We start from the raw sequence: 55549 nt of genomic DNA, 5'->3' as shown, positions 1-55549 counted from the left end.
ACGGTCCCGGAACGTTCGCTCCTGCGGAACGCTCCCTGACAAGACGACGACACACAGCGCACAAACCGACAGAGCGGGTCACAGGGCCGTGCCCGTGACCCGCTCTGTCATCGACCGACGTGCCGGGCTACGCCAGCTTGTTCTTCAGGACAGCCACGATCTCGTCGACCGCCACCGCGTCCTGCTCGCCCGACTCCATGTCCTTGAGCTGCACGACGCCGTCGGCGAGGTCGCGTTCGCCGGCGACGATGGTGAAGCGCGCGCCGCTGCGGTTCGCGTTCTTCATCGCGCCCTTGAGGCCCTTGCCGCCGTACGAGAAGTCGGTGGAGACGCCGGCCCGGCGCAGCTCCGTGACCTTGGAGAAGAGGACGCGGCGCGCCTCGTCGCCGAGCGGGACCGCGAACACGCTGGTGGTGGAGGGGAGTTCGAGCTCCACGCCCTCCGCCTCCAGCGCCAGGACCGTACGGTCGACGCCGAGCGCCCAGCCGACGGAAGGCAGCGACGGGCCGCCGATCATCTCGGAGAGGCCGTCGTAGCGCCCGCCGCCGCCCACCGCGGACTGCGAGCCGAGGCCGTCGTGGACGAACTCGAAGGTGGTGCGCGTGTAGTAGTCGAGCCCGCGGACCAGCTTCTCGTCGTCCTCGTAGGCGACACCCTCGGCGGTCAGGAGCTCGCGGACCTCCTCGTGGTACGCCTTGCAGCCGTCGCACAGGTAGTCGCGCAGCGAGGGCGCGCCGACGAGCTGCTTCTGGACGTCGGGGCGCTTGTCGTCGAGGACGCGCAGCGGGTTGATCTCGGCGCGGCGCAGGGTGTCCTCGTCGAGGTCGAGGCCGCGCAGGAAGTCCTGGAGCGCGGCGCGGTAGACCGGGCGGCACTCCTTGTCGCCGAGCGAGTTCAGCAGGATGCGGAAGTCGCGCAGCCCGAGCGAGCGGTACGCCTGATCGGCCAGGATGATCAGCTCGGCGTCGAGCGCCGGGTCCTCGGTGCCGATCGCCTCGGCGCCGACCTGCGAGAAGTGCCTGTAGCGGCCCTTCTGGGGGCGCTCGTAGCGGTAGTACGAGCCGGAGTACCAGAGCTTCACGGGGAGGTTGCCGGCCTTGTGAAGGTTGGCCTCCAGCGCGGCACGCAGCACGGACGCGGTGCCCTCGGGGCGCAGGGCGAGCCTGTCGCCGCCCTTGGTCTCGAAGGCGTACATCTCCTTGGTGACGATGTCGGTGGACTCACCGACACCGCGCGCGAACAGCTCGACGTTCTCGAAGCCGGGCGTCTCGACGTAGCCGTAGCCGGAGTTCCTCAGCGGGGTGGAGATGGCGTCGCGCACCGCGAGGTACTTGGCGGAGTCGGGGGGAAGCAGGTCGTACGTGCCCTTGGGGGCCTGAAAGGTGCTCACGGAAGTCTCTCGTCACATTCCTCGTCGGGGAGCCTGGAATGAGGTTCCCTGGCCGGCGGCCACCTGCCGCAGATACGGGTTGGTGGCGCGCTCCTGGCCGATGGTCGTCTGGGAGCCGTGCCCGGAGAGCACCACGGTCGAGTCGTCGAGCGGCAGGCACACGCGTGCCAGCGATTCGAGCATGTCGTCCATGGAGCCACCGGGCAGATCGGTGCGTCCGATGGAGCCGGCGAAGAGCAGATCCCCGGAGAAGAACACGGACGGGACGTCCGCGCTCTCGGGCATCGTGAAAGCCACCGACCCCTTGGTATGACCCGGCGCGTGCGCCACGGTCAGGTCGAGGCCGGCCAGCTTCAGTTCGGAGCCGTCGCTCAGCTCCCGCACGTCGTCGGGCTCCCCCACCGTCAGCTCGCCCATCAGCGGCATGCCGATGGAGCGGCCGAGCGCCTTCTCCGGATCGCTCATCATGTAGCGGTCGGAGGGGTGGATCCACGCCGGGACGTCATGGGCTCCGCACACGGGGACGACGGAGGCGACGTGGTCGATGTGGCCATGCGTGAGGATGACCGCGACCGGCTTGAGCCGATGCTTCTTGAGCGCGTCCTCGACTCCCTGGGTGGCCTGGTGGCCCGGGTCGATGATCACGCACTCCTCACCCGCGGCGGGGGCAACCAGGTAACAGTTGGTGCCCCAGGCCCCGGCGGGGAACCCGGCAATCAGCACGATCGTCCTTCGTATGTCGTCCGGCGGAAGTGTGTCCGCAGAAGAATGCGGCAGATCAGAGCCTACCGGCGCTGCCGATTCCACAGCTAACCCATATACGGTACGGGGCACACAGCAGGCGGTCGTAACAGGTCCAGTTCAGATCAGGTTCGTCCCGTTCGGATCACTTCGCATCGGTTCGGAATCAGGTCTCGAGACGTACGAGGAGTAGACCCGGTGGTCAGCAACGATCAGCGGCGGCGGCAGCTCGCCCGGGAGAAGTTCTTGCGGCAGCAGCAGCGGCGGGAGTCGGCGCGGCGCAGGGCGCGCACACGCAACACGGTGATCGCGTCGGCGTTGGCCGTGGTCGTGGTGGCGGGCGCGGGCGCGTTCGCCGCCGGGGCCTTCGACGGCAAGGACACGAAGGACTCCGCGGCCTCCAAGCCGAGCGCGAGCCCCTCCAAGGCAGCCGACCCGTGCGAGAAGCCCGCCGCGGGCAAGGTGAAGCCGCTCAGCTGGAAGAAGGAGCCGGCACTCACCATCGACAAGTCGGCCGGCTACACGATGAACCTCGCGACGACGTGCGGCGACATCGGCATCGACCTCAAGGCGAAGGAGGCCCCGCACACGGTCAACTCCTTCGACTTCCTCGCCGGCAAGGGCTTCTTCGACCACACCAAGTGCCACCGGCTCACCACCAACGGCATCTACGTCCTGCAGTGCGGCGACCCGAAGGGCACCGGCGCGGGCGGTCCGGGCTACACGATCCCGGACGAGAACCTGAAGGACAAAAGCCTGAAGGCGAACGTGTACCCGGCGGGCACGATCGCGATGGCGAACACGGGCCAGAAGCACACCGGCGGCAGCCAGTTCTTCCTCGTGTACCAGGACAGTCAGTTGCCGCCGAGCTACACACCGTTCGGGACCATTTCCGATTCCGGTATGAAGGCGCTCAAGAAGATCGCCGCCGCTGGTGAGAGCACCGGGCAGGGCGACGGCGCCCCGAACGCCACGGTCGTGATCGACAAGGCGACCGTGAAGAAATCCTGACCGCCGGCGGTGAAATTTCGGTCGCGCGGGATGCGGACAGCCGCCCCGCCGGTCGCCTATGTTGGCCGTGACGAAACTGTGGACGATGCCCGGGCCCCCAAGGCGCCCTGCAGGCATCATGTGGAGGAGGCGCTGTGAGCAGCGACCCGTGGGGCCGCGTCGACGAGACGGGGACCGTGTACGTGCGTTCGGCCGACGGCAGCGAGCGTGAAGTCGGTTCGTGGCAGGCAGGTTCTCCTGATGAGGCCCTCGTCTACTTCAAGCGCAAGTACGACGGCCTGGTCGTCGAGATCGGGCTCCTCGAGCGCCGGGTGCAGACGACCGACCTGTCGGCGAAGGAAGCCACGACGGCCATCGAGCACCTGCGCGAGCAGGTGACCGATGCGCACGCCGTCGGCGATCTGGAGGCTCTGGGCAAGCGCCTGGACAAGCTCGTCGAGACCGTCGATGCGCGCCGCGAGGAGCGCAAGGTCCAGAAGGCGAAGCAGTCCGACGAGGCGCGGCACGCCAAGGAGGCCCTGGTCACCGAGGCCGAGGAGCTGGCCCAGAGCGAGCAGTGGCGCGCGGCCGGCGAGCGGCTGCGGGCGCTGGTGGACACTTGGAAGGGTCTGCCGCGCCTGGACCGCAAGTCGGACGACGAGCTGTGGCACCGCTTCTCGCACGCGCGCTCGGCGTTCTCGAAGCGCCGCAAGGCGCACTTCGCCTCGCTGGACGCGCAGCGCGAGGACGCCCGCCAGGCCAAGGAGAAGCTGGTCGCCGAGGCCGAGTCGCTGTCGGGCTCGACCGACTGGGTGGCCACGGCCGCGCGGTACCGCGATCTGATGACGGACTGGAAGGCCGCGGGCCGCGCCCAGCGCGAGCACGAGGACGACCTGTGGAACCGCTTCCGCGGCGCCCAGGACGTGTTCTTCGCGGCGCGCAGCGGTGTCTTCGCCGAGCGGGACGCCGAGCAGGGCGAGAACCTCAAGCTCAAGGAGGAACTCGCGGACGAGGCCGAGAAGCTCCTGCCGATCGGGGACCTGAAGACGGCCCGCGCCGCCTTCCGCTCGATCAACGAGCGCTGGGAGGCCATCGGCCACGTGCCGCGCGATGCGCGTCCGAAGGTCGAGGGCCGGATGCACGCCGTGGAGCGGGCGCTTCAGGAGTCCGAGGAGACCGAGTGGCGCCGGACGAACCCGGAGGCACGCGCGCGTGCCGCGGGACTCACCGGTCAGCTCCAGGCGGCGGTCGACAAGCTGCGTGGCCAGATCGACACGGCCCGCGCACAGGGCAACAACGCGAGGGCCGACAAGCTCCAGCGTGAGCTCGACGGCCGTCAGGCGCTGCTCGACCAGGCACTCAAGGGCCTGCACGAGTTCGGCGGCTGAGCAGTCATCGCATGAGAAGGGCCCCCGGCGCTCGGCGCCGGGGGCCCTTCTCATGTCTGTCGACTACGGCCTGCGCGTGTCTGTCGACTACGGCCTGCGCGCCGACGTCACGCGGTAGACGTCGTAGACGCCCTCCACTCCCCTGACCGCCTTCAGGACGTGACCGAGGTGCTTGGGGTCGCCCATCTCGAAGGTGAAGCGGGAGGTGGCCACCCGGTCGCGGGACGTCTGCACGGCCGCGGACAGGATGTTGACGTGCTGGTCGGACAGGACCCTGGTGACGTCCGAGAGCAGCCGCGAGCGGTCCAGGGCCTCGACCTGTATGGCGACCAGGAAGACGGAGGACTGCGTGGGCGCCCACTCGACTTCGAGGATCCGCTCGGGCTCGCGGGACAGCGACTCGACGTTGACACAGTCGCTGCGGTGCACCGATACGCCGCTGCCGCGCGTGACGAAGCCGATGATGGGGTCGCCGGGGACGGGCGTACAGCAGCGGGCCAGCTTGACCCAGACGTCCTCGACACCCTTGACGACCACGCCGGGGTCGGCGTTCGCACGGCGCTTGGAGCGGCCGCGCGACGGGGGTGCGCTCTCGGCGATGTCCTCGTTCGCGGCGTCCTCGCCGCCGAGGGCCTGCACGAGCTTCTGGACGACGCTCTGCGCGGTGACGTGGCCTTCGCCGATCGCCGCGTACAGGGACGAGATGTCGGGGTAGCGCATCTCGTGCGCGAGCGTGACGAGGGAGTCGCCCGTCAGGATGCGCTGGATCGGCAGGTTCTGCTTGCGCATGGCGCGGACGATGGCGTCCTTGCCCTGCTCGATCGCCTCGTCGCGGCGCTCCTTGGAGAACCAGGCGCGGATCTTGTTGCGGGCGCGCGGGGACTTGACGAAGCCGAGCCAGTCCCGGGACGGGCCCGCGCCCTCGGCCTTGGAGGTGAAGACCTCCACCAAGTCGCCGTTGTCCAGGGTCGATTCGAGCGGCACGAGCCGCCCGTTGACCCGCGCTCCTATGGTGCGGTGGCCGACCTCCGTGTGGACCGCGTACGAGAAGTCGACGGGGGTCGCGCCGGCCGGGAGCGCTATGACGTCGCCCTTCGGCGTGAAGACGAAGACCTCGTTGCGCGAGAGGTCGAAGCGCAGGGACTCCAGGAACTCGCCCGGGTCCTCCGTCTCCTTCTGCCAGTCGAGCAACTGGCGCAGCCACGCCATGTCGTTGAGGTGGTCGTCCTTGCCGGTGGCCTTCGGCTGGTCACTGCGCACCTTGGAGGCGCCGGCAACGGCCTCCTGCTTGTACTTCCAGTGCGCGGCGATGCCGTACTCGGCGCGGCGGTGCATGTCGAACGTACGGATCTGGAGCTCAACGGGCTTGCCGTTGGGGCCGATCACCGTCGTGTGCAGCGACTGGTACATGTTGAACTTGGGCATCGCGATGTAGTCCTTGAACCGGCCGGGGACCGGGTTCCATCGCGCGTGCACCGTGCCGAGGGCGGCGTAACAGTCCCTCACCGTGTCGACAAGGACACGGATGCCCACCAGGTCGTAGATCTCCGCGAAGTCACGGCCGCGGACGATCATCTTCTGGTAGACGCTGTAGTAGTGCTTCGGGCGGCCGGTGACGGTCGCCTTGATGCGGGCGGCGCGCAGGTCGCTCTGCACCTCGTCGGTCACTATGGCGAGGTACTCGTCGCGCTTGGGCGCGCGCTCGGCCACCAGACGCACGATCTCGTCGTACATCTTGGGGTAGAGGATCGCGAAGGCGAGGTCCTCCAGCTCCCACTTGATGGTGTTCATGCCCAGGCGGTGCGCCAGCGGAGCGTAGATCTCCAGCGTCTCGCGGGCCTTCTTCTCCTGCTTCTCGCGCTTGAGGTAGCGCATCGTGCGCATGTTGTGCAGGCGGTCGGCGAGCTTGATGACCAGGACGCGCGGGTCCTTGGCCATCGCGACGACCATCTTGCGCACGGTCTCGGCCTGCGCGGCCTCGCCGAACTTGACCTTGTCCAGCTTGGTGACGCCGTCGACGAGCAGGGCGACCTGGTCGCCGAAGTCGCGGCGCAGGGTGTCCAGGCCGTACTCGGTGTCCTCGACGGTGTCGTGGAGCAGGCCCGCCATCAGCGTCGCGGGGTCCATGCCGAGCTCGGCGAGGATCGTCGTCACCGCGAGCGGGTGCGTGATGTACGGGTCGCCGCTCTTGCGCTTCTGGCCGCGGTGCCAGCGCTCGGCGACCTGGTAGGCGCGCTCGACCTGGCGCAGCGTGGACGTCTCGATCTTCGGGTCGTTGCTGCGCACTATCCGCAGCAGCGGCTCGAGAACGGGGTTGTACGGGTTCGAACGCTGCACGCCGAGACGGGCGAGGCGGGCGCGGACGCGGTTCGAGGAGCCGGAGCGAGCGGGCTGGCCCGCTGCGGGACGCACCACGGGCGGCGTGGGCGGCGTGGCGGGAGCCGGGGCGGCGGCAGCGGGGCCGGGGGCTGGGCGCTTGCCGGCCGGGGGCTTTTCTGCCGGGGGCTTGGGGCGCGGCTGCTGCTCGGCCGCCTTGCCGCCCGGGGCGCCGGTGGAGCCCTGCCCGGTCTTCCCGGGCTTCGCGGGCACGGCTGTGGGAGCCGCGGCCTTGTCGGCCTTCTGGTCGGGCTTGGCGGCTGTGGGTACCCCCACGCGCTCGGCGCTGGGGGAGAGTGGCTTGGCCTCGTCTGGCAACGGCGCTCCTCGTGCGCGACGGGTCCCCCGTTCAGGTCCCGGAAAGCCCATGGTATCGACACTGGGCCGCCCGCTCGCCTTCGGCCGGTGGGACGGCTTTCAACAGCTGAAACGCAAAAGGCGGGCACCGGATTCCTCCGGGCCCGCCCTTACGCCTGTGACCAGGTGTTCAGACCATGAGCAGTGAGTCCAGCGGGGCGCCGTCGAGGGCCGGAAGCAGCCGCTCGCGGCCGCCCAGGAATCCCAGCTCCATCAGGACGGCGATCCCGGCGACCTCGGCGCCCGCGCGCCGGATGAGCCGCACCGACGCCTCGGCCGTGCCACCGGTGGCGAGGACGTCGTCGATCACCATGACGCGGTCACTCGCGACCAGGTCCTCGGCGTGCACCTCGATCTCGGCCGACCCGTACTCCAGGTCGTACGACTGGCTGAGCGTCGCCCCGGGGAGCTTGCCGGCCTTGCGTACGGGGATGAAGCCGAGCCCGGCGCGTACGGCGACCGGGGCGCCCAGGATGAACCCGCGCGCCTCCAGGCCGACGACCTTGGTGGCGCTGTTCGCGACGCAGAGCTCCGCGAGCACGTCGGTGAGTGCCGTGAAGGCCGACGGGTCCGCCAGGAGCGGGGTGATGTCCTTGAACATCACGCCCGGCTCCGGGTAGTCCGGCACATCGCGGATGCGGCTGAGCAGCAGCTCGCTGATGCCGGTGAGCTCGGTCATCGGCGCTTCCCCGAGGGGCGGCCGCGGCCGCGGCCCCGCGAGGCCGGCTGGTGGCGGGGTCCGACGACCGCGGTCGCCGTCTCGTCGTCCGACGTGTCGTCGTCGAAGTCGTCGCCCTGCGGCGCCGGGGCCTCGACCGACTCGCCCTTGGCGGCCGCCGACGCGCGCTTGGCGAGCACGCGCTTCTTCAGGGCCTTGATCTGCGGGTCGCGCTCCTTGAGGTCGGCGACGAGCGGAGTGGCGATGAAGATCGACGAGTACGCACCGGCCGCGAGACCGACGAACAGCGACAGCGAGATGTCGTTGAGCATGCCCGCGCCGAGGAAGCCGCCGCCGATGAACAGCAGGCCCGCCACCGGCAGCAGCGCGACGATCGTGGTGTTGATCGATCGCACCAGCGTGCCGTTGATGGAGCGGTTGGCGATCTCGCTGTACGTGTAGCGGGTCTGCTTGGTGATGTCCTTCGTGCCCTCCTTCAAGGAGTCGAAGACCACCACCGTGTCGTAGAGCGAGTAACCGAGGATGGTCAGCAGACCGATGATGGTGCCCGTGGTGACCTCGAAGCCGACCAGGGCGTAGATCCCGACCGTGATCGTGATGTCGTGGATCAGTGCGACCAGGGCCGCGACCGCCATGCGCCACTCGAAGGCGATGGCCAGATAGATCACCACGAGGATCATGAACACGATCAGGCCGGTCCATGCCTTGTTGGCGATCGTCTCGCCCCAGCTGGGTCCGACGAGGTCGGCGTTGATCTTCGCCTCGGGGACGTTCAGGTCCTTGGCGAGTTCGGTCTTGATCTGGTCGGACTTCGCGGTGTCCACGCCGGAGATCTGGATGCGCAGACCGCCGGTGCCGAGCTCCTGGACGATCGCGTCGTGCCCGGAGGCCGCTTCGGCGGAGCGCTCCGCCGTGCCCGCGGAGACGCTGGTCTTCGGAGTGGTGAAGACCGCGCCGCCCTCGAACTCGATGCCCATGTTCAGACCACGCACCGCCAGGCCGACGATGGCCGTGATGGTGATCAGGATCGAGATGCCGTACCAGATCTTGCGCTTGCCGATGAAGTCGTAGCCGACTTCACCGCGGATGAGCCGGGCGCCGAGATGGCCGAGCTTCGACATCTCACGCCTCCTTCGTGTCGACAGGGCCTACGGAAGAGCCGGGGGCACGGCGCGTGCGGCGCAGTGGCGGCTTGGCGCCGAGGCGCTTCGGGTCGAGCCCGGACCACGGGTGTCCGCTCGCGAAGAACTTCTTGCGGGCCAGGATCGTCATCAGCGGCTTGGTGAACAGGAAGACGACGACCACGTCGAGCACGGTGGTCAGGCCGAGCGTGAACGCGAAGCCCTGGACCTTGCCGACGGTGACGACGAACAGCACCGCGGCGGCGAGGAACGACACGAAGTCGGAGACCAGGATCGTGCGCCGGGCACGGGGCCAGGCGCGCTCGACGGACGGCCGAAGCGAGCGGCCCTCGCGAATCTCGTCCCTGATCCGTTCGAAGAACACGATGAACGAGTCCGCCGTGATTCCGATCGCCACGATCGCACCGCAGACCGCCGGCAGGTTCAGCGCGAAGCCGATGGCCGGGCCGAGCAGCGTCATGATCACGTAGGTGAGGACCGCGGACACGAGGAGCGAGGCGAGCGCGATCAGCGACAGGCCGCGGTAGTAGACCACCAGGTAGATGACGACCAGCAGGAGGCCGATGGCGCCGGCGATCAGGCCGGCGTGCAGCTGCTCGCCGCCGAGGGCCGCGGTGACCGTCGTGACGCTCTGCTCCTGGAAGGAGAGCGGGAGGGCACCGTAGGACAGCACGTTGGCCAGGTCCTGGGCGGACTGCTGGTTGAAGCTGCCGGAGATCTCCGCGCTGCCGCTCAGGGTCGAGCTGACGCTGGGGGCCGAGACCACGTCACCGTCGAGCACGATGGCGAACTGGTTCATCGGCGGCTGCTGCTGCGAGAGCTTGCTGGTGATCTTCGCGAACTTCTTCGAGCCGCCGCCCGTGAAGTCCATGTTGACGACCCAGGCACCGGTCTGCTGGTTGATCGTGGCCTGCGCCTTGTCGACGTCCTTGCCGTTCACCTCGGCCGGGCCGAGGATGTACTTCTCCCACTGGCCGGACGAGTTCTTGCCGCACGCCACGGCCGTGTCCTCGGGCTTGACGCCCGAGGTGACCTGGCTTCGGGCGGCCTTGTCGGTGCAGTCGAGGTCCGTGAACTTCTTCTGCAGCGCGGCGGTGGCCGCGTCCGGGGTGGGGCTGGCCGAGGGGGTGGGCTTGCCGCTCGCGGAGGAGCTGGCGCTCGGCGACGGCGAGGAGTCGGCCTTCAGGCCGTCGGTGACGGCGCGGCCCTGCGGGGTCGCGGACGGGGTCGGCGTGCCGGTCGGCGAACCGGACGCCTTGTCCTTGCTGCTGTCCGTGGCCTTGTCGGTCGCCTTGTCCTTGTCCGAGCCCGAGGGGCTGGCGGAGGGCTTGGGGGTGGGCGCACCGGCGGCCACGGTGATCACGGGGCGGAAGTAGAGCTGGGCGGTCGTGCCGACCTGCTCGCGCGCCTGCGCCTCGTTCGTCCCCTTGGGGATGTTGACGATGATGTTGTCGGAGCCCTGGGTCTGGACCTCGGACTCCGTGACACCCAGACCGTTGACGCGGCGCTCGATGATGCTCACGGCCGTGTTCATGTTGGTCTGGTTGACCGCGTTCTTCTGGCCCGGCTCGCTCTTCGCCTTGAGCGTGATGCTCGTACCACCGGCGAGGTCGATGCCCAGGCGCGGCGTGGTGTGGCCGGACAGGAACATCCCGCCGGTCAGCGCCACCATCGCGATCAGGATGAAGGCCAGTGTGCGGCCCGGCCTGCTCTGGGCGCCGTGACTTCGGCCCTTCTTGGGTGCTGCCACCTTCTCGTTCTCCCTCTCCATCCGTCCAGCAGCGGGGTACGTGCCCGGACGGCCATGAAATGGTGTCGAGAATCCGTGCGGAAATCACACGTCCGGGACCGCGTCGCGCGAGCGGGCGCGCGCGGCCCTGGGGGCGTGACTACTTCGCGTCGGACTCGCCGTCGGTCTTCTTCGGCTCGGCGCCTTCGGCCTCGGAGGCTGCGTCGGTGGAGGCAGCCTCGTCCTTCTTGCCGAGGTCGATGCGCGAGTCGTCAGACGCGTCGGTGGTCTCGTCGGTCTCGGTGAGGGAGGAAGCGTCGTCCGGGACGATCGCACCATCGGCGCCGAGGGCGTCGTGGTCGTCACTCTCGGTGCCGTGGACGATGCGGTTGTACTCGTCGTCGTCGAGGACGGCGCCGATCGAGTTCTTCGCGTAGCACGCGTGGACGCCGGGGGCCACCTCGAGAAGGACCATCTCGTCGTGGACCTCCTTGACGGTGGCGTACATGCCCCCGATCGTGCGGACGCCGGAACCGGGCTGCATCTGGTCCCGCATCTGGCCGGCCGCCTGCTGCTTCTTCTTGGCGGAGCGGGTCATCAGGAACATGGCCCCGATGAGCACGATGAACGGGAGGAGGGTCACGATATTCACGGGACGGAAATTTCCTTCGCACGACCGCGCACGTAAGCGGCCTGTTGGATGGGGGTGGGCACGCCGTCCACAAGGGCGGCATCGGCGGAGTCTAAGCGAGTCCGCACTCCAGGAACAACGCTCAGCATGGCACCGGGGTTCCTGACATGCGACTACCCTGCGCGATCACGCCCCGAAGAGGTCCTGTTGTCCGCTTGTGCCCCTTGTCTGCTGGGGCGGCGTGAGGCCGAGGTGGGCCCAGGCTGCGGGCGTGGCGACCCGGCCGCGCGGCGTGCGGGCGAGCAGGCCTTCGCGGACGAGGAAGGGTTCGGCGACCTCCTCGACCGTCTCGCGCTCCTCACCCACGGCGACCGCGAGGGTGGAGAGGCCGACGGGGCCGCCGCCGAAGAGCTTGAGCAGTGCTTCGAGGACGGCGCGGTCGAGCCGGTCGAGGCCGCGGCCGTCCACCTCGTAGACGCGCAGGGCCGCCCCGGCGATGTCGCGGTTGATGTGCCCGTCGGCCTTGACCTGCGCGTAGTCCCGGACCCGGCGCAGCAGCCGGTTGGCGATCCGGGGGGTGCCGCGGGAGCGTCCAGCGATCTCGGCGGCGCCTTGGGGGTCGATCTCCACGTCGAGGAGGTTCGCGGAGCGGTGGATGACGCGCTCCAGCTCGGCCGGCTCGTAGAACTCCATGTGCGCGGTGAAGCCGAAGCGGTCGCGCAGCGGCGGCGGCAGCAGGCCCGCGCGCGTCGTGGCACCGACGAGGGTGAACGGGGGCAGCTCCAGCGGGATGGCCGTGGCGCCGGGGCCCTTGCCGACGATGACGTCGACCCGGTAGTCCTCCATCGCCATGTAGAGCATTTCTTCGGCGGGTCGGGACATGCGGTGGATCTCGTCGAGGAAGAGGACCTCGCCCTCCTGCAGGGAGGAGAGGATTGCGGCCAGGTCCCCGGCGTGCTGGATGGCCGGGCCGCTCGTGATCCGGATGGGGGCGCCCATCTCCGCCGCGATGATCATGGAGAGCGTGGTCTTGCCGAGGCCGGGCGCTCCGGAGAGCAGGACGTGGTCGGCCGTGGCACCACGCGCGCGTGCCGCCCTGAGGACCAGGTCGAGCTGTTCGCGCACCTTCTCCTGGCCGATGAACTCACCCAGGTCCTTGGGGCGCAGGGCGGCCTCGACGGCCTGGTCCTCGCGGTCGGCGACAGAGCCCACGAGCCGCTCGGTGTCGGGCGTCGCGTCGGTCGTGTCGTCCCAGTTCATGAGGTGTGCCTCGCGGTGGTGGTGGTTCGGGCGGGATCAGGAGGGCGGCCGAGGCCCGGTCAGCGGGTGCGGTTCAGCGTCTGGAGCGCGGCCTTGAGGAGCTTGCCGACCTGGGGGGTGCCGCCCTCCTCCTCGGCCTGCGGGGCGACCGCCTCGATGGCCTCGTCGGCCTCGCGGGTCGCGTAGCCGAGCCCGATGAGCGCGGCGTGCAGCTGGTCGCGCCAGCCGGAGGTCACGGGGGCGCCCACGCCCGTACCCGTGCCGAGGGGCGCGCCGAGCCGGTCCTTGAGTTCGAGGAGCAGCTTCTGGGCGCCCTTCTTGCCGATGCCGGGCACGGCGGTGAGCGACTTCTCGTCACCGGAGGCGACCGCGCGGCGCAGCGCGTCGGGGCTGTGCACGGCGAGCATCGCCTGCGCGAGGCGGGGTCCGACGCCGCTGGCGGTCTGGAGCAGCTCGAAGGTCTGGCGCTCGTCGTCGTCGGCGAAGCCGTAGAGCGTGAGCGAGTCCTCGCGTACGACGAGGGAGGTGGCGAGCTTGGTCTGCTGGCCGAGGCGGAGTCCGGAGAGCGTGTTCGGAGTGCACTGGACGGCCATGCCGATGCCACCGACCTCGACCACCGCGGTGTCAGGGGCGAGGGCGGCCACCGGGCCGCTGACGAAGGCGATCATGCGATACGGCCTTTCGGTGCTGTAGCTGGTTTCGAGGCGCGCGGTGCTGTAGCTGGTTTCGAGGCGTGCAGGGCGACGGCCTGCTGGAGTCTGTTCTGCGCGGGGGCCCGCCAGATGTGGCAGATCGCGAGGGCCAGGGCGTCGGCCGCGTCGGCGGGCTTGGGGGGCGCGTCCAGTCTGAGCAGGCGCGTCACCATGGCGCCCACCTGCGCCTTGTCGGCCCGCCCGCTGCCCGTCACGGCGGCCTTGACCTCGCTGGGCGTGTGGAGGGCGACGGGGATGCCGCGGCGGCTGGCGCAGAGCATGGCGACCGCGCTCGCCTGGGCCGTCCCCATGACCGTCCGCACGTTGTGCTGGCTGAACACCCGCTCCACGGCGACGAATTCGGGCCGGTACTCGTCCAGCCACTGCTCGATGCCCTGCTCGATGGCGACGAGACGGTGGCCCAACTCCGCGTCGGCCGGGGTCCGTACGACGCCGACACCGCGCATCGTCAGGGGCCGCCCCGCGACCCCCTCGACCACGCCGACACCGCACCGGGTCAGCCCCGGGTCCACGCCGAGTACGCGCACCCCGCCCCTCCTTCGATAGCCAGTTCGTGCAGGCTATCGGGTACCGCTGACAATGCGACGGGCCGACGGGTGTGTGTCCCGTCGGCCCGTGTGCTGCCTGCGTGTCAGGCGTCGACCTTCTCCATGACTTCGTCGCTCACGTCGAAGTTGGCGAAGACGTTCTGCACGTCGTCGCTGTCCTCGAGCGCGTCGATGAGCTTGAAGATCTTGCGGGCGCCCTCCTCGTCCAGCTCGACCTGCATGGTCGGGACGAAGTTGGCGTCGGCCGAGTCGTAGTCGATGCCGGCCTCCTGGAGCGCGGTGCGCACCGCGACCAGGTCGGTGGCCTCGCTGAGCACCTCGAAGGACTCACCGAGGTCGTTGACCTCTTCGGCGCCCGCGTCGAGCACGGCGCCGAGGACGTCGTCCTCGGACAGCTCACCCTTGGGGACGATCACGACACCCTTGCGGTTGAACAGGTACGAGACGGAGCCGGGGTCGGCCATGTTGCCGCCGTTGCGGGTCATGGCGACACGCACGTCGGACGCGGCACGGTTGCGGTTGTCGGTGAGGCACTCGATGAGCACCGCGACACCGTTGGGACCGTAGCCCTCGTACATGATCGTCTCGTAGTCGGCGCCACCGGCCTCGAGGCCGGCGCCGCGCTTGACCGCGGAGTCGATGTTCTTGTTAGGGACCGAGCTCTTCTTGGCCTTCTGAATGGCGTCGAAGAGCGTCGGGTTGCCGGACACGTCGGAGCCGCCCGTGCGGGCAGCGACCTCGATGTTCTTGATCATCTTCGCGAAGAGCTTGCCGCGCTTGGCGTCGATCACGGCCTTCTTGTGCTTCGTCGTAGCCCATTTAGAGTGGCCGGACATCTGCCTGTCTCCTTCGCGTAACCAACCCAGTACGAACTCCCCCTGGCCTCAAGGGCCGGGGAACCCCCCGAGATCCTACAAGGACCCGGCGACCTGCTTCGCCCGCACCATGTCGACGAACAGTGCGTGCATCCTGTGGTCGCCGGTCAGCTCGGGGTGGAAGGACGTGGCGAGGGCGTTTTCCTGCCGTACAGCGACTATGTGCCCGTCGTACTCCGCGAGGACTTCCGCGCGGGCGCCCACCGACTCGACCCAGGGCGCGCGGATGAAGACGCCCTCTACAGGGGCACCCTCCACGCCGCGTACGTCGACCGCCGCCTCGAAGGACTCGTTCTGACGTCCGAAGGCGTTGCGGCGCACGATCATGTCGATCCCACCGACCGTCTCCTGGCCCGAACGCGGGTCGAGGATCTTGTCGGCGAGCAGGATCATGCCCGCACAGGTGCCGTACACCGGCATGCCTTCACGCACGCGCGCACGCAGGGGCTCCATGAGCCCGAACAGGACGGCCAGTTTCGAGATGGTGGTCGATTCCCCGCCGGGCAGGACGATCCCGTCCACCTCGGCGAGTTCCTCGGGCCGCCGCACGGGCCTGGCCACGGCATCGGCCGTGGCCAGGGCGACGAGGTGCTCCCGTACGTCGCCCTGGAGCGCGAGGACGCCCACTACGGGAGAGGTCATTACCAGCCCCGGTTCGCGTAGCGCTCGGTCTCGGGGAGGGTGTCGCAGTTGATGCCGACCATGGCCTCGCCCAGGTTGCGCGAGGCGTCCGCGATGATCTTGGGGTCGTCGTAGAAGGTGGTGGCCTTCACGATGGCGGCGGCGCGCTTGGCCGGGTCGCCGGACTTGAAGATGCCGGAGCCGACGAAGACACCCTCGGCGCCGAGCTGGCGCATCAGGGCGGCGTCGGCGGGCGTGGCGACACCACCGGCGGAGAACAGCACCACGGGCAGCTTGCCGAGCTCGGAGACCTCCTTGACGAGCTCGTAGGGGGCGCGCAGCTCCTTGGCGGCGGCGTACAGCTCGTTGTTGTCGAAGCCGCGCAGCTTGGCGATCTCGTTCTTGATCTGGCGCAGGTGGCGGACGGCCTCGACGACGTTGCCCGTGCCGGCCTCGCCCTTCGAGCGGATCATGGCCGCGCCCTCGGCGATGCGGCGCAGGGCCTCGCCCAGGTTGGTGGCACCGCACACGAAGGGGGTCGTGAACGCGAACTTGTCGCTGTGGTTGACCTCGTCGGCCGGGGTGAGCACCTCGGACTCGTCGATGTAGTCGACGCCGAGGGACTGCAGGACCTGGGCCTCCACGAAGTGGCCGATCCGGGACTTGGCCATGACCGGGATGGAGACGGCCTCGATGATCTCCTCGATCATGTTCGGGTCGGACATCCGGGCCACTCCGCCGTCCTTGCGGATGTCGGCCGGCACCCGCTCGAGCGCCATGACGGCCACCGCGCCGGCGTCCTCGGCGATCTTCGCCTGCTCGGCGTCGACGACGTCCATGATCACGCCGCCCTTGAGCTGCTCGGCCATGCCGCGCTTCACGCGCGCGGTGCCGGTGGTTTCGACGAACTGGGGGGTGCTGGACACGGGTGACCTCGCTCGGTGGAAAAGGTGGGTTTGGTACTCCATAGAGGAAACGCCCCGCGACCAGTCCACATCAAGGGCCAATACCTGACCGGTGGCTCATTCTTCATCCGACCGGTGGCGCATTCAGTGTGAAGGCGCCTGCTCACCACCCCGCTACGCGGTCGGCCGGGTCATGTGGTCGGCCGGTCGGCGAGCGCGACGGGCGGCTCGTCGTCCATCTCGAAAGCCAGGGGGAACGGCGCGTGGCCCGCGAGGCGGAACCAGCGCACCTTGCGGTGCCTTCGCAGGGCGCGTGCGGCCCGTACGGCGTCGTTGTGGAAGCGCCGGGCCATGGGCACCCTGCGGACCGCCTGAGCGAGCTCCTCGGCCGCGTCGGGGCCGCCCGGGGCGGCACGCACCGCCTCCATCTGCCCGGCCTCGCCGAGTACGGCCCGCAACGCCTGGCTCAGTTCGCTCTCGGCGACCTCACGCTGGTCCTCCTCGGCCTGCCGCGCCGCGTGCGCGGCCTCGTACAGGACGATCGAGGCGGCCGGGTCGAGCACTCCGGATGTGGCCAGCTCCTGTGCCACCGAGGCGCGGCGCAGCAGTTGGGCGTCGAGGGCGGCGCGGGCCGCGTCGATCCGGGCGTGCAGCCGGTCGAGGCGGCCGGCTGTCCAGCTCAGGTAGAGGCCGACCGCGATGAGGAAGACCGCGATCCAGATCAAAGTGGAGGTCACGGGCGCAAAGGCTACAGCCGTGCGCCGTAGCGGAGATCAGCCGCGTACGGGACGGGAGGGACGTACCGGTTTGTGCGCGTGGCGCGTTTGTGCGCGTGGCGCGCCGGTACGTCCCGTCAGTCGCGGGCGAGCCCGAACCGGGCCCGCAGTCCGCTGCGTTCATCGGTGGCGACGGCGGCCGCTCCGGTGGTCACCGTCTCGTACACGGACAGGATGTCCGCCCCCACCGTCGACCAGTCGAAGCGCCGCACGTGCTTGCTGCCGTTCTCCCGCAGCTCCTCGCGCCGGTCGGCGTCCCCCAGGAGCCGGATGGCCGAGTCCGCCAGCGCGTCCGCGTCCTCGTTGGCGAACAGCTCGCCCGCGCCGCCCTGGTCGAGGACCTGCGCGAACGCGTCGAGGTCCGAGGCCAGGACGGGCGCGCCCGCCGACATGGCCTCGACCAGGATGATGCCGAAGCTCTCGCCGCCCGTGTTGGGGGCCACGTACACGTCGACGCTGCGCAGCAGCCGGGCCTTGTCCTCGTCGCTGACCATGCCGAGGAACACGACCTGTTCGCGCATCTCGACGGGCAGGCTCGCGACGGCCTCCTCCTCGTCGCCGCGCCCCGCCACGAGCAGCCGCGTGCCGGGCCGCTCGGCCAGGATCCTCGGCAGGGCCTTCATCAGTACGGGAAGACCCTTGCGGGGCTCGTCGATCCGCCCGATGAAGCCGATGGTGCCCCCCTGCCACTCGGCCTTGGGCTCGGCGCGGGCGAAGAAGTCCACGTCGACGCCGTTCGGGATGACGACGGCGTCCCCGCCGAGGTGCTCCACGAGCGTGCGCCGCGCGTACTCGCTCACCGCGATGCGCGCGCTGATCTTCTCCAGGGCGGGCTGGAGGATCGGATACGCGGCGATCATGGCGCGGGACCGCGGGTTCGACGTGTGGAACGTGGCGACGATCGGACCCTGCGCGGCCCAGCAGGAGAGCAGCCCCAGCGAAGGCGAGGCCGGCTCATGGATGTGGATCACGTCGAACGTGCCGTCGTGCAGCCAGCGGCGCACCCGCGCGGCGCTCAGGAAGCCGAAGTTGAGCCGGGCGACGGAACCGTTGTACGGCACGGGGACCGCGCGGCCCGCCGACACGACGTACGGCGGCAGCGGGGTCTCGTCGTCGGCGGGGGCGAGGACGGACACCTCGTGCCCCAGGGCGATGAGGTGCTCCGCCAGGTCGCGGATGTGGAACTGGACGCCGCCCGGCACGTCCCAGGAGTACGGGCAGACGATGCCGATCTTCACGGTCGGCGCTCCTCGAGGTCAGCGAGCCACAAGCGCTGCAGCATGTGCCAGTCCTCCGGGTGGTCGGCGATCCCTGTGGCGAAGGCGTCGGCCACCGCCTGCGTCATGACAGACGTCTTTTCGGCGCGGGTACCTGTCTCGGGCACCTCGATGGGGCCGTGGATGCGGCCGCGCATGACGGGCGACTCGTCGTACCAGAGGGTGACCGGAAGGAGCAGGGCGCCGGTCTGCTGGGCGAGTAGCGCCGGGCCCGCGGGCATGCGCGCGGTGTCGCCGAAGAACTTCACCTCGACGCCGGACTCGGACAGATCGCGGTCGGCGACGAGGCAGACCAAGCCGCCGGCGCGCAGCCGGCGGGCGAGCGTGCCGAAGGCGGATCCCCCTTCGTGCGGCAGGACCTCCATGCCGAGGCTCTCGCGGTAGGCCACGAAGCGGTCGTAGAGGGTCTCGGGCTTGAGCCGCTCGGCGACCGTCGTGAACGGGGTCTCCAGTTTCGTGGTGACCCAGGCGCCGGCGAGGTCCCAGTTGCCCAGGTGGGGCAGGGCGATGATGACGCCCTTGCCGGAGGCGAGGGCGTCGGTGAGGTGGTGGACGTCGTCGACGTCGAACCCGTTCCGCACGCGGTCCGCACTCCAGGACGGCAGCCGGAACGACTCCATCCAGTACCGCAGGTACGAGCGCATGCCCGCCCGGGAGAGCTGCTTGAGGCGCTCCGGGGAGGCGTCGGGCACCACGCGCGCGAGGTTGGACTCCAGGCGCAGGACGCTCTTGCCGCGCCGCCTCCACGCGAGGTCGGCGATGGTGCGGCCCAGGCGGACCGCGACGGGCTCGGGGAGCTTCTTGACCGTGCTCCAGCCCGCTCCGTAGAGGGCGTCGACGAGTCGCTCGCGCGTAGTGCTCACGATCCGGTCCCGCTCTCCTGGGAGGGCGCGGCGGCGGCCTCCGCGTCGGCCTCGGCCGACTCCCTGCGCACGGTCACCATCCGCTGGATCAGCGTCACGAGGCTGCCCGCGGCGACGGCCCACAGGGCGATCGGCAGCAGGACCTGGATGCCCGGGACGCCGAACGTGTGCAGCCCCGCGAGGCCGGCGGCGACGAGGGTGATCACGAGCCGCTCGGCACGCTCCACCAGGCCGTTCACCGCGACGGGCAGGCCGATCGCCTCACCGCGGGCCTTGGTGTACGACACGACCTGGCCGCTGGCGAGGCAGAAGATGGAGACGGCGCACAGCATGTTGTTGTCGCCGGATCCCGCGTACCAGAGGGCGAGGCCACCGAAGATCGCGCCGTCGGCGACGCGGTCGAGCGTGGAGTCGAGGAACGCGCCCCAGCGGCTGGTGCGGCCGAGCTGGCGCGCCATGTTGCCGTCCACGAGGTCCGAGAACACGAACAGCGTGATGACGATCGTGCCCCAGAAGAACTCCCCGCGGGGGAAGAAGACCAGTGCGCCCGCCACGACCCCGGCCGTGCCGAGGAGCGTGACCGCGTCGGGGCTGACCCCGCGACGGATGAGAAACGCGGCGAACGGTGTGAGGACACGCGTGAAAAATGCACGCGCGTACTTGTTCAGCATGGCCTTCCCGAGGGTCGGATGGCCGCGCGGCCCTTCTGGCCACCGGCTGGCCCATCGTAGTCACGCGCGCGCGTGGACGACCGACGGGCACCCGCGCGCCCCGGGGAACCGCGTACGACGTATGGACGCACCCTGACCGGAGTGCAAAGCTCGAAGACACCGCGGGCGTCGTCGGAGCCGCCATCGCGGGTCCCGCGTGTCCGCGCCCAATGGGACCCCCTCTTCAGCAGGGGTGCCACCTCACCGTGCAAGTAACCGGGAGGCAAGGCATGGGCGACAAGGCGAATACACACCCCGGAGCCGCCGGCAGGGCTACGACGGCCGACCACCCCGCGTCCGTGAGGAACGTGGTGCTGGTCGGCCACAGCGGATCGGGCAAGACGACGTTGGTGGAGGCTCTCGCGCTGACCGCGGGGGCGGTGAACAGGGCGGGCCGGGTGGAGGACGGGACCGCCGTTTCCGACTACGACGAGATCGAGCACCGGCAGCAGCGTTCGGTGCAGCTCTCCCTGGTACCCCTCGAATGGGACGGGTACAAGATCAATCTTCTGGACACCCCCGGATACGCGGATTTCGTCGGGGAGCTGAGGGCCGGTCTGCGGGCTGCGGACGCGGCCCTCTTCGTCGTCTCGGCGTCCGACGGGCCCGAGACCATGGCGGGCGCGACGCGCATGGTGTGGGAGGAGTGCGCGGCGGTCGGCATGCCGCGCGCCATCGTGGTCACGCATCTGGAGGCGGCGCGCTCCGACTTCGAACAGATGACGCAGACCTGCGAGACGTTCTTCGGCGGCGACGACCCGGACGCCGTCATCCCGCTCTACCTGCCCCTGCACGGCGAGCCGGGGCCCGACGGGCACGCGCCGGTCACCGGCCTCGTCGGCCTCCTGTCGCAGCGCGTGTTCGACTACGCGTCGGGCGAGCGCAAGGAGTCCGAGCCGGACCCCGCTCAACTGCCGCTCATCGAGGAGGCGCGCAACCGTCTGATCGAGGGGATCATCGCCGAGAGCGAGGACGAGACCCTCATGGACCGCTATGTGAGCGGCGAGGAGATCGACTACAAGACGCTGGTCGGGGACCTGGAGCGGGCCGTCGCGCGCGGGGTCTTCCACCCCGTGCTCGCCGCGGCGCCCGCGGCGCAGGGCGCCCGGCAGGGCATCGGCACGGTCGAGCTGCTCGAACTCATCACGGGCGGTTTCCCCACTCCCCTGGAGCGCGCGGCCCCCGTGGTCACGACCCCGACGGGCGACGCACGCACGGTGAACGTCTGCGATCCGGACGGCCCCCTGGTCGCCGAGGTCGTGAAGACGGCCTCGGACCCGTATGTGGGCCGGATCTCGCTGGTTCGGGTCTTCTCCGGAACCCTGCGCCCCGACGACACGGTGCATGTCTCGGGACACGGCCTCGCCGACCGCGGCCACGAGGACCATGACGTCGACGAACGCATCGGCGCCCTCTCCTCACCCTTCGGGAAGCAGCAGCGCGTGATCTCCCACTGCATCGCCGGTGACCTGGCGTGCGTCGCCAAGCTCGGCAGGGCGGAGACCGGCGACACCCTCTCCGCCAAGGACGACCCGCTCCTCATGGAGCCGTGGGACATGCCGGACCCGCTGCTCCCGCTCGCGATCCAGGCGCACAGCAAACCGGACGAGGACAAGCTCTCGCAGGGCCTGTCCCGGCTGGTCGCCGAGGACCCGACGATGCGGCTCGAACAGAACCAGGCCACCCACCAGGTCGTCCTGTGGTGCCTCGGTGAGGCGCATGCCGATGTCGCCCTGGAGCGGCTGCGCAACCGGTACGGCGTCCAGGTCGACGTCGTGCCGCACAAGGTCTCGCTCAGGGAGACGTTCGCCGACAGGTCGGCAGGCCGCGGGCGCCATGTGAAGCAGTCCGGCGGGCACGGACAGTTCGCGATCTGCGAGATCGAGGTGGAGCCGCTGCCGAACGGATCCGGCATCGAGTTCGTGGACAAGGTCGTCGGCGGCGCGGTGCCGCGGCAGTTCATCCCGTCCGTGGAGAAGGGCGTACGGGCGCAGGCCGCGAAGGGCGTGGCCGCGGGCTATCCGCTCATCGATGTGCGGATCACGCTGCTCGACGGCAAGGCGCACTCGGTCGACTCCTCCGACGCGGCGTTCCAGACGGCGGGCGCGCTGGCTCTGCGGGAGGCGGCGGCGGACACGAAGATCCATCTCCTGGAGCCGGTCGCCGAGGTGCAGGTGCTCGTCGCGGACGACTACGTGGGCGCGGTGATGAGCGACCTGTCGGGGCGGCGCGGCCGCGTGGTCGGTACGGAACAGACACCGGGGTCTCGCACGCTCGTACGGGCCGAGATCCCGGAGATCGAGATCGGCCGTTACGCGGTGGACCTGCGGTCGCTGTCCCACGGCACGGGGCGGTTCAGCCGGGCGTACGCGCGGCACGAGCCGATGCCCTCGCAGTTGGGCGACAGGATGCGGGAACAGGCGCAGGACGCCTCGTAGTTGGTCGCGGCCGGCCGACCCCCGGCCACCCGGCAGCCAGGCCGCCCGCCCGGTCCCGTTCCGGGCGGGCGGCTTCGGCTGCCCCCTGACGAATGTCGGTGCTCCCGGATACGCTGATGACCTGATCAAGCCGATGACCTGATCAACAGGTGTGCGGGGCAAGGAAGTCGGGAAAAGCCGCAGGAGCGAAGGCGCGCGGCGATGGGGGCGGCAGTGGCGGACGACGTATTCGACTTCAGGCCCGGGGCGCAGGTGCCGTTGCACGGCTCCGCGGGCCAGACCGCGGCCACGTACGCCCTCGCTTCGGCGGCGTACCGGGACGCGAAGGTGGACGATCTGCTCGCCGCCAACAGCGACTGGCACAAGTCCGATGTGAAGAAGGGCATTTGGTCGCTGGCCGCGCCGAATCTGGGCGAGGCGTTCTCGCGGGCCGTCCAGGGCCGGCTGCTCGGCGGTGCCCGCAAGCCGCTCATCCAGTCCTTCGGCACCGAGCCGCAGGTCGTCGTCGAGCACTGTCTCGCGGCGAACCGGATCCGTAAGCAGCGCGACAGCTGGCTGACGGCCGTGATGGCGCTGTGCGGCCTGCTCTTCCTGCCCGGCCTGATCGCGTGGCTGCTCGTCTTCCAGGTCCGCCGCATGATCGGCAGCCAGAAGAACAAGCGCACGGCCGCGCTGTTCACGGCGTTGATGGTGGCGGTCGCCGTCGTCGCCCTGATCTTCCTGGTCAAGCTGCCTTTCACGGGCTTCTGGGCCTGGTATCTGCGGGCGGCGATCGTGGCGCCCGTGGTCGGCTGGCTGTGGGCCCGGCAGATCTGCGAGCGCACGGCGCAGGACATGCGGGAGCGCTGGGACAGCCTGCTCGCGGGCGGCGGCATCGGCGCAAAGATCCCTGAGGCCGTGCCCGGCAGCCCCGGCGAGACGGCCGCCGAGCGCCTGCGCCAGAGCCTGGCCAAGCTGACCGCGGAGCAGCAGTCGAACGCCGTGTTCTACGCCGGCCCCAAGGGCATCCTCGGCATGGGCACCCGCTGGGGCAGCTGGCAGCTCGCCGAGGAGCTGATCCCTCGCGACGAGGGCGCGGAGATCCACCCGTTCCGCAGCTGGGACGTCATACGGGCGGTGCACGACAAGCTGCGGCTCCTGGAGCGCGGCCCGCTGCACACGGGCGGGTTCCCGACGCCGTCGATCAAGCACTGGATCGTCTCGCCGATCGGGGAGAACGCGAACAAGGTGGCCCGCCCCACCGGCACCGACGTCGAGGCCTTCCAGATCAAGAACCACGAGATACAGCGGATCTGCAACGAGCAGCAGTTCGGCAGCGGCGACCGCCACTATCTGGGCGTGCAGTTCACGCTCTGGGACGGCCAGTTGGTGATCACGATGCTGATCACGGTGACGGTCCTGCACGAGACGCTGCGCATCGAGGTCACGGGCCATGCGCTCGGCCCGGTGCACTCCCTGTTCACGACGAAGCCCGAGCCGAAGACGAAGGAAGTCGCCAAGGCCGTCAAGTTCTGGGAGACGATGGAGAAGAAGCTCCCCCTCATCGAGCCCGACGAGGTCGTCCGCCTGGCGGTGCGCGCGCCCTTCACGTGGTACCCGCCGCTCCTGGACTTCATAGGCGGCAAGCTGGTCCTGCCCGAGCCCTTCGGTCTGCGGCACGCCTGGGCGGACAAGCCGTGGCGCCACCGCTTCATGGCGGACGACGCGCTGCGCACGGCCACCCCGGTGCTGCGTGCGGTGCACTCGGCGGCGATCAAGGTCCTCGAGGAGAACGGCGTGGACACGGAGAAGTTCGGTATGCGCTCGACGTTGCTCAGCACCCTGGTCCAGGCCCCGATGCCCATGAATGCCGACGTGTACGACGCGTAGCCGCGCCCGGCCGGCCCGGGACGGCAGAGCCCGGCCGGCCGGTCACGATCGGCTCAGTCGGCGTCGGGCCAGGCCTTGGCCAGCGCGGTCCTGGTGTCGCCGAGCAGCTGCGGCAGCACCTTGGTGTGTCCCACCACGGGCATGAAGTTGGTGTCGCCGCCCCAGCGCGGAACGATGTGCTGGTGCAGGTGCGCGGCGATACCGGCTCCCGCCACCGCGCCCTGGTTCATGCCGATGTTGAAGCCGTGCGCCCCGGACGCGGTGCGCAGCGCGGCCATCGCGTGCTTGGTGAAGAGGGCCAGCTCGGCGGTCTCGCCGTCGTCCAGGTCCGTGTAGTCGGCGACGTGCCGGTACGGCAGCACCATCAAGTGGCCGCCGTTGTACGGGTAGAGGTTGAGGATCGCGTAGACGCTCGCGCCGCGCGCCACGATCAGCGCTTCCTCGTCGGTCATGCCGGGTGCGGCGCAGAAGGGACAGCCGTCGTCGGCTCCCGGTCCGGTCGGCTTGTTCTCCCCCTGGATGTAGGCCATCCGGTGCGGCGTCCAAAGGCGCCCGAACCCGTCCGGCTCACCCACCGGCCCCGTGTGCTGCTCCGGCTCACTCGTCATGAGGTGCAGCATATGGCTTCGCCCGTTCGGAGCGTGTCGGCGGGGCAGGTCCCCATCCCCGGCCGCGATCCTTGACCGATGGACGAGAGACGGCGGACGCCGTGGGAGCACCGGATGGAGACCCCGCTGTCACTGGCGGCCCTGCTGTTCCTCGCGTCGTACGCGATCAGAGTCCTGGGGCACGGGCTTCCGCAGGCGGTGCGCGACGCGTGTCTCGCGGTGACCTCCGCCGCCTGGGCCGTCTTCGCTCTGGACTTCGCCGTCCGATGGCGCCACAGCGGCAAGGGGCTCTCGTTCGTGCGCCGACACTGGCTGGACGCGGTGGTCGTGGCGCTGCCGTTGTTGCGCCCACTGCAGGTCGTGCGGACCTACGACGCCGTGCGGCGGCGGCACGAAGAACCGCGGCTCAGCCTGCACGCGCGCGTGGCGACCTACGCCGGGATGTCCGCCTTGTTGCTCGGATTCGCCGCGTCCCTGGCCATGTACCAGGTCGAGCGCGGGCAGCCGCACGCCACGATCCATACCTTCGGGGACTCCGTGTGGTGGGCCTGCTCGACCCTGTCGACCGTCGGATACGGGGACGTGGTCCCGGTGACCCCGCTCGGGCGTCTGGTGGCGGCGGGGCTGATGACGTGCGGTCTGGCGCTGCTCGGGGCGATCACGGGCTCGTTCTCGTCCTGGATGTTCCAGGTGTTCCGGCGCGATGGCGACGAGAGGCCCCCGGGAAACTTCCCGGGGGCCTCCTGACGTCGTACGTCCGTGCCGTCAGCGGCGGACGTCAGACCTGCGCGCGCTCCTCGACGACCTTGACGATCTTCTCGATCGCCTCGTCGACGGGGATGCCGTTCTCCTGCGAGCCGTCGCGGTAGCGGAAGGAGACGGCGCCGGCCGCCATGTCCTCGTCGCCGGCGATGATCATGAACGGCACCTTCTGCTTCTGCGCGTTCCTGATCTTCTTCTGCATGCGGTCCGACGAAGAGTCCACGTCGACGCGCAGCCCCTTCTTCTTCGCCTTGGCCGCGAACTCCTGGAGGTACGGGATGTGCGCGTCGCCGATCGGGATGCCGACCGCCTGCACCGGCGCGAGCCAGGCCGGGAAGGCGCCCGCGTAGTGCTCGAGGAGCACCGCGAAGAACCGCTCGATGGAGCCGAACAGCGCGCGGTGAATCATGACCGGGCGCTGCTTGGTGCCGTCGGGGCCGGTGTACTCGAGGTTGAAGCGCTCCGGCAGATTGAAGTCGAGCTGCACGGTCGACATCTGCCAGGTGCGGCCGATGGCATCCTTCGCCTGGACGGAGATCTTCGGGCCGTAGAACGCGGCGCCGCCCGGGTCCGGGACCAGCGGGAGGCCCTGCTTCTCGGCGACCTGGCGCAGCGTCTCGGTGGCCTCTTCCCAGATCTCGTCGGAGCCGACGAACTTCTCCGGGTCCTTGGTCGAGAGCTCCAGGTAGAAGTCGGTCAGGCCGTAGTCGCGCAGCAGCCCGAGGACGAAGGTGAGCGTCTTGTCGAGCTCCTCCGCCATCTGCTCCTTGGTGCAGTAGATGTGCGCGTCGTCCTGCGTGAAGCCACGGGCGCGGGTCAGGCCGTGCACGACGCCCGACTTCTCGTACCGGTACACGGTGCCGAACTCGAAGAGGCGCAGCGGCAGTTCACGGTAGGAACGCCCGCGCGCATCGAAGATCAGGTTGTGCATCGGGCAGTTCATGGGCTTGAGGTAGTAGTCCACGCCCTCGTCGAGCTGCATGGGCGGGTACATGCCGTCGGCGTACCAGTCCAGGTGGCCCGAGGTCTCGAAGAGCTTCCCCTTCGTGGCGTGGGGGGTGTAGACGAACTCGTACCCCTCCTCCTCGTGCCGGCGGCGCGAGTAGTCCTCCATGACCCGGCGGATGATGCCGCCCTTGGGGTGGAAGACGGCCAGACCGGAGCCGATCTGGTCGGGGATGGAGAACAGGTCCAGCTCGTTGCCCAGCTTGCGGTGGTCGCGCTTCTCGGCCTCGGCGAGGAACTCCAGGTGCGCCTTGAGCTCGTCCTTCGACGGCCAGGCGGTGCCGTAGATGCGCTGGAGCATCGGGTTCTTCTCGCTGCCGCGCCAGTACGCCGCCGCGTTCCGCATCAGCTTGAAGGCGGGGATGTTACGCGTGGTGGGCAGGTGGGGACCGCGGCAGAGGTCCTTCCAGCACAGGTCACCGGTCTTGGCGTCGAGGTTGTCGTAAATGGTCAGCTCGCCGCCGCCCACCTCGACATTCGCGCCGTCGTCGGTGGACGCGGAGCCCTTGATGCCGATGAGCTCCAGCTTGTACGGCTCGTCGGCCAGCTCCTCGCGGGCGGCCTCGTCGGTGACGACGCGGCGCGAGAAGCGCTGCCCGCGCTTCTGGATCTCCTGCATCTTCTTCTCGATGGCCTTGAGATCCTCGGGCGTGAAGGGCTTCTCCACGTCGAAGTCGTAGTAGAAGCCGTCCTTGACCGGCGGACCGATGCCCAGCTTGGCGTCGGGGAACAGCTCCTGCACGGCCTGCGCCATCACGTGCGCGGTGGAGTGGCGCAGGATGTTGAGGCCGTCCTCCGAGGAGATCTCGACGGGCTCGACCTCCTCGCCGTCCTGCACGGCGTACGCGAGGTCCTTCAGCTCGCCTGCCACCCGGGCGGCGACGATGGTGCGCTCGCCGGCGAAGAGCTCGGCCGCCGTAGTGCCCGTCGTCACCACGCGCTCTTCCCGCTCGGAATCGCGTTGGATGATCACACGGACGTCTGACACCGGACTCTCCTACCTGAAGGGGGCGCGCGATGTTCTGGCCACGCGCGCAATACACAGGGGATCGTACCGAGCCCGGGGCCCGACTCGCGAAACGGTATCGACGCCGCCCGCTCCGCCGCCCTCGCGCACACGCCGGGAACCCCCTGCTCGCGAGCCCGAGAGCTCAGTCGTCCCCGCTGCACGCCTCCTCGAAGAAGTCCAGATTCTCCTGGAGCGACTTCATCAGCCGGTCCCGCTCGGCCTCCTCGACCTGCACGGGCACCACTTCGCTCGCCCCGGTCAGCCGCCGGAATCCGCCCCGGCTCTCCAGCCGCCCGTGCACCCTGATCGGCAGCCCCACGAGATGCGCGTGCCCCGCCGTCCGGTAGGCCTCCTCGTCCAGCGTCATCCGGACGTGCGGCACATCGGCTCCCCCGATGACGTGCAGCCGCACTGTGCCCTCACCGCGCGGCCCCGACCTGCGCATGCGCACGACGGTGCCGGTGACGCGGACGGCGATGGACGGCTCGGACTGCAGATAGCGGGCGCTCGCCTCCCGCAGCACGGCCAGGTCGCCGGGCGAGAACTCGACGGGCGCGTCCCCGTCGGTGCACTCGTCGGGCACCCCGGCCGCCGGTGCCCATTCGACGCCGACCCGGGCTCCCTCCGTACCGCGGACGAGGGCGACCAGCGCTTCGACGAGTTCATGGCTCACCCCCGCCTGGACGGCGCCGTCGAAGGCGTCCATGCCGCCGGTGGCCCGCCGGTAGTCGATGGCCTCGCGGGCCGCGTACAGCGCCTGGTGGAGGCGGACGGCGAGCGTGCGGCCCGCGGCGACGGGCACGAACGCGGTGAGCCTGCGGCCGCCGGGGGCGTCACCGACGAGGACGGTCTCCAGCGACGCGGCGGCGGGCCTGCGGTGGCGGGCGCCGTAGTACCCGGCCCGGCCCCGGGCGGCGAGCGCGGCGGCCAGCAGCATCCGCCGGGCGGCGGCGCGCAGTTGCTCCTCCGCCGGCCACGCGGCGCTGCCCGCGGGACCGGCCGGCACATCCCGCCACCAGCGGATCTCGTCGCTCGGGACGGCGAGCGAGACGAGGACCTCCCGCGCGGAGTGCGAGCCGCTGCGCTCCAGCGCCTCGAGCGCCTCGCCGAGCAGATCGTCACTGTCGGGGAAGGCGCGGGTCTCCGGCACGAGCAGGCTGGTGCGCCCGGAGGCGCCGGGCAGCGTCCAGCGCACATAGCGCCCGGTGGCGCCGCCACGGCGCTCCCAGCCGTGCCGGTCGAGCAGTGCGTTGAGCACGACCGGGTCGACCTGCTCCGGCCCGGGGCCTTCGAGGTCGGCGGGGTGGGATCGGGCGGTGTTCAGGGCGCGGACGCGCTCGTCGGTCGGGCGGTGCTGCATCAGGGTCTCCCTCCCTGTCCGTCAGGGCCTCCCGCGTTCGTCAGGGCCTCCCGCCCGTCCCGATCCGCGTCATGATCTCGCAGAGCGCACGGTCGTCGAAGATCCGCGAGGTCGGGATGCGCACGGTCGTGCGGCGCCTGCCCGTCACGGGATGACCGGCCAGGTTGATCCAGTAGCAGCAGTGCCGCAGGTCGAGCCGGTCGTGACCGGCCCGCAGCCAGTCGTCCTGCGAACGCGGCACGATCATCACGACCAGGATCTTGTGCACCGACACCGGTGTGCGGGCGAGCTTCTCCAGGTGTGCGTTGTCGAGCGTGAAGGAGAAGGACGGCCCCGGCGGCTTCGGCGGGATCTGGTACGTGCACTTGAGCTGCACCTTGATGGTGACCTCGTCGTCGACCGTGTGCCCGGGGGCGCTGTGGCTGACGTGCCAGTCGATGCCGTTGTCAGGAAACGGCTGAGAGAGCGAACAGCCCGCGGCTGCCGCTACGGCGTGCAGATAGCCCACCTGGAGTGTCTCCATGCAGGCGGTGGTGGCGAGTGTGCCGCGCGGCGGTGCGATCCGCTCGGGCAGCAGCCCACCCTGTTCGGGCTGCGCGAGCGCCATGTCCAACAGGCCTTCCGAAACAGGTGAATTACCTGGACGGGCCGCTGAACTGCCGTGACCCGTATCTGTGTTGTCTCCGGTCGGCGTACGACGCAAACAGCACGGGTATCACCGAAACGGGCAGCCGCGAGGGGTCATCTGCCAGGTGTGAACGAGGAGTTGCATTGACATGACGTGCTGGTACGAGGGCCCTCTGGCCGCATTCGACACCGAGACCACCGGCGTGGACGTGGAGAGCGACCGCATCGTGTCGGCCGCGATCGTCGTGCAGGACGCCGCGGGCAGCCGGCCGCGTGTCTCACGCTGGCTGGTGAATCCGGGGGTACCGGTCCCGGCCGGGGCGACGGAGGTGCACGGACTGACGGACGAGCACCTCCAGCGCAACGGCCGCTGGCCGGCTCCCGTCATGGAGGAGATAGCCAGGCTGCTGGGCGAACAGGCCGCGGCGGGCCGCCCGCTCGTGGTGATGAACGCGCCGTTCGATCTGACGCTCCTGGACCGGGAGTTGCGGCGCCATCGCGCGTCCGCGCTCGGCCGCTACATGGAGAGCTCGTCGCTGTGCGTCCTCGACCCGCGCGTCCTCGACAAACACCTGGACCGCTACCGCAAGGGCCGCCGCACCCTCACGGACCTGTGCGCCCACTACGAGGTGGACCTGGAGGGCGCGCACGACGCCGCCGCTGACGCACAGGCGTCCCTGGACGTCGTACGGGCGGTGGGGCGCCGTTTCGCTTCCCGGCTGGACCGGCTGTCCCCCGCCGAACTGCACACCCTTCAGGCGGTGTGGCACGCCGCGCAGGCGCGCGGTCTGCAGGCGTGGTTCGCGCGCAGCGGCAATCCGGAGATGGTGGATCCGGCGTGGCCGATGCGTACGGAACTGCGGGAGGCCGCCTGAGAGTTGCCCGTCCGGGCTCCGGTCCGGGGCACAGAAAAGCCGGTCCGTCTGCTGACGGACCGGCTTTCTTCCGGGTGGGCGATACTGGGTTCGAACCAGTGACCTCTTCGGTGTGAACGAAGCGCTCTCCCACTGAGCTAATCGCCCGGGAACGGGTTGAACCATACAGGCCCCGAAGGGTTTCCATCAAACCGGTTCGGTCAGCGCCGGCGCAGACGCGCGGCGAGCCCGCGCCGCCCGCCCCGCATCATCAGCGCGTGGTTGACGAGGAACACCGGCCTCCCGATGAGAGCGAACCGCCGCATCAGGGGTTTGCACACCTCCACCTCCTGCTCGTAGAACACCCGCGTCCCGCCCTCGCGCGCACGCACCGTCCACCGCGCCCAGCCCTCCAGGTCGCCGGTCATGGTGATCTCCAGGACCCCGGCCTCGGTGTCGCGGCGCAGGGCGGTGGCCGTCACGAACAGGTCGTACGGGAGGAGCGAGCGGAAGCGGGCGGTGCCACGGTGCTCGTCGAGGGGGGTCGCCTCGCGCACTTGGGGCCACCAAAGGGGGTAGTCCTCGGCGCGTTCGAGGGCCGCGAACACGTCGGCGGGCTCCGCGGGCAGGTCCCAGACGCTGCGGAAGCGGTAGTGACTCCAGTCCATGGTGCGAGTCTCCCCCGTTACGCGGCGGCTCACCTGAACGTGAATTGGCACGATGGCGACGACCATTGATTCATCGTCAGAACTTCTGGATTCCCGGCGAAGTCCGGAACTCTGAAACGGGGTCAGGTTCTTCCGCCCTTCGAATTGCCGAAGAGGTCTGCCGCGTTATCCCCATACGTCCGAATGGATTATGGGATTCCTGTTCCGGTCGCCGGACACAGGGGGCTGCCCACCACCGGAAAGCGCTTGCCCGCCACGGCGGCCCGACACGGAAACGCCGAGGGCCCCGGAGGCTTGAAGCCTCCGGGGCCCTCGGTCCGGGGTGGGCGATACTGGGTTCGAACCAGTGACCTCTTCGGTGTGAACGAAGCGCTCTCCCACTGAGCTAATCGCCCGGGCGCAGAGAGAACATTACCGCATGTCAGCGGGTCCTCCGACCAGCCCCGACGCCCCCGGCGCGACCCTCCCGGGCCACCCCGCTCACTCCTTGATCTTCCACGGCATCTCGAGGCCGAACTTCCACACATAGACGCCGACGAGCACGGCGATGATCACCACGCCGACCGACGTCAGGATGATGTTCCGCCGGCGCACCGCCGGGTCGAGCGCGCGCTGTGTGGCCTCGGTGACCTTGCGCTTCGTCCAGCGCAGCACGAGCTGCGCCCAGACGAACTCGGTCGCCCAGATCGCCATGCCACCGAAGATCACCAGCCAGCCCGGACCGGGCAGCGGCAGCATGATCACGCCCGCCACCACGACCGCGAGCCCCACCACGAAGATGCCGACCTGCCAGCTCAGGTGCAGGACCCTGCGGGCCTTGATGAACTCCGGCGCCCGCGAACCGAGCTCCTGCTCGGCCTTCGCCCCGTCCCCCGTCGCCTCGGCCACGGATTCAGACTCGGCCGCCTCGTCACTCCCCGTATTCATACAGCTAAACCTACCCGACGGAAACCCGTCACCGGAATGGACGCTCCGGAACAAGAAAGACTCCGCCGTCCGAGCTACCTAAAGCCACCGAAAACACTCAGAGGGGTTTACAACGGCACCGTAGGTGGCATGTCGATTTCGCCGACGTGCGAATCCCCGAGCGCACACTGAGCGAAAGGCCCTGGCGCTTATGAACACCACGGTCAGCTGCGAGCTGCACCTGCGCCTCGTTGTGTCGAGCGAGTCCTCACTGCCTGTACCCGCAGGACTGCGGTATGACACGGCCGATCCCTACGCCGTGCACGCCACCTTCCACACCGGAGCAGAAGAGACGGTCGAGTGGGTGTTCGCCCGCGATCTGCTCGCCGAGGGCCTGCACCGGCCCACCGGCACCGGCGACGTCCGAGTCTGGCCATCCCGAAGTCATGGCCAGGGTGTCGTCTGCATCGCTCTGAGCTCTCCGGAGGGCGAGGCTCTGCTCGAAGCCCCTGCGCGGGCTCTTGAGTCGTTCCTGAAAAGGACCGACGCGGCCGTGCCACCCGGCACGGAACACCGTCACTTCGATCTCGACACGGAGCTCTCACACATCCTGGCCGAAAGCTAAGGCCTGGAGCCGACGCCGGTGCACCGCCGGAGTCACGCACCGCGAGAGCCGCTCGATGCCGTCCACTCGGGGAGACGGACCGAGCCACAACAACCGCATACGGTATACATCGACGCCGCCGCCGTGGGATCTCCCACGGGGGCGGCGTCGGTGCGTCCGTGGACCGGCGGGCAGGCGCCGCACGCCCGACCGGACCTATAACATCGGCCAGCATCGGCGGGCACAGTTCCCCCAGCTCTTGATGAGCAGGGGAGACCCCCACTACCCCCAGGCCAGGGAGCAAATCGTGCTGATCACCCACGACACCCGGTGCGCCCTCGACACCGTGGTGGATCTGGTGAACACCGCACCGGACGACGAGCAGGCCGCCGACGGGCTGGCCGATGTGACAGCCCTGGGCGAATTCGTACGAAAGAACGACATCAGCGACGTCGGGGTGCTCGCGGAGCGTGACCTCGACGCGGTACAGCGGGTAAGGGGACGGTTCGCCGCGGTGTTCGCGGCGCCCGATCCACACGCCGCGGCCTCACTCATCAACGAGCTGGTCGCCGCCGCGGGCACCACGCCGCGTCTGACCGACCACGACGGCTACGACTGGCACGTGCACTACTTCGCGCCCGGCGCGTCCGTCGCCGACCACCTGGCGGCCGACTGCGGGATGGCGCTCGCCTTCTTCGTGGTCGCCGGCGAACAGGAGCGGCTGCGGCGCTGCGAGGCCCCGGACTGCCGGCGGGCCTTCGTGGACCTCTCGCGCAACCGGTCCCGCAGGTACTGCGACAGCCGCACCTGTGGAAACCGCTTGCACGTGGCGGCATACCGGGCGCGCCGCAAGGAGGCGGCGGGCTGACCAGGTCGCACCCCCTCAGCAGGATCAGGTCGCGCCCTCACAGCAGAAACAGATCGTGCAGCGAAGCCAGGAGCAGCAGGCAGCCGATCACCGCCAGAAAGATCATCAAGGGCGGCTGTGACAGTGCGAAGAGGCAGCCTCGTCGTTCGTCGGCCATGAGGGGCTCGTGTCGCTCGTCGGCCTGCGGGGCGGTACCGCCCTGTGTGGTGTCCAGCATCTCGCGGCGATGATGACGCAGTCGGCGTACCGCGGTCGATCAACACGCTCGAAAGAAGCGGGAGTTCGCCGGATCACGTGACGTGGGCGGCACGGGGTGGACCGGGAAGAGTCCAAGTCCTTCCGTTTTCCGACCATGGTCGACCGACCTGCCGTGCGCGAGGTGCCTCGGGTCAGATCCCGTGCTTCTTCAGAATCGCCTCGATATCGCTGAAGTCCTCGGATGCGGGCTTCGCGGCGGGGCGGGTGGCCGCGGGCCGGGCGCTCTGTCCCAGAGACGGGGCGGAGGCGGCGGGCGCGACGGCCTGGGCCTCGGCGGCGGCTTTGGCTGCCTTGCGTTCCTTACGCGTGCCCCCGCCGCGGCGCTCCAGCGCGCGGGTCCCCATGAACAGGAGCCAGGCACCGCCGAGCACGACGAAACCGGCCCACGCCGTCGGGCTGAACGCGGTGTCCGCCAGCCAGCCCACCGCGCCGGTCATCACCAGACCGATCGGCACCAGCGAATAGGCCGCTATGCGCGCGGCCGTGAGGAAACGCTTCCGGTACGCGGTGACCGCGGCGATACCAAGACCGGCCACGGAAACGGCGGAACAGACGGTCTCGGCAATCATCCGGTCCTCCTGGCACAAGCAGCGGTCGACGGAGCATTCCGTCCCCTCCATCGTGCACCGCCCCGGGGTCCGCAGGCCACGGTCGGGCCCGACCTCAGGGACATTTCCGGGTACGGCCTCCTCCGCAGGTCCCGGTCCGGGGCTGTCAGCGGGGGTCCGACCTGGGTGGGGCAGGGGTCGTCACACGTGCCGGTTGGGGCCCCCGGCGCCCGGCTGGAAGACTGGACCCATGAACGACGCCTCTCCCGCCTCCGCCCCTCAGGGCCGCCCCGTCCTCGACGTCTGGTGCGAGCTCCAGTGCCCCGACTGCCGCACCGCTCTCGACGACGTGCGCGCGCTCCGGGCCCGCTACGGCGACCGCATCGACCTGCGCCTGCGGCACTTCCCGCTGGAGAAGCACAAGCACGCTTTCGCCGGCGCGCAGGCGGCGGAGGAGGCTTTCGAGCAGGGGGAGGGCTGGCCGTACGTGGAGGCCGTGCTCGGCCGGGTCGAGGAGCTCGACCGCAAGGGCGAGCCGTTCCTCGTCGAGGTCGCCCGCGAACTCGGCCTGGACGCCGAGGAGTTCGACACCGCGCTCGTCGACGGCCGCCACATCCTGATCGTCGACGCGGACCAGGCCGAGGGCAAGGCTATCGGCGTGACGGGCACACCCACGTACGTCATCGACGGCGAGCGGCTCGACGGCGGCAAGAGCCAGGACGGTCTGCGAGAGCGCGTCGAAGAGATCGTCGATCGGCTGCTCGGCTCATAGCCCCGCCCCTGCCCGCGCGCCGCTCAGATCAGCGCCTTGTACAGGTGGAACTCGGTCGCCCGGAATCCGAGTGACTCGTACAGGCGGACGGCCGGGGTGTTGCCCGCAAAGACGCTGAGCCCCAGGCGGGCGGCGCCCGCGGCGCGCGACTCGGCCTCCGCGAGGAGCATCAGCGAGCGTCCGTGGCCGTGCCCTCGGTGCTCGGCCGCGACCTCGACGTCGTAGACGTAGGCGCTCTCGCCGCGCAGCGCGACCCACAGCGTGCCCACGACCGCGCCGTCCGCCTCAAGGACGCTCAGGACCGCGTCCCGGGTGGCGAGCCCTTCCGCGAGCGTCGCCGCGTGATCGGCCTCGGCCTTGGCGCGTGCCTGGGCCTCGGGGACGCCCCGATCGACCAGGCTGCGCACGTACCCGGCCCGCGTGTGCGTCTCCCACGCGGTGAACTCGGGGCCGGTCATCCGCCGTCCGGCGCTGCCCGCCGGGAGGGCGGGGGGCTCGGCGGTGATCTCCTTCTCCATGTTCCGGTTGCGCTCGACGTAGCCGAGGGCGGTGGCCAGGCCGAGGGCGCGCTCGGCCGACGCGGGGATCGAGACCTCGATCCGGCCGCAGCCCCAGCCGCGCGCCACCTCCTCGGCGGCGAGCGCGGCGACGGTGCCACGGCCCCGCCCGCGGTCCGCCTCGTCGATCCGCAGATCACGGATCCGGGCCACCCCCTCGCCGTAGCCGGGATGGGTGCCCAGACGCAGTTCGCCGACGGGGCGGCTGTTCACACACACCTGGTAGTGGCGTGACCGCGTCCCGTCGGCGGCGCGCTGAAGCGGCTCGGTCGGCCGCAGAGTGGTGGTCATCAGGGGTGTTCTACCCGCCCGGTGACCACCCCGTCACCCGGATTACGAGTCGCTTCGGATCACGGGTCGAGGTCGTCCGCCGCGCGCTCGTCGAAGACGCGCATCACCTTCGCGGTGACGGGTCCGGGCACGCCCGGCAGCTCACGTCCGTCGACCCGGTGCACGCCCTGCACATCGCGCAGCGTGGACGTCAGGAAGATCTCGTCGGCGCGCTCGAGGACGTCCAGCGGCAGATCGGTCTCCTTGGCGCCGGTCCACTCGACGGCCAGAGCGCGCGTGATGCCCGCGAGGCAGCCCGAGGCCACCGGCGGGGTGTGGATCTCACCGTCGATGACGACGAAGACGTTCGACCCCGTGCCCTCGCACAGCTGCCCCACCGTGTTGGCGAACAGCGCCTCGGAGGCGCCCTGTTCGCGCGCGCGGGCGAGCGCGACGACGTTCTCCGCGTACGAGGTGGTCTTCAGGCCGGTGAGCGCGCCGCGTTCGTTGCGCGTCCACGGAACGGTGACCGTGGCGGTGGAGTCGGGACGCCGGGCGGCCTCGCCGAGGGCGACCACCAGCGTCGCCCCGGCCTCACCGCGGTCGGAACCCAGCGGGGAGAGCCCTCCGGTGTACGTGATCCGCAGCCGGCCGAGCGGCATGGGGTTGGCCTCGATGACGGCGTCGCAGGCCCGGCGCACCTCGTCGAGGTCGGGCTCGGGCAGACCGAGCCCGCGTGCGGAGCGGGCCAGCCGGTCCAGGTGGCGGGTCAGCGCGAACGGCTTCCCGTCGACCGACTTCACGGTCTCGAAAATGCCGTCGCCCACGGTCAGGCCGTGGTCGAACACCGAGACACGGGCGGCCTCAAGGTCCTGCAGTGTGCCGTCGAGCCAGATCTTCACGTAGGTATCCCTCCACTTTCCTCGTACGTACCCGACGCTACCGCTAGCAGCCGGGAAGCCTTCAGTTCGGTCTCCCGCCACTCACCGTCGGGGTCCGAGCCCCAGGTGATGCCTGCGCCGGTGCCGAACCGCAGGACGCCCTCGGCCCGGTCGGCCCAGAACGTGCGGATGCCGACGGCCAGCTCGCCGGTGCCCCGGTCGGCGTCGACCCAGCCGATGCCGCCGCAGTACGGGCCGCGGGGCGCCGTCTCCAGGGCGTCGATGATGCGCAGGGCGCTGGACTTGGGCGCTCCGGTGACCGAGCCGGGCGGAAAGGCGGCGTCGAGCAGGTCGCGCCAGCCTGCGCCTTCGCGCAGTTCGCCGCGGACGGTGGAGACAAGGTGGACGAGGCCCGGGTGCTTCTCGACGACGCACAGCTCCGGGACGGTCACGGAACCGGTCGCGCAGACGCGTCCGAGGTCGTTGCGGACCAGGTCCACGATCATCACGTTCTCCGCGTAGTCCTTCTCCAGGAGATCCGCCTCGGTGCGGCCCGTGCCCTTGATCGGTCCGGACTCGATGATCCGCCCGGTGCGGCTCACGAAGAGCTCGGGAGACGCGGTGGCTATCTCCACGCCGTGCGCGGGCAGCCGGATGGTCCCCGCGTAGGGGGCCGGGTTGCCGCGTGCGAGGAGCGCCGTGAGGGCGTCCACGTCCGCGCCCGGGGGAAGGGGCGCGGACAGGACGCGGCAGAGGTTGGCCTGGTAGACCTCGCCGGCCGCGATGTGGGTGCGGATCCTGCGGACGCCCTCGGTGTACGCGGCCCGGTCGAGGGACGAAGTCCAGTCACCGGCCGCGGGCCCCTGCCAGGCCCCTGGGACCGGAGCGGGCACGGGTTCCTCCCGCACGGAGTCGAAGCGGGCGCACACGAGGCGGCCCTCGAAGTCTGCGGAGACGGCCCAGAAGCCGGCGGAGTCCAGCGCCTCGGGATCGCTGGTCACATCGCGCAACTCGGTCGCTACAAGACCGCCGAAGCGGGCCAGCGGGGGCAGGTCGTGAGGGAGGTCGCGCACGTCTTCGAGTCTATGGCGGGTGTCCCCCGCGTGACCTGGGGTGGTCGCACCGCAGCACGCTGCGCAAACGCGTTTTTGTACTGGCCCAGGAATCCGCTAGAGTTCAACACGTCGCCGGGACGCGCAAGCGAAACGGAAACGACAAGCGGACGTAGCTCAGTTGGTAGAGCGCAACCTTGCCAAGGTTGAGGTCGCCAGTTCGAACCTGGTCGTCCGCTCAGGAAGTGGGGGATCTTCCCGAACCCCCACACTCCTGGTGGAGTGGCCGAGAGGCGAGGCAACGGCCTGCAAAGCCGTCTACACGGGTTCAAATCCCGTCTCCACCTCCAAGGACGATTAGCTCAGCGGGAGAGCGCTTCCCTGACACGGAAGAGGTCACTGGTTCAATCCCAGTATCGTCCACTGGATCATCGCGAAGGTCATCTTCCCGACGGTCCGAAACCCCGCGCGATTAGCTCAGCGGGAGAGCGCTTCCCTGACACGGAAGAGGTCACTGGTTCAATCCCAGTATCGCGCACGCAGCACCACTCACGGGTCCTGATACAGTCTGGTCCGTCCCGCGCGATTAGCTCAGCGGGAGAGCGCTTCCCTGACACGGAAGAGGTCACTGGTTCAATCCCAGTATCGCGCACAGTCAAGAAGCCCCCAGCCTTTCGGCCGGGGGCTTCTTCACGTGCGGGGCGGCTCAGGAGGAGAAGAGCATCCGGCCGAAGCCGCCCTTGTGGTGGCCGTGGTGACCGTGGTGGCCGCCGTGGTGCGGGGCACCCCAGGCCGGGGCGGGGGCCGACGGGTACGCCTGCGGGGCCGGCGGCGCGGGCGGCGCCTGCTGCTGCCACTGGGACTCGAGCCGCGTCAGGGACTCCAGCTCGCCGTAGTCGAGGAATATCCCCCGGCAGCCGCTGCACTGCTCGATCTGGACGCCATTGCGGTTGTACGTGTGCATCGGTGCATGACACTTGGGGCACTGCATGGTCGGCTCAACTCCTCGCCGTTCGGCACTTCTTCGCCGGAACACTTCCCGGCACCGGTCCGTTGCACCCTACTTCGCGGCGTCGTGTGCCAACTCGGCCGGTACCGCTGCCATTCGGTCACAGGCGTCCACCAAGGCCTCCTCGGCCTCGTCGAGCGCCCGGCCGGCCGCGACGGCCTTGGCCACGGCGAGTGCCGCGGTCTGGACGGTGAGGGCGCGGGCCGGGGCGTCCAGGGCGGACCAGGGGTCGCCCTGCAGCGACGGAGCGCCGCCCGCCTCCTGGTACGCGGTGAGGAACCTGGTCCACTCCTGTGCGGGAAGCAGGCCGCACGCGAACCACGCGGCGGGGCGGGCGAGGTCCCAGGCCGGATCCCCTGTGCCGAGGTCGTCCACGTCGATCAGGAGCCAGGGGCCGGTGTCTGCGGGGCGGCGGACGAGCTGGCCGAGGTGCAGGTCGCCGTGGCACAGGGCGGACGCGGGCCCGCCCGGGGTCTCGGCGCGGGCCCAGGGCGGCAGGCCCGACCAGGCGCGCAGGATCGGCGCGGACGCCGGGTGGGGGCCGGCGGCCAGGAGCCGAGCGACGGCGAGGGCCGCCTTGGCGGGGCCGCGCATGGGCGGGAGCGGGCCCGGGAGTTCCGCCACGGGCACCGCGTGGAGGCGGGCCAGGAGCGTGGCCGCGTCCTCCCACGGCGCGTGTTCGGGGGCGTCGGGGTCCACGGGGCTGCCGTGCGGCCAGCAGGTGACGAGCCGGTCGTGCAGATCCGCCGCGACCGGCGTGAGCGGCGGCAGCAGGATCCCGGGGAGCGCCGCCGCCGCGGCGAGGCGGGCGTTGAGCTCGGCGGGGTCCGTGTCCGGGGCGTGGGCCTTGGCGACGACGTCTCCGTGGCGCACGACCGTGCCGTCCGCGCGGTCGGCGAGTACGGCGCCTGCGGCCCGGCAGGCGCAGGGTCCCTGGGTGCCGTGCGCCGCGCCGTGTGCCGTGGCGGTGAGTGCGGGCAGCAGGACAGTTGCGGTCATCGGTGGTTCCCCCCGGGTGGTGTCACCGTGAGCGTACGCAGCATCGGGCGGGTGGGTCCTACCGGTGTGCGGGCAGAACAATGGCCGCGCAGCTCCCCAGCTGCGCGGCCATCATGTGCCGTCCGCCGCACCCCCGTCCCCACGGGGTTTCATGGCCGGATGTCCCCGCCCGGACCGCTCTTCCGGGCCTGGGGCGCCGCTCAGCGCCCCAGCATCACGCCCACGGACGACGCTTGTGTGACCACTGCGTCCCAGCCGCCGAAGACGACTACGAGCAGGGCCGCCAGGGGAAGAACCATGGCCGTCGCCACCAAGGGGTGACGGCGCTCGGAACGACGGCCGCCGAACGCGGCGAATGCCCTGCGTCCCTGCGTGCGGACCATCGTCCGCGGTGCCGTGTCCGCCATGGTTCCTCTCCCGGTCAAGATCTTCGGTTTGGCAGCGGCGGGTACCTGACCTCGGGGGACGAGTGCTTGCACCCGCCGCTTGACCTCAAATCTAGGCGCGTCAGGAGCCACGGTCGTCATGCCCTCGTACCGATTGCCGGGCCTCCCGGAGGATGACCGCCGCCGCCTCGCCTACTCCCCTGGGTGGAGAAGAGGACCTAGGTCCTGGGCTGGGTCTCGGGGTCTTCCCGGAGGGGACGCGTGGCGCGGGCCGCCGCCTCCGAGGGCTCCTCCCTGGGTACGGGCTGCTCGACCAGGGCGAGCACCCGGGTCGCCATGAATCGTGCCGTACGCACGACAGAGCCGGAGCGGGTGACTTCGCTCACTTCCACCACGCCCCTGCGGACCGCCGTCTCGACCCGGCGGCCCGCCCGGCTCGCCACCACCTCGTACGTGCGCGTCGTGTCCCCCGCGTCCACGACTATCTCCACTCGGTCACCCTTCACAGGCCCAATCCCCCTTCTACGACGGATGGTTGGCGATCAGGGCAGCTGCGGGCCGCACCGCTCCCGCTTTCCCTGACCACCTCTCAAGTTTCCCACCGGGCACTGACAATCGATCGGATCGCGAGGGCGCGGCCTATGCGCGCACCCGGCTGTGGAAACGTAAGCTGTCGCTCGTCAAACGGACCGGGCAGCGGGGATGGACATGGCGATGATGCGCCTGAGGCGCGAGGACCCGCGTGTCGTCGGCTCGTTCAGGATTCACCGGCGGCTCGGCGCGGGCGGGATGGGCGTCGTCTATCTGGGATCCGACCGCCGCGGCCAGCGCGTCGCGCTGAAGGTGATCCGGCCCGATCTGGCGGAGGACCAGGAGTTCAGGTCGCGCTTCGCGCGTGAGGTCTCCGCGGCCCGCAGGATCCGGGGCGGCTGCACGGCCCGCCTGGTCGCGGCCGATCTCGACACCGACAAGCCGTGGTTCGCCACCCAGTACGTCCCCGGGCCCTCGCTGCACGACAAGGTCGCCGAGGAAGGGCCGCTGGCCGCCTCCGACGTGGCCGCGGTCGGTGCGGCGCTCTCCGAGGGGCTCGTCGCCGTGCACGAGGCGGGCGTCGTGCACCGGGACCTCAAGCCGTCGAACATCCTGCTGTCGCCCAAGGGCCCGCGCATCATCGACTTCGGCATCGCCTGGGCGACCGGCGCCTCCACGCTCACCCACGTCGGGACGGCCGTCGGATCCCCCGGGTTCCTCGCCCCCGAGCAGGTGCGGGGCGCGGCCGTCACGCCCGCCACGGATGTCTTCGCGCTCGGCGCTACCCTCGCGTACGCGGCGATGGCCGACTCGCCCTTCGGGCACGGCAGTTCCGAAGTGATGCTGTACCGGGTCGTGCACGAGGAGGCCCAGCTGCACGGCGTGCCGGACGCCCTGTCTCCACTGATCCGGGCGTGCCTCGCCAAGGACCCCGAGGAGCGGCCCAGCACGCTCCAACTGTCGCTGCGGCTCAAGGAGATCGCGGCCCGCGAGGCGCAGGGCCTCGGCGACACCAGGCCGCCCGCCCCGCGCGTGGACACGGACCGGCCCACGGGCCGGCTCGCCGAGAGTTACGCGGAGCAGCGCACGCAGCGCCGGGCGCCGCAGGGCACCCCCCCGCCGCGGCCGAGCAACGGTTCCTCACGGACCGGCAGCAGCACGCGGCCGGGCGCACCCCGCAACACGACGCGTTCGGGCTCGCGCCCCGCGCCCCGCAGCAACGGGGGGCGGCAGGGGCCGCGTACGACGGGCACCGGGAAGCGGCGGCCCGCCAATCCGCGGCTGCTGCGCCAGCGGCTCTTCGTGTTCGTGGTGGTGACGCTGCTCGTGGCGCTGGGGATCGCGGCGGCGCAGGGCTGCCAGGGGCCGTCGCGCGGGCTCGGTGAGCCGCGCGACGGCGTGCACGCGCAGGAGACCCTGCCCCGTCCCTACCTCTGAGGCCGCGCGGTCAGGACTGGGGGCGGCCGGTGGCCACCGCGTAGAACGCGACGGCGGCCGCCGCGCCCACGTTGAGTGAGTCGACGCCGTGGGCCATCGGGATGCGGACCCATTCGTCGGCGGCGACCAGGGCCTGGGTGGAGAGTCCGTCGCCTTCCGCGCCGAGCATCAGGGCCACGCGGTCCATCTTGTGCGGGGCCGCCTCGTCGAGGCTCTTCGCCTTCTCGTCGGGGGTGAGCGCGAGCAGGCTGAAGCCCGCCTCGCGCACCGACTCCAGGGACTTGGGCCAGGATTCGAGGCGCGCGTACGGGACCGAGAAGACGGCGCCCATGGAGACCTTCACCGAGCGGCGGTAGAGCGGGTCGGCGCAGTCCGGGGAGAGCAGGACCGCGTCCATGCCGAGGGCGGCCGCGCTGCGGAAGATGGCGCCGATGTTCGTGTGGTCGTTCACTGCTTCCATGACGACGACGCGGCGCTGCGTGGCGAGGAGTTCGGCCGCGGTCGGGAGCGGCTTGCGCTGCATCGAGGCGAGGGCGCCGCGGTGCACGTGGTAGCCGGTGACGCGCTCGGCGAGGTCCGGGCTCACGGCGTAGACCGGGGCCGGGACCTCGTCGATGACGTCGCGCATGACGTCGACCCACTTGGCGGAGAGCAGCATGGAGCGCATCTCGTACCCGGCCTGCTTGGCCCGTCTGATCACCTTCTCGCCCTCGGCGATGAACAGGCCCTCGGCGGGCTCGCGCCTGCGGCGGAGCTCGACGTCGGTCAGGCCGATGTAGTCGCGCAGGCGCGGGTCGTCGGGATCTTCGATGGTGATGAGACCTTGAGCTTCAGCCACAGGTTGATACTGCCTTGTCCTGGGTGCGGTGCCAACGGCTCGGAGCAAGTTCCGTTACCGCTGGTTACGTGTGGGGGTGGATGAGGGGTTACGCGGTGCGCCGCGGGCCCACCGCGACCACGTCGCCGATGACGATGACGGCGGGGGGCCGCACCTCGTGGGTGCGGACGGCTTCCTCGACCGTCTCCAGGGTCGCGTCCACGCGGCGCTGGGCGGCCGTGGTGCCCTCCTGGACCAGGGCGACCGGCGTCTGCGCGGACTTGCCGTGCGCGATGAGGGTCTCGGCGATCCGGCCGATCTTGTCGACGCCCATCAGGACGACGAGGGTGCCGCGCAGCTTGGCGAGGGCGGGCCAGTCGACGAGTGAGCGCTCGTCGTCGGGTGCGACATGACCGCTGACCACGGTGAACTCATGGGCGACGCCGCGGTGGGTGACCGGGATGCCGGCCGCGCCGGGGACGGAGATCGAGCTGGAGATGCCGGGGACGACCGTGTACGGGATGCCCTCGGCCTCCAGCGCGATGGCCTCTTCCATGCCGCGGCCGAAGACGTACGGGTCGCCGCCCTTGAGGCGTACGACGGCCTTGCCCTGCTTGGCGTGCTCGATGAGCGCGTTGTTGATGGCCTCCTGGGCCATGTAGCGGCCGTACGGGATCTTCGCCGCGTCGATGACCTCGACGTGCGGCGGGAGTTCGTCGAGCAGGTCGCGGGGGCCGAGCCGGTCCGCGATGACGACGTCCGCCTCGGCGAGGAGGCGGCGGCCGCGGACGGTGATCAGGTCGGGGTCGCCGGGTCCGCCGCCGACCAGGGAGACGCCGTTGGTCCGCTTGCGGTGGTGCGGGGCGACGAGCGTGCCGTCGCGCAGGCCTTCGACGATCGCGTCGCGCACGGCAGCCGTGTGACGGGGGTCGCGGCCGGCGGCGTCCGTGGTCAGGACGGCGACCGTGACGCCCTCGGAGCGGCCGGTGGCCGGTGTCCAGGCGGTGGCCGCGTCGGCGTCGTCGGAGCGGACGCACCAGACGCGGTGGCGCTCGGCCTCGGCGGAGGCCGCCTCGTTCGCGGCGCGGTCGCCGGTGGCGATGAGGGCGTACCAGGCGTCGGCCAGGTCGCCGTCCGCGTACGGGCGCTGCGACCAGGTGAGTTCGCCGCCGTCCCCCATGGCCTCCACCGAGGGCGTCGCGGTGGGCGAGATCAGGTGGATGTCGGCGCCCGCCGCGATGAGGGCCGGCAGACGGCGCTGGGCGACCTGGCCGCCGCCGAGGACGACTACGCGGCGGCCGGTGAGGCGGAGGCCTACGGGGTACGCGGGGTGTTCTGCGGCCATGGGCGTGCGGCTCCTCGTGCGGGTCGTGCGTGTGACGGGTGATGCCTGTACGAGGCTCGCTTCGGCGCTGGAGCGGGCCTTTGACGTGCGCGTTCAGCGTACGGGGCGGGCGGGACCCCTGTCCCGGCCCGCCCCTGTGGCAGTGAGGGCTGCCGCCCTCGGCCCTGCTACTTCTCCGTGACGCCCGCCGAGTCGAACGTCGCCACCTCGTGCATGGCGCGGGCCGCGCTCTGGACGATCGGCAGGGCGAGAAGCGCTCCGGTGCCCTCGCCGAGGCGGAGGTCGAGGTCGACCAGGGGGCGCAGGCCCAGCTTGTTCAAAGCCGCGACATGGCCGGGCTCCGCGCTGCGGTGGCCCGCGATGCAGGCCGCGAGGACCTCGGGGGCGACGGCACGGGCGACCAGGGCGGCCGCTCCGGCGCTGACGCCGTCCAGGATCACCGGGGTACGCAGCGACGCGCCGCCCAGGAGGAGGCCGACCAGCGCCGCGTGCTCCAGGCCGCCGACCGCGGCGAGGACGCCGATCGGGTCGGCCGGGTCCGGCTGGTGGAGGTCGAGCGCGCGGCGGACGACCTCGACCTTGCGGGCGTGGGTCTCGTCGTTGATGCCCGTGCCGCGGCCGGTCACCTCGGACGGGTCGACGCCCGTGTAGACCGAGATCAGGGCGGCCGACGCCGTGGTGTTGGCGATGCCCATCTCGCCGGTGAGGAGCGCCTTGTTGCCGGCCGCGACGAGATCGCGGGCCGTCTCGATGCCGACCTCGATGGCCGCCTTGACGTCCTCGCGGCTGAGCGCGGGCCCGGTCGTCATGTCGGCGGTGCCGGCGCGGACCTTGCGGGGCAGCAGGCCCGGGGTCGCCGGGAGTTCGCTCGCCACGCCCACGTCGATGACGCAGACCTCGGCGCCGACCTGGTTCGCGAACGCGTTGCAGACCGCGCCGCCGCCCAGGAAGTTGGCGACCATCTGGGCCGTGACCTCCTGCGGCCACGGGGTGACGCCCTGGGCGTGCACGCCGTGGTCACCCGCGAAGATCGCGACGGCCGCGGGCTCCGGGATCGGCGGCGGGCACATCCGTGACAGGCCGGACAGCTGTGCGGAGATGATCTCCAGCATGCCGAGCGCGCCGGCCGGCTTCGTCATCCGCTTCTGCCGCTCCCACGCCTCGCCGAGCGCCTTGGCGTCCAGCGGGCGGATGTTGGAGACGGTCTCGGCGAGAAGGTCGTGCGGGTCCTCGCCGGGCAGGGCGCGGCGGCCGTACGTCTCCTCGTGGACGACCCAGGACAGGGGGCGGCGCTTCGACCAGCCGGCCTGCATCAGCTCGGGCTCGTCCGGGAACTCGTCGACGTAGCCCACGCAGAGGTAGGCGACGACCTCGAGGTGGTCGGGCAGGCCGAGGGTGCGGACCATCTCGCGCTCGTCGAAGAAGCTGACCCAGCCGACGCCGAGGCCCTCGGCGCGGGCCGCGAGCCACAGGTTCTCGACGGCGAGCGCGGAGGAGTACGGGGCCATCTGCGGCTGCGTGTGGCGGCCGAGGGTGTGGCGGCCGCCGCGCGTCGGGTCGGCGGTGACGACGATGTTCACCGGGGTGTCGAGGATGGCCTCGATCTTCAGTTCCTTGAACTGCTTCGCACGGCCCTTGGGAAGGGACTTGGCGTACGCGTCCTTCTGGCGCATGGCCAGTTCGTGCATCGTGCGCCGGGTGTCCGCGGAGCGGATGACGACGAAGTCCCAGGGCTGCGAGTGGCCGACGGACGGCGCCGTGTGGGCGGCCTCGAGGACGCGGAGCAGCACGTCGTGCGGGATCGGGTCGCTGCGGAAGCCGTTACGGATGTCGCGGCGCTCGCGCATGACGCGCAGGACGGCCTCGCGCTCGGCCTCGTCGTAGCCGGGAGCTGCCGGGCCCGCGAGGTCGTCGGCCGGGGCCGGCGGCGTCTCGGGGTTCCCGTCCGCCGAGGCCTCGGAGGTGAGGTCGGCGGGGTCGGCGTCGACGGACTGCTCGATGGAGGCGGACTCGCGGGGCGCGGGGACGAGGATCTCCGGCTCGCCCTCCACGACCGTCTGCTCCGCTTCCACGGTGACGGGCTCGGCGGCCTCGGGAGCCGTCTCCGGCTCCACCACGTCCGCGCCGGCCGGGACGGGGGTGTCGTGCACGGCCTCGGGGAGAACGGACGAGGCCTCGGCGGGCACCTCGAACGCCTCGGGCGCCTCAGCGGTCCCAGCGATCTCAGCGGTCCCTGAGAGCTCGGGGGCCTCGGGGGCCTCCGGGATCTCAGCAACCTCAGCGGCTTCAGGGGCTTGAGTGGCTTGAGCGGCTTCGTACGTCGCCTGCGGCTCGTTCATCGCGTGCGCTTCGTTCATCGCGTGCGCCGATTCGTTCATCGCGTGCGCTTCGTGTGTCTCGGGTACCACGTGGACTTCGTGTGCTTCTTGCGCTTGGGGGACCTGGTCCGCGACGGGTGTTTCGGGGGCCTCGCCGATGAGGACGGGGGCCGGGGCGGCGGGCGCCGCCGGTTCGGGCAACTGGGCCGCGGGCTCGGGCAGCGGCGGCACGACCATGTGCTGCGGCGGCGTCGGTGCCAGGTGCGGCGTGGTCGGGATCGTTCCCTCGACGGGCACGAACTGGCCGAGCGGCTGCGCCGCCTGGTCCGCCGGCCCCTCGGCGGGGGCCTGCGGGAAGTGCTGGCCCTGAACTGCCTCGGGCGCCGGTGCGAACTGGCCGGAGTGCGGGTCGACGGGCAGCTCACCGGGGTGCGCGGCCATCTGCTGAGGCCCCGCGTAGGCGGCGACGGGCTCGGGCTGCGGCGCGAACTGCGCCCCCTCGGCGCCTTGTGCGAACTGCACGCCGTTCGGAGCCGAGGAGTAGTCGAAGGCGTACTCGGCCGGCGTGGCCTGGTCCTCGGCGAACAGACCGCCCTCGGGAGCCGCGGCGTACACCGGCACCTCCTCGGGGGCCGCGAACTCCGGGGCTGCCGAGCCCTCCACCGACTGCACGGCCTGCACGGCATCCAGGTCCTGCACGTCCTGCATGACCTGCATGTCCTGCGGGTGCTGCGGGTGCTGCGGGTGCTGCGGCGCCTGGGCGAACCCGGCGGCGTCGCCGACGGTCTGCTGCGTGGGAGCGGCCGGTGCGACGGGAGTGGCGTCCGGGACGACCGTTTCTGCTGCGGCCTCCGGTGCGAACTCTGCGGCGGGGGTCTCGAAGCCCTGCTGCGGCGGCTGCGCGCCCCAGGGAGCGGCGCCCTGCGGCGGGATCTCACCGAGCTGCGGCGCCGGGGCGCCCGTCTCGTCGCGCGGGATGTCGAGGTACTCGGGTCCCGTCGTGGGCGGGCCCGCCTGACGGACCGGCACGGGGTTCGGCGGCGTGTGCGCGGGACCGCGGTCGGCGAGGGAGCGTACGGGGCTGCCCGTACCGTCCGGCACCGGCGGGCCCATGTGCAGCGGGCGACGCGCGGGCCCGGGGTGCGGGGCGGGCGAGGGCCCCGGCACTCGGACGCCGTTCAGGTCAACCTGGCCGCTGTCCCGGCCCGCCGTCTCGTGCGGGCCCGGCTCGTGCGCGGCGGGCATCGGGGCGGCCTGCGGCTCGCCCCAGGCGCCCTGCGAACCCGGCATCAGCAGCAGATCGTCTTCTTCGGTAGGGGTTACGGAGGGATCGAGGAAGGTGTACGCACCCGGGGCGGGGACGCCCGGCTGTTCCACCGTGCCTGCGTTCTCCGGCAGCCCCTCGCCCGGAACCTGGCCGGTGTCGGTCATGCGTACCCCTCGCCCATCGGTTAGTGCTTCTTCGGCAGCCCCCGGCCGTCGGCCGGGGATGCGACCCCAGTGACCGGAGCGGCGCACCGACCACCCGTCATGAAGAACGAGCGTGAGTGCCGTGCGGCACGACCGGCTGAGGACAACAGGTATTGTCCCGGTCGGCCGGCTGCCACCGCACCTGGATCGGGCACGGCCCGCTGTGGACTGCGCCACGTTGCGCATCCTCCGGTCCTGCCGTACCACACGCACCCCAAAAGTGGCGCGTTTTCCGGACATTGACCGACGGAAAGCCGGGCGTCCAGGTGCAGTACAACGATCGGCCAGCCTACCGCGCGCCCCGGAGCGACGGGGTCACGGGTTGCGGTCGGGCAACTCCCCGGAGAGCAGGAACCCCACGGTCCGCTCCTTCTCGGTCCAGGCGCGAGTGTCCAGTTCGACGGACTGCAGGAGCGAGCACTCGACCCGGTAGCCGTGCTCCGTCAGGTCCCTGCCGATGAGTTCGGCGGCATCGCGTGTCGCGGCGTGCGTCACGATGCGTTCGGGACGCCGGTCGGCGACCGCGGAGACGACGGCGGCTCCCCCGCCCCCGATGCGTACGACATCGGGCTCGGGCAGGTCTTCGAGGATGTGGGGCGCCGTGCCGTGCACGATCTGCGGCTGCACGCCGAAGCGGCGGGCGGTGGCGAGGGTGCGGGCGCAGGCGTCGGGGTCGCGGTCGACGGCGATGACTGCGGCGCCGAAGCGGGCGGCCTCCGCGGTGAAGGCTCCGCTGCCGCAGCCGATGTCCCAGACGAGGTCGCCCACGCGCGGTCCGGTGCGGGCGAGTTGGGCGGCGCGCAGCGGCTCGGTCTCGCCCTCGCCGAGGCGGCCGCCGTACTCGGCGCCGGGCAGTGCCCAGCCGCGCGGGGCGGCCGAGGGGGCGCCTCCGGCGAGCCAGGCGCTGTCGTCGGCCGGGGCGGTCGGGCCGCCGATGACGATGACGACGTTCGGGTCGCGCCAGGTGTGGTCGGCGGCCTTGTCGCTGGTCACCACGGTGACCTGCTCGCGGTCGGTGCCGAGTTCCTCACAGATGACGAAGGTGCGGTGCACGCCTTCGAGGAGCAGTCCGAGTTCGACGGGGCCTGCTCCGGGCGAGGTGAGGACGGCGACCTTGGGGTGGGCGCGGCAGACGTTGACGGCGCGGCGCAGGGTGCGGCGGTGGGCGACGACGACCTGGGCGTCGTCCCAGGGCATGCCGGCGCGGGCGAAGGCCTGGGCCACGGAGGAGACGGCGGGGACCACTTCGACCTCGAGGCCGAACTCGGGCGCGCGCAGGGTGCGTACGACGCCGAAGAAGCCGGGGTCTCCGTCAGCGAGGACGACGGCGGTGCCGCGGTGGGCGGCGATGCGGCGAGCGGCGAGCGCCACGCTGCCGAGCCTGATCCGCTCGGCGCGGTCGGGCACCTCGGGCAGGGCGAGGTGGTGGCCCGCGCCCGCCACGAGAGTGGCGGCGCCGAGCGCGGAGCGTGCCGCCGCGGTCAGGGGCGAGCCGTCCCAGCCGATCACCGTGACCCGGTCGGCCATCGTCGTCAGTCTCCTGGAGGTTCTCGCGGGTCGAACGGGCTCGGTGAGCGTACCTGGTGTACCTGGGTGCGACCGCTGGGGTCAGTTCCAGTCCGAGAAGGCCGTGTATCCCCCGGTTTCGGCGAACTCGTCGGCCACACCGTCGAGGTCCTCGGGCAGCAGACTCCACACGATGAAGTCGGTCCGCAGCTCTTCCCAGCCGCCGTCCTCGGTACGGGTACGCGCTATGCACGCGTTGCGCAGGACGCCCTCGCTGATGCAGCCGATCTTCTGGGCGACCTGCTGGGACGCGGTGTTGTCGGCCGCGGTGCGCAGCTCCAGGCGCTCGAGGCCCTGCTCGCGGAAGAGCCAGCGGGCGGTGGCCAGCGCCGCCTCGGACGCGTAGCCCTCGCCGCGGGCCCAGGGGGCGATGATGTACGACAGCTCGGTGGAGCCCACGTGCCAGTTGGTCTTGCCGAGCTGGACGATGCCGACCAGGCGCTGGGTGAGGAACTCGGTGACGGCCAGGTCGAGGCCGCGGCCCGCGATGCGCTCGGTCGGGGCGTACTGGGTGATCCAGGTGCGGGCCTGGTCCTCGGTGAAGGGCTGGGGCACGGAGGTCCAGGCGGCGACCATCTCGTCGTTCATCATCTCGGCGAGGGCGGGGGCGTCGTCCTCCTCGAGGGCGCGCAGGACCAGCCGATCCGTGCTGATGGAGATGTCCGGGAAGCCCCGAGTACCAGTAGTCATGGCGCCGCTCCGTAACCTTCATGGCCTGGTGAAGTGCCCAGCATGCAGCATGAAGGCACGTAACTGCACCATGGGGTCCTCTCCCGGTGCGGAAGAGGACCCCATGTAGGTGCGGTGGCTGCGGGTGGTGTCAGCCGGCGGTGACCGGAAGCACCGAGCCCTGGTACTTGTCCTCGATGAACTTCTTCACCTCGGGTGAAGTCAGCAGCGTGGCAAGCTTCTTGACCCGGGGGTCGTCCTCGTTGCCCTTCTTGACGGCGAGGACGTTGTTGTACGGGTTGCCCTTCGCGGACTCCACGAGGATGGCGTCCTTCTTGGGGCTCAACTTCGCGTCGAGCGCGTAGTTGTTGTTGATGACGGCCGCGTCGACGTCGCTCAACGAGCGGGGCAGCTGGGCCGGTTCGAGCTCCTTGAAGACGAGCTTCTTCGGGTTGGACGCGATGTCCTGCGGGCTCGCGTTCGCGCCGGCGCCCTTCTTGAGCTCGATGACCCCCTTGGAGGCCAGGAGTTCGAGCGCCCGGCCTTCGTTGGTGGTGTCGTTCGGCAGTGCCACGGTCGCTCCCTCACGGAGCTTGGTGACGTCTTCGACCTTCTTGGAGTAGACACCCATGGGCGGCAGGTACACCTCGGTGACCGCGCTCAAGGTGGTGCCTTTGGACTTGTTGAAGTCGTCCAGATAGGGCTTGTGCTGGTACAGGTTGGCGTCGAGGGTGCCGTCCTGGAGCGCGGTGTCCGGCAGGACGTAGTCCGTGAACTCCTTGATCTCCAGGTCGAGTCCGGCCTTCTTCGCCAGGTGCTGCTGTACGTACGTGAGGACTTCGCCGGCCGGCGTCGGGGTGGCGCCGACGACGAGCTTGCCGCTCTTGTCGCCGGAGCCGGACCCCGAGTCGCCGGACCCGCAGGCCGTCAGGCCGAGCGCGAGGGCTCCGGCGATGACGGCGGCGGGAATCGTTGCGGTGCGCATCGCGGCGATCAGAAGGAGGGAAGGACGGAGCCGGCGTACTTGTCCTCGATGAACTTCTTCACCTCGGGCGACGTCAGCAGCTTCGCGAGCTTCTTCACGCGCGGGTCGTTCTCGTTGCCCTTCTTCACGGCGAGGACGTTGTTGTACGCGTTGTTCTTCGTGGACTCCAGGGCGAGGGCGTCCTTGGCCGGCTTGAGGTCGGCACCGATGGCGTAATTGCCGTTGATCACCGCGGCGTCGACGTCCTGCAGGGAGCGCGGGGTCTGGGCCGCCTCGACCTCCTTGAACTGGAGGTCCTTCGGGTTCTTCGCGATGTCCTGCGGGGTCGCGGTGGCCTCGGAGCCGCTCTTGAGCGTGATGAGCTTGTTGGCGGCGAGGAAGCGCAGGGCGCGGCTCTCGTTGTCGGCGTCGTTCGGGAGGGCGATGGTGCCGCCCTTCTTCAGGTCGCCGAGCGCCTTGGCCTTCTTGGAGTAGAGGCCGAGCGGCTCGAGGTGGACCGTGGCGACCGACTCGAGGTGAGTGGCGTTCTTCTTGTTGAAGTCTTCCAGGTAGGGCTGGGTCTGGAAGTAGTTGGCGTCCACGGACCCGTCCTCGGTCGCCGTGTTCGGCGTGACGTAGTCGGTGAACTCCTTGACCTCGAGGTTGAGGCCTTCCTTCTTCGCCAGGTGGTCCTTCACGTACTCGAGGATCTCGGCGTGCGGGACGGGCGTCGCGGCGACGACGAGCGGGTCGGAGGCCTTGGCCTTCGTGTCGCCCTTGTCGGAGCCGCAGGCGGTCAGGCCCAGGGTGAGGGCGCCGGTGGCGAGGACAGCAGCGGTGATCTTGGTGGTGTTACGCACGAAAAGTGCCTTTCTCCATGGGTGGTGCAACCCGCCGGGTGGGACGGGGAGACAGGGAACAGCAGGTCAGTGGATCAGCGGGTCTTTGCCGGGGCGGCGTCCGCGGTGACGGGACCGCCGGGCAGCAGGCCCGCGAAGGCGCGGAAGCGGAGCGGTTCGCCGCCCTTGCCGGCCCGGCGGTGCAGGACGCGGGCTCCGCTGTCGCCCGCGAGCTGGATGACGGCGATGGTGACGGCGAGGACCGCCACGATGATCCACATCAGCTCGGTCTCGAAGCGCTGGTAGCCGTAGCGGATCGCGAGGTCGCCGAGGCCGCCCGCGCCGACCGTGCCGGCCATCGCGGAGTAGCCGATGATCGCGATGATCGTCGTGGTGGTGGCCGAGATCAGTGACGGCAGCGACTCCGGCACGAGGACCTTGCGGACCACGGTCCAGGTGTTGCCGCCCATCGACTGCACGGCCTCGATCAGGCCGCCGTCGACCTCACGCACGGAGGTCTCGACGAGCCGCGCGAAGAACGGGATGGCGCCGATCGCGAGCGGCACGATGGCGGCCTCCCGGCCGATGGTGGTGCCGACGATCCAGCGCGTGAAGCCCATCAGCGCGACCATCAGGATGAGGAAGGGCATCGAGCGGACGACGTTCACGATCTGCCCGATGACCTTGTTCAGAACGGCGTTCTGGAGCAGGCCTCCGCGGTCCGTAAGGACCAGCAGGACGCCGAGGGGCAGGCCCGCGACGACGGCGATCAGCGTGGACCAGCCGACCATGTAGAGGGTGTCCCAACACGCCTGGGACAGCAGCGGCTGCATCTCCGACCAGGTCACTTGGTGACACCTTCCTTCAGCAGTACGGGCGCGCCGCCCTGTTGTCCGTGGATCTCGACCTGGAGGCCCTGCTCGCGCAGGAAGCCGATCGGCACGACGTTCTCGTCGAAGCGGCCGGGCAGCTCGATGCGCATGCGGCCGACCTGCTTGCCGGCGACGGTGTCCATCGCGGCGCCGAGGATCGAGATGTCGATGTTGTACGTGCGCGCCATCTGCGAGATGACCGGCTGGGTCGTCGACTCCCCGTGGAAGGTGACGTCGATGACGGTGCGGTCCGCGCCGCTGGCGTCGCCGCTGACGGGGAACAGCGCGGCGGCGAGCTCGGAGCCGGGCGTCGCGAGCAGTTCACTGACCGTGCCGGACTCGACGATCTGTCCGCGCTCCATGAGGGCGGCGGAGTCGCAGACCGTCTTGACGACGTCCATCTCGTGCGTGATGAGCAGGACGGTCAGGCCGAGCTGCTGGTTGAGATCGCGCAGGAGCTGGAGGATGGAGCGGGTGGTCTCGGGGTCGAGGGCGCTGGTGGCCTCGTCGGAGAGCAGCACCTTCGGGTCGCCGGCCAGGGCGCGGGCGATGCCGACGCGCTGCTTCTGGCCGCCGGAGAGCTGCGCCGGGTAGGACTTGGCCTTGTCGGCGAGGCCGACCAGGTCGAGGAGTTCCAGCGCCTTGCGGGAGCGTTCCTTGCCCGACTTGCCGAGGATTTCGAGCGGCAGCTCGATGTTGTCCTGGACGGTGCGCGAGGACAGCAGGTTGAAGTGCTGGAAGACCATGCCGATACGGCTGCGGGCCTCGCGCAGCTCCTTGCCGGCGCGGGAGCCGCGGCCGACGAGGGCGGTGAGGTCCTGTCCGGCGACCGTCACGGTGCCGGAGGTGGGACGCTCCAGGAGGTTGACGCAGCGGATGAGCGAGGACTTGCCGGCGCCGGACTGGCCGATGACGCCGTACACCTCGCCCTCGCGGACGTGCAGGTCGACGCCGTCGAGGGCGGTGACCTCTCGACCGCGCGAGCGGTAGACCTTGGTGAGGCCCTGGGTGGTGATCACGTGGGATTCCGTCACTGTCGATGGCGCGGCGCGGGTGAGCGCCTGCGGCGGGCATTCATGGTCGGGATCGGCCTGGACGCAGCACGGTTCTCGCTGTGGCGGTGGAACCGGGGGAGACTGTGCGCGGGGCGGCCCGGTCGCGTACGGCACAAGCACGGACTGGGCACGGCGTTTCGCTTCGGGGCGCGAGAAACAGGCGTTGCGGGGGCCCTCAGAAGGCGCACATTCGACACATACAACGAGCACCGGGCGTCATCGTCGCCTCGGTCGCAAGGGTGCGGCTGCTCGTCGTGGTCATGCGAAAAGTAAAGCAGAAGAGCGCCGGGATCCCCGAACCGCTGTCCGAATAGCGGACAGCCCTGGACGGTGCCCGCCTCGGCCCGAGCCGCACCCGGTACCCCGTGCGGCCAGTGCGGACAGGGGCAGGAGGTGGTTCCCGCCCTCGTAGGGGCCGGGCCCGGCACCCGGCGCGCTGTGGCCAACGCCACGGTGGCGGGGGCGCGCGCACCGGGCCTTTTCGGCCGTAATAGGGTCTCGGCATGCTTGATGCCCTGACGGTCGCGACCGCTGTCGCCGCGCTCGCGCTCGCCGCCTGGTGCGGCTTCGCCGCCTACCGCGACCAGCCGACCAAGGACTGGCACTTCATCGGCATGGCCGTGGTGTCACTGCTCGCTGCGGTGCAGCTGGTTGTCGGCAGCGTCCAGCTGGTCCGGGGCGAGAAGCCGGACCAGGGCACGACGATCTTCGTGGCGTATCTGATCGGCGCGTTCGCGTGCATCCCGGCGGCCGGCTTCATGTCGCTCGCCGAGCGCACCCGCTGGGGTTCTGTGACGGTGGCGGCCGGCGGCATCGTGCTGGCCGTCCTGCAAGTGCGGCTCTATGACATCTGGGGAGGCTGAGGTGTCCGTGACCTCACAGAGCGAGAGCGGCAGCAAGCCGCAGAAGCTGACCAGTGGCCCCGGCACGCTGCTGGTGTGGCTGTACGGCGTGATGGTGGTCGGCGCGGTCTCGCGCTCGGCCGTCCAGATCTCGACGGACTTCGGCCACGCGCCGCTCGCGTACTCGCTGTCGGCGCTCGCGGGCATCGTGTACGGCTTCATCACGTACTCGCTCGTGCGCGGCGGGGAGAAGGCCCGCAAGGCGGCGCTGGTGTGCTGCGCCGCCGAGCTCGTGGGCGTACTGACCGTGGGCACCTGGACGCTGGCGGACCCGTCCGCGTTCCCGGACGCCACGGTCTGGTCGGACTACGGCATGGGCTATCTGTTCATTCCGGTGCTGCTCCCGGTGACCGCGATGTTCTGGCTCAACAAGGCGCGCCGGGCTACGCGCTAGCTGTATTGCCCTGAAGCGTTGTTTGCGCGGCTGATGGGGGGCTTGCCTGCGAGTGCGGTGTGGCATCGGTGGTGGTTGTAGGTGTGGAG

At 70.6% G+C, this 55549-nt stretch carries 53 protein-coding genes and 7 tRNA genes; 17 read left to right on the top strand and 43 right to left on the bottom strand.

Annotation, left to right across the window (positions count from 1 at the left end; translation table 11 throughout):
* Positions 1–127: 127 nt before the first annotated feature.
* On the bottom strand, positions 128–1390 hold the full coding sequence (hisS, locus tag AC07EJ_RS43610) for a histidine--tRNA ligase (RefSeq protein WP_389483776.1): 1263 nt from the start codon (positions 1388–1390) through the stop codon (positions 128–130).
* 12 nt (positions 1391–1402) lie between these two features.
* Positions 1403–2113, bottom strand: coding sequence for an MBL fold metallo-hydrolase (locus AC07EJ_RS43605; protein WP_389483779.1), 711 nt, complete (start codon positions 2111–2113; stop codon positions 1403–1405).
* Between the two features lie 216 nt (positions 2114–2329).
* Between AC07EJ_RS43605 and AC07EJ_RS43600 the strand changes: the two genes are divergently transcribed.
* Both AC07EJ_RS43600 and AC07EJ_RS43595 read left to right on the top strand, forming a co-directional pair.
* Complete coding sequence (locus AC07EJ_RS43600; RefSeq protein WP_478886319.1) at positions 2330–3142, top strand: peptidylprolyl isomerase; 813 nt, start codon at positions 2330–2332, stop codon at positions 3140–3142.
* Between the two features lie 134 nt (positions 3143–3276).
* Positions 3277–4509, top strand: coding sequence for a DUF349 domain-containing protein (locus AC07EJ_RS43595; RefSeq protein WP_478886318.1), 1233 nt, complete (start codon positions 3277–3279; stop codon positions 4507–4509).
* Positions 4510–4596: 87 nt separating this feature from the next.
* Here the strand turns inward: AC07EJ_RS43595 and AC07EJ_RS43590 are convergent, their stop codons facing one another.
* The 15 genes from AC07EJ_RS43590 to pgsA form a co-directional block, all read right to left on the bottom strand.
* Positions 4597–7203 carry a RelA/SpoT family protein gene (locus AC07EJ_RS43590; RefSeq protein WP_393585444.1) on the bottom strand — a complete coding sequence of 869 codons (2607 nt, stop codon included), beginning with the start codon at positions 7201–7203 and terminating at the stop codon, positions 4597–4599.
* A 169-nt stretch (positions 7204–7372) separates the two neighbouring features.
* Positions 7373–7921, bottom strand: a complete 549-nt coding sequence (locus AC07EJ_RS43585; protein WP_478886317.1) for an adenine phosphoribosyltransferase — start codon at positions 7919–7921, stop codon at positions 7373–7375.
* Complete coding sequence (gene secF / locus AC07EJ_RS43580) at positions 7918–9042, bottom strand: protein translocase subunit SecF (protein WP_389483795.1); 1125 nt, start codon at positions 9040–9042, stop codon at positions 7918–7920. Before secF ends, AC07EJ_RS43585 begins: the two co-directional genes overlap by 4 nt.
* Position 9043: 1 nt before the next feature.
* Positions 9044–10813, bottom strand: a complete 1770-nt coding sequence (gene secD / locus AC07EJ_RS43575; protein WP_389483798.1) for a protein translocase subunit SecD — start codon at positions 10811–10813, stop codon at positions 9044–9046.
* Positions 10814–10952: 139 nt separating this feature from the next.
* On the bottom strand, positions 10953–11444 hold the full coding sequence (gene yajC, locus AC07EJ_RS43570; RefSeq protein WP_389483801.1) for a preprotein translocase subunit YajC: 492 nt from the start codon (positions 11442–11444) through the stop codon (positions 10953–10955).
* A gap of 165 nt (positions 11445–11609) precedes the next feature.
* The gene (gene ruvB, locus AC07EJ_RS43565; RefSeq protein WP_389483804.1) at positions 11610–12683 is read right to left on the bottom strand and encodes a Holliday junction branch migration DNA helicase RuvB; all 1074 of its coding nucleotides are present in this window, start codon (positions 12681–12683) and stop codon (positions 11610–11612) included.
* 59 nt (positions 12684–12742) lie between these two features.
* Positions 12743–13351, bottom strand: a complete 609-nt coding sequence (gene ruvA, locus AC07EJ_RS43560) for a Holliday junction branch migration protein RuvA (RefSeq protein WP_362906070.1) — start codon at positions 13349–13351, stop codon at positions 12743–12745.
* Positions 13348–13923: a crossover junction endodeoxyribonuclease RuvC gene (gene ruvC / locus AC07EJ_RS43555; RefSeq protein ID WP_478886316.1), complete on the bottom strand. Its 576-nt coding sequence runs from the start codon at positions 13921–13923 to the stop codon at positions 13348–13350. Before ruvC ends, ruvA begins: the two co-directional genes overlap by 4 nt.
* Before the next feature lie 104 nt (positions 13924–14027).
* On the bottom strand, positions 14028–14780 hold the full coding sequence (locus tag AC07EJ_RS43550) for a YebC/PmpR family DNA-binding transcriptional regulator (protein WP_266566512.1): 753 nt from the start codon (positions 14778–14780) through the stop codon (positions 14028–14030).
* Between the two features lie 75 nt (positions 14781–14855).
* Entirely contained in the window at positions 14856–15461 is a 606-nt protein-coding gene (pdxT, locus tag AC07EJ_RS43545; protein WP_389483812.1) for a pyridoxal 5'-phosphate synthase glutaminase subunit PdxT, read from the bottom strand.
* A complete protein-coding gene (pdxS, locus tag AC07EJ_RS43540) occupies positions 15461–16408 on the bottom strand; it encodes a pyridoxal 5'-phosphate synthase lyase subunit PdxS (RefSeq protein WP_478886315.1) in 948 nt (315 codons plus the stop codon). The genes pdxT and pdxS overlap by 1 nt, the downstream gene beginning before the upstream one ends.
* Positions 16409–16536: 128 nt before the next feature.
* Entirely contained in the window at positions 16537–17082 is a 546-nt protein-coding gene (locus AC07EJ_RS43535; protein WP_393585457.1) for a LemA family protein, read from the bottom strand.
* Between the two features lie 116 nt (positions 17083–17198).
* Positions 17199–18359, bottom strand: a complete 1161-nt coding sequence (locus tag AC07EJ_RS43530; RefSeq protein WP_389483816.1) for a glycosyltransferase family 4 protein — start codon at positions 18357–18359, stop codon at positions 17199–17201.
* Positions 18356–19261, bottom strand: coding sequence for a phosphatidylinositol mannoside acyltransferase (locus AC07EJ_RS43525; RefSeq protein ID WP_393585458.1), 906 nt, complete (start codon positions 19259–19261; stop codon positions 18356–18358). The genes AC07EJ_RS43530 and AC07EJ_RS43525 overlap by 4 nt, the downstream gene beginning before the upstream one ends.
* Complete coding sequence (gene pgsA, locus AC07EJ_RS43520; protein WP_389483820.1) at positions 19258–19932, bottom strand: phosphatidylinositol phosphate synthase; 675 nt, start codon at positions 19930–19932, stop codon at positions 19258–19260. The genes AC07EJ_RS43525 and pgsA overlap by 4 nt, the downstream gene beginning before the upstream one ends.
* A 269-nt stretch (positions 19933–20201) precedes the next feature.
* Between pgsA and AC07EJ_RS43515 the strand changes: the two genes are divergently transcribed.
* Positions 20202–22409 (top strand): elongation factor G-like protein EF-G2, encoded by a 2208-nt coding sequence (locus AC07EJ_RS43515; RefSeq protein ID WP_389483822.1) that lies wholly within the window; start codon positions 20202–20204, stop codon positions 22407–22409.
* Positions 22410–22610: 201 nt separating this feature from the next.
* The gene (locus tag AC07EJ_RS43510; protein WP_389483825.1) at positions 22611–24278 is read left to right on the top strand and encodes a hypothetical protein; all 1668 of its coding nucleotides are present in this window, start codon (positions 22611–22613) and stop codon (positions 24276–24278) included.
* A gap of 53 nt (positions 24279–24331) precedes the next feature.
* Here AC07EJ_RS43510 and AC07EJ_RS43505 read toward each other — a convergent pair whose 3' ends face one another.
* Positions 24332–24898, bottom strand: coding sequence for an HIT family protein (locus AC07EJ_RS43505; RefSeq protein WP_100597008.1), 567 nt, complete (start codon positions 24896–24898; stop codon positions 24332–24334).
* 66 nt (positions 24899–24964) lie between these two features.
* Between AC07EJ_RS43505 and AC07EJ_RS43500 the strand changes: the two genes are divergently transcribed.
* The gene (locus AC07EJ_RS43500; RefSeq protein ID WP_389483827.1) at positions 24965–25633 is read left to right on the top strand and encodes a potassium channel family protein; all 669 of its coding nucleotides are present in this window, start codon (positions 24965–24967) and stop codon (positions 25631–25633) included.
* Between the two features lie 31 nt (positions 25634–25664).
* On the opposite strand, the gene thrS is transcribed toward AC07EJ_RS43500, so the two are convergent.
* The 3 genes from thrS to AC07EJ_RS43485 form a co-directional block, all read right to left on the bottom strand.
* Positions 25665–27641 carry a threonine--tRNA ligase gene (gene thrS / locus AC07EJ_RS43495; RefSeq protein WP_389483829.1) on the bottom strand — a complete coding sequence of 659 codons (1977 nt, stop codon included), beginning with the start codon at positions 27639–27641 and terminating at the stop codon, positions 25665–25667.
* A gap of 163 nt (positions 27642–27804) precedes the next feature.
* The gene (locus AC07EJ_RS43490) at positions 27805–29022 is read right to left on the bottom strand and encodes a hypothetical protein (RefSeq protein WP_478886314.1); all 1218 of its coding nucleotides are present in this window, start codon (positions 29020–29022) and stop codon (positions 27805–27807) included.
* A 40-nt stretch (positions 29023–29062) separates the two neighbouring features.
* Complete coding sequence (locus AC07EJ_RS43485) at positions 29063–29629, bottom strand: DUF4365 domain-containing protein (RefSeq protein WP_356272315.1); 567 nt, start codon at positions 29627–29629, stop codon at positions 29063–29065.
* A 169-nt stretch (positions 29630–29798) separates the two neighbouring features.
* On the opposite strand from AC07EJ_RS43485, the gene AC07EJ_RS43480 reads away from it, so the two are divergent.
* Positions 29799–30524 (top strand): 3'-5' exonuclease, encoded by a 726-nt coding sequence (locus AC07EJ_RS43480; RefSeq protein WP_362906044.1) that lies wholly within the window; start codon positions 29799–29801, stop codon positions 30522–30524.
* Positions 30525–30599: 75 nt separating this feature from the next.
* On the opposite strand, the gene AC07EJ_RS43475 is transcribed toward AC07EJ_RS43480, so the two are convergent.
* The 4 genes from AC07EJ_RS43475 to AC07EJ_RS43460 all read right to left on the bottom strand — a co-directional run bounded on the left by AC07EJ_RS43475 (position 30600) and on the right by AC07EJ_RS43460 (position 32098).
* Positions 30600–30671: transfer RNA gene (locus tag AC07EJ_RS43475), tRNA-Val, on the bottom strand.
* Between the two features lie 53 nt (positions 30672–30724).
* Positions 30725–31171, bottom strand: coding sequence for an SRPBCC family protein (locus AC07EJ_RS43470; RefSeq protein ID WP_389483835.1), 447 nt, complete (start codon positions 31169–31171; stop codon positions 30725–30727).
* A 323-nt stretch (positions 31172–31494) separates the two neighbouring features.
* Positions 31495–31566, bottom strand: a tRNA-Val gene (locus tag AC07EJ_RS43465).
* A gap of 85 nt (positions 31567–31651) precedes the next feature.
* On the bottom strand, positions 31652–32098 hold the full coding sequence (locus AC07EJ_RS43460; protein ID WP_389483838.1) for a TIGR02611 family protein: 447 nt from the start codon (positions 32096–32098) through the stop codon (positions 31652–31654).
* Positions 32099–32288: 190 nt separating this feature from the next.
* Between AC07EJ_RS43460 and AC07EJ_RS43455 the strand changes: the two genes are divergently transcribed.
* Complete coding sequence (locus tag AC07EJ_RS43455) at positions 32289–32702, top strand: SsgA family sporulation/cell division regulator (RefSeq protein WP_003959770.1); 414 nt, start codon at positions 32289–32291, stop codon at positions 32700–32702.
* A 286-nt stretch (positions 32703–32988) separates the two neighbouring features.
* Positions 32989–33549 (top strand): CGNR zinc finger domain-containing protein, encoded by a 561-nt coding sequence (locus tag AC07EJ_RS43450; protein ID WP_389483840.1) that lies wholly within the window; start codon positions 32989–32991, stop codon positions 33547–33549.
* 37 nt (positions 33550–33586) lie between these two features.
* On the opposite strand, the gene AC07EJ_RS43445 is transcribed toward AC07EJ_RS43450, so the two are convergent.
* Both AC07EJ_RS43445 and AC07EJ_RS43440 read right to left on the bottom strand, forming a co-directional pair.
* Positions 33587–33766, bottom strand: coding sequence for a hypothetical protein (locus AC07EJ_RS43445; RefSeq protein ID WP_389483842.1), 180 nt, complete (start codon positions 33764–33766; stop codon positions 33587–33589).
* 172 nt (positions 33767–33938) lie between these two features.
* Complete coding sequence (locus AC07EJ_RS43440; protein WP_389483845.1) at positions 33939–34376, bottom strand: hypothetical protein; 438 nt, start codon at positions 34374–34376, stop codon at positions 33939–33941.
* A gap of 229 nt (positions 34377–34605) precedes the next feature.
* Between AC07EJ_RS43440 and AC07EJ_RS43435 the strand changes: the two genes are divergently transcribed.
* A complete protein-coding gene (locus AC07EJ_RS43435; RefSeq protein WP_389483848.1) occupies positions 34606–35127 on the top strand; it encodes a DsbA family protein in 522 nt (173 codons plus the stop codon).
* Positions 35128–35150: 23 nt separating this feature from the next.
* Here the strand turns inward: AC07EJ_RS43435 and AC07EJ_RS43430 are convergent, their stop codons facing one another.
* Genes AC07EJ_RS43430 through AC07EJ_RS43420 form a run of 3 tightly spaced genes read right to left on the bottom strand, consistent with a single transcriptional unit; the run spans position 35151 to position 37908 of the window.
* Positions 35151–35975 carry a GNAT family N-acetyltransferase gene (locus AC07EJ_RS43430; protein WP_389483850.1) on the bottom strand — a complete coding sequence of 275 codons (825 nt, stop codon included), beginning with the start codon at positions 35973–35975 and terminating at the stop codon, positions 35151–35153.
* A 59-nt stretch (positions 35976–36034) separates the two neighbouring features.
* Positions 36035–36856 carry an aminotransferase class IV gene (locus AC07EJ_RS43425; protein ID WP_389483852.1) on the bottom strand — a complete coding sequence of 274 codons (822 nt, stop codon included), beginning with the start codon at positions 36854–36856 and terminating at the stop codon, positions 36035–36037.
* A complete protein-coding gene (locus tag AC07EJ_RS43420) occupies positions 36853–37908 on the bottom strand; it encodes a chorismate-binding protein (protein ID WP_389483855.1) in 1056 nt (351 codons plus the stop codon). The genes AC07EJ_RS43425 and AC07EJ_RS43420 overlap by 4 nt, the downstream gene beginning before the upstream one ends.
* Positions 37909–38053: 145 nt before the next feature.
* Here AC07EJ_RS43420 and AC07EJ_RS43415 point away from each other — a divergent pair.
* From AC07EJ_RS43415 to AC07EJ_RS43395, 5 genes are all read left to right on the top strand, one after another.
* Positions 38054–38126, top strand: a tRNA-Gly gene (locus AC07EJ_RS43415).
* Between the two features lie 37 nt (positions 38127–38163).
* Positions 38164–38237 (top strand) — tRNA-Cys (locus tag AC07EJ_RS43410).
* A 1-nt stretch (position 38238) separates the two neighbouring features.
* Positions 38239–38310: transfer RNA gene (locus AC07EJ_RS43405), tRNA-Val, on the top strand.
* A gap of 43 nt (positions 38311–38353) precedes the next feature.
* Positions 38354–38425 (top strand) — tRNA-Val (locus tag AC07EJ_RS43400).
* A 42-nt stretch (positions 38426–38467) separates the two neighbouring features.
* Positions 38468–38539 (top strand) — tRNA-Val (locus tag AC07EJ_RS43395).
* 54 nt (positions 38540–38593) lie between these two features.
* On the opposite strand, the gene AC07EJ_RS43390 is transcribed toward AC07EJ_RS43395, so the two are convergent.
* The 4 genes from AC07EJ_RS43390 to AC07EJ_RS43375 form a co-directional block, all read right to left on the bottom strand.
* Positions 38594–38878, bottom strand: coding sequence for a TFIIB-type zinc ribbon-containing protein (locus AC07EJ_RS43390; protein WP_100597023.1), 285 nt, complete (start codon positions 38876–38878; stop codon positions 38594–38596).
* A 69-nt stretch (positions 38879–38947) separates the two neighbouring features.
* Complete coding sequence (locus AC07EJ_RS43385; protein ID WP_478886313.1) at positions 38948–39895, bottom strand: phosphotransferase family protein; 948 nt, start codon at positions 39893–39895, stop codon at positions 38948–38950.
* A gap of 200 nt (positions 39896–40095) precedes the next feature.
* Positions 40096–40302, bottom strand: coding sequence for a hypothetical protein (locus AC07EJ_RS43380; protein ID WP_389483860.1), 207 nt, complete (start codon positions 40300–40302; stop codon positions 40096–40098).
* 197 nt (positions 40303–40499) lie between these two features.
* Positions 40500–40787, bottom strand: a complete 288-nt coding sequence (locus AC07EJ_RS43375; protein WP_389483863.1) for a hypothetical protein — start codon at positions 40785–40787, stop codon at positions 40500–40502.
* Positions 40788–40983: 196 nt separating this feature from the next.
* Here AC07EJ_RS43375 and AC07EJ_RS43370 point away from each other — a divergent pair, with 196 nt between their 5' ends.
* Entirely contained in the window at positions 40984–42249 is a 1266-nt protein-coding gene (locus AC07EJ_RS43370) for a serine/threonine-protein kinase (protein ID WP_389483866.1), read from the top strand.
* Between the two features lie 10 nt (positions 42250–42259).
* On the opposite strand, the gene AC07EJ_RS43365 is transcribed toward AC07EJ_RS43370, so the two are convergent.
* The 9 genes from AC07EJ_RS43365 to AC07EJ_RS43325 all read right to left on the bottom strand — a co-directional run bounded on the left by AC07EJ_RS43365 (position 42260) and on the right by AC07EJ_RS43325 (position 54128).
* The gene (locus AC07EJ_RS43365) at positions 42260–43087 is read right to left on the bottom strand and encodes a TrmH family RNA methyltransferase (RefSeq protein WP_362906015.1); all 828 of its coding nucleotides are present in this window, start codon (positions 43085–43087) and stop codon (positions 42260–42262) included.
* An 88-nt stretch (positions 43088–43175) separates the two neighbouring features.
* Complete coding sequence (cobA, locus tag AC07EJ_RS43360) at positions 43176–44411, bottom strand: uroporphyrinogen-III C-methyltransferase (RefSeq protein WP_389483868.1); 1236 nt, start codon at positions 44409–44411, stop codon at positions 43176–43178.
* A 167-nt stretch (positions 44412–44578) separates the two neighbouring features.
* Positions 44579–48160, bottom strand: a complete 3582-nt coding sequence (gene cobT / locus AC07EJ_RS43355) for a nicotinate-nucleotide--dimethylbenzimidazole phosphoribosyltransferase (protein ID WP_478886312.1) — start codon at positions 48158–48160, stop codon at positions 44579–44581.
* 354 nt (positions 48161–48514) lie between these two features.
* Positions 48515–49726, bottom strand: a complete 1212-nt coding sequence (gene cbiE, locus AC07EJ_RS43350; RefSeq protein ID WP_478886311.1) for a precorrin-6y C5,15-methyltransferase (decarboxylating) subunit CbiE — start codon at positions 49724–49726, stop codon at positions 48515–48517.
* 81 nt (positions 49727–49807) lie between these two features.
* Positions 49808–50455, bottom strand: coding sequence for a GNAT family N-acetyltransferase (locus AC07EJ_RS43345; RefSeq protein ID WP_389483877.1), 648 nt, complete (start codon positions 50453–50455; stop codon positions 49808–49810).
* A gap of 130 nt (positions 50456–50585) precedes the next feature.
* Positions 50586–51419, bottom strand: coding sequence for a MetQ/NlpA family ABC transporter substrate-binding protein (locus tag AC07EJ_RS43340; RefSeq protein WP_389483879.1), 834 nt, complete (start codon positions 51417–51419; stop codon positions 50586–50588).
* Positions 51420–51427: 8 nt separating this feature from the next.
* Positions 51428–52258 (bottom strand): MetQ/NlpA family ABC transporter substrate-binding protein, encoded by an 831-nt coding sequence (locus tag AC07EJ_RS43335; protein ID WP_389483881.1) that lies wholly within the window; start codon positions 52256–52258, stop codon positions 51428–51430.
* 74 nt (positions 52259–52332) lie between these two features.
* A complete protein-coding gene (locus AC07EJ_RS43330) occupies positions 52333–53085 on the bottom strand; it encodes a methionine ABC transporter permease (RefSeq protein ID WP_389483884.1) in 753 nt (250 codons plus the stop codon).
* A complete protein-coding gene (locus AC07EJ_RS43325) occupies positions 53082–54128 on the bottom strand; it encodes a methionine ABC transporter ATP-binding protein (RefSeq protein WP_389483886.1) in 1047 nt (348 codons plus the stop codon). The genes AC07EJ_RS43330 and AC07EJ_RS43325 overlap by 4 nt, the downstream gene beginning before the upstream one ends.
* A 539-nt stretch (positions 54129–54667) precedes the next feature.
* Between AC07EJ_RS43325 and AC07EJ_RS43320 the strand changes: the two genes are divergently transcribed.
* Positions 54668–55027 carry a hypothetical protein gene (locus AC07EJ_RS43320; RefSeq protein WP_389483889.1) on the top strand — a complete coding sequence of 120 codons (360 nt, stop codon included), beginning with the start codon at positions 54668–54670 and terminating at the stop codon, positions 55025–55027.
* The gene (locus tag AC07EJ_RS43315) at positions 55008–55460 is read left to right on the top strand and encodes a hypothetical protein (RefSeq protein ID WP_389483891.1); all 453 of its coding nucleotides are present in this window, start codon (positions 55008–55010) and stop codon (positions 55458–55460) included. The genes AC07EJ_RS43320 and AC07EJ_RS43315 overlap by 20 nt, the downstream gene beginning before the upstream one ends.
* Positions 55461–55549 lie beyond the last annotated feature (89 nt).

This window comes from Streptomyces sp. NPDC045026, assembly GCF_056432625.1.
This window is presented reverse-complemented; position numbering and strand designations above follow the sequence as displayed.

What these genes read in the sequence shown, in the direction of transcription:
- AC07EJ_RS43585 (WP_478886317.1), bottom strand. Translation starts at nt 7,921, where the DNA reads ATGACCGAGCTCACCGGCATCAGCGAGCTGCTGCTCAGCCGCATCCGC.
- secF (WP_389483795.1), bottom strand. Translation starts at nt 9,042, where the DNA reads ATGTCGAAGCTCGGCCATCTCGGCGCCCGGCTCATCCGCGGTGAAGTC.
- ruvB (WP_389483804.1), bottom strand. Translation starts at nt 12,683, where the DNA reads ATGAACTGGGACGACACGACCGACGCGACGCCCGACACCGAGCGGCTC.
- ruvA (WP_362906070.1), bottom strand. Translation starts at nt 13,351, where the DNA reads ATGATCGCCTTCGTCAGCGGCCCGGTGGCCGCCCTCGCCCCTGACACC.
- AC07EJ_RS43550 (WP_266566512.1), bottom strand. Translation starts at nt 14,780, where the DNA reads ATGTCCGGCCACTCTAAATGGGCTACGACGAAGCACAAGAAGGCCGTG.
- pdxT (WP_389483812.1), bottom strand. Translation starts at nt 15,461, where the DNA reads ATGACCTCTCCCGTAGTGGGCGTCCTCGCGCTCCAGGGCGACGTACGG.
- pdxS (WP_478886315.1), bottom strand. Translation starts at nt 16,408, where the DNA reads ATGGAGTACCAAACCCACCTTTTCCACCGAGCGAGGTCACCCGTGTCC.
- pgsA (WP_389483820.1), bottom strand. Translation starts at nt 19,932, where the DNA reads ATGCTGAACAAGTACGCGCGTGCATTTTTCACGCGTGTCCTCACACCG.
- AC07EJ_RS43515 (WP_389483822.1), top strand. Translation starts at nt 20,202, where the DNA reads ATGGGCGACAAGGCGAATACACACCCCGGAGCCGCCGGCAGGGCTACG.
- AC07EJ_RS43510 (WP_389483825.1), top strand. Translation starts at nt 22,611, where the DNA reads ATGGGGGCGGCAGTGGCGGACGACGTATTCGACTTCAGGCCCGGGGCG.
- AC07EJ_RS43505 (WP_100597008.1), bottom strand. Translation starts at nt 24,898, where the DNA reads ATGCTGCACCTCATGACGAGTGAGCCGGAGCAGCACACGGGGCCGGTG.
- AC07EJ_RS43500 (WP_389483827.1), top strand. Translation starts at nt 24,965, where the DNA reads ATGGACGAGAGACGGCGGACGCCGTGGGAGCACCGGATGGAGACCCCG.
- AC07EJ_RS43490 (WP_478886314.1), bottom strand. Translation starts at nt 29,022, where the DNA reads ATGCAGCACCGCCCGACCGACGAGCGCGTCCGCGCCCTGAACACCGCC.
- AC07EJ_RS43485 (WP_356272315.1), bottom strand. Translation starts at nt 29,629, where the DNA reads ATGGCGCTCGCGCAGCCCGAACAGGGTGGGCTGCTGCCCGAGCGGATC.
- AC07EJ_RS43480 (WP_362906044.1), top strand. Translation starts at nt 29,799, where the DNA reads ATGACGTGCTGGTACGAGGGCCCTCTGGCCGCATTCGACACCGAGACC.
- AC07EJ_RS43470 (WP_389483835.1), bottom strand. Translation starts at nt 31,171, where the DNA reads ATGGACTGGAGTCACTACCGCTTCCGCAGCGTCTGGGACCTGCCCGCG.
- AC07EJ_RS43460 (WP_389483838.1), bottom strand. Translation starts at nt 32,098, where the DNA reads ATGAATACGGGGAGTGACGAGGCGGCCGAGTCTGAATCCGTGGCCGAG.
- AC07EJ_RS43455 (WP_003959770.1), top strand. Translation starts at nt 32,289, where the DNA reads ATGAACACCACGGTCAGCTGCGAGCTGCACCTGCGCCTCGTTGTGTCG.
- AC07EJ_RS43445 (WP_389483842.1), bottom strand. Translation starts at nt 33,766, where the DNA reads ATGCTGGACACCACACAGGGCGGTACCGCCCCGCAGGCCGACGAGCGA.
- AC07EJ_RS43440 (WP_389483845.1), bottom strand. Translation starts at nt 34,376, where the DNA reads ATGATTGCCGAGACCGTCTGTTCCGCCGTTTCCGTGGCCGGTCTTGGT.
- AC07EJ_RS43435 (WP_389483848.1), top strand. Translation starts at nt 34,606, where the DNA reads ATGAACGACGCCTCTCCCGCCTCCGCCCCTCAGGGCCGCCCCGTCCTC.
- AC07EJ_RS43430 (WP_389483850.1), bottom strand. Translation starts at nt 35,975, where the DNA reads ATGACCACCACTCTGCGGCCGACCGAGCCGCTTCAGCGCGCCGCCGAC.
- AC07EJ_RS43390 (WP_100597023.1), bottom strand. Translation starts at nt 38,878, where the DNA reads ATGCAGTGCCCCAAGTGTCATGCACCGATGCACACGTACAACCGCAAT.
- AC07EJ_RS43385 (WP_478886313.1), bottom strand. Translation starts at nt 39,895, where the DNA reads ATGACCGCAACTGTCCTGCTGCCCGCACTCACCGCCACGGCACACGGC.
- AC07EJ_RS43380 (WP_389483860.1), bottom strand. Translation starts at nt 40,302, where the DNA reads ATGGCGGACACGGCACCGCGGACGATGGTCCGCACGCAGGGACGCAGG.
- AC07EJ_RS43370 (WP_389483866.1), top strand. Translation starts at nt 40,984, where the DNA reads ATGGACATGGCGATGATGCGCCTGAGGCGCGAGGACCCGCGTGTCGTC.
- cobA (WP_389483868.1), bottom strand. Translation starts at nt 44,411, where the DNA reads ATGGCCGCAGAACACCCCGCGTACCCCGTAGGCCTCCGCCTCACCGGC.
- cobT (WP_478886312.1), bottom strand. Translation starts at nt 48,160, where the DNA reads ATGACCGACACCGGCCAGGTTCCGGGCGAGGGGCTGCCGGAGAACGCA.
- cbiE (WP_478886311.1), bottom strand. Translation starts at nt 49,726, where the DNA reads ATGGCCGACCGGGTCACGGTGATCGGCTGGGACGGCTCGCCCCTGACC.
- AC07EJ_RS43345 (WP_389483877.1), bottom strand. Translation starts at nt 50,455, where the DNA reads ATGACTACTGGTACTCGGGGCTTCCCGGACATCTCCATCAGCACGGAT.
- AC07EJ_RS43340 (WP_389483879.1), bottom strand. Translation starts at nt 51,419, where the DNA reads ATGCGCACCGCAACGATTCCCGCCGCCGTCATCGCCGGAGCCCTCGCG.
- AC07EJ_RS43320 (WP_389483889.1), top strand. Translation starts at nt 54,668, where the DNA reads ATGCTTGATGCCCTGACGGTCGCGACCGCTGTCGCCGCGCTCGCGCTC.
- AC07EJ_RS43315 (WP_389483891.1), top strand. Translation starts at nt 55,008, where the DNA reads ATGACATCTGGGGAGGCTGAGGTGTCCGTGACCTCACAGAGCGAGAGC.